Origin of the sequence: Priestia sp. YIM B13486, assembly GCF_042787865.1 — a bacterium.
GTDB lineage: Bacteria > Bacillota > Bacilli > Bacillales > Bacillaceae_H > Priestia > Priestia megaterium.
This window is the reverse complement of sequence record NZ_JBHZOZ010000009.1, coordinates 55,605-110,040: the sequence shown is the minus strand read 5'-3', so window position 1 is coordinate 110,040 and position 54,436 is coordinate 55,605. Positions and strand designations below refer to the sequence as shown.

Here is a 54,436-nt window from a genome sequence, read left to right as displayed (position 1 = left end):
TCTATAAAGCAGGTGAAAATGTAAGTGAACCGCAGGTAGGAGATCTTGTGTTCTTTGAAACGTACAAAGAAGGTCCTTCTCATGCAGGCATTTATCTTGGAGACGGAAAATTTATTAACGCATCGTCTTCTAAAGGCGTGACAATTAGCGATAAAAATTCAAGCTATTGGAAAGAGCGCTATATAGGAGCAAAGCGTATTGCAGCTAACTGATTTATCATTTAATAAATAAAAAAGGCAAAGCCTGAGGGCTTTGTCTTTTTTATATTGGTTTCAGTAGGTAGGGGATTATCCTATACAAAATGGGCTAGTCAAGTGCGTATTTGTATGGAAATACGACAAAAGTTCTGTCACCTTTCTGATACAGCTTGTATATATTGATAAAGTAATCTCTCAGGTTGCGTCAATTGTTGTAGGTAATTTGAAGGGATAGCAGTATAAAAAGGAGGAACAAACTTTATGTTTTTTTGTTGTTACCGTCGCTATGTAGAAAGGATAAGACATCTGTTGTTTTCCAATCGATTTGCTGAATTTATTCAGGAAAACACAAAAAAAGCAGTAGAAGACGTTGTTTATTCCGACACGTTTAAAGAATATGTGATCAGTATTATTAAAGAAGCTCAAGAATCACCTTTTAAAGAAATTGCTAAGCAGTATATCGGACAAGAAGTTGTAATTGAAACAACGGCTGGTCCGCTTGAGGGCGTCGTGACGTTTGTTGGGGATAACTATTTAGAATTGATAGAGTCTTCCACATCAACGGTATTACTGCCATTTACAAGCATTGTCACTATTCAAAGTGCTTAAACGAAAGGAGAGAAAAGTATGTTTCAAGATGCATTAAGAGAAAATGTGGGTTCATTTGTGCAAATTATCACAGCTATTGACGTTATTAATGGAACACTGCTTGCTGTTACGGACGCAGCGGCTGTTGTGCGTACATCAAGCTCATATGGTGAGCCAACGGACGTAACAATTCCACTAGTAGCCATTACGTATGTTCGAATTTTTAGCGGAGTTGAGTGAGTTTGAAAGTATCAGTGATTATTCCAGCCTGTAACGAAGCCGATTCTTTGTTACCTGTTATTAAAGAAGTTCAGAAAATGAAGCCGTTTGAGATTATTGTCGTCGTAAATGGATCTAGTGACGCAACTAAGGCAATAGCCAAGGATGCAGGCTGCCGCGTCATTTATTATGAGGAAGCTCTTGGCATTAATATCGGAAGAGCCATTGGGGCTAAAAAAGCAAAAGGAGACATTTTGCTTTTTTTGGACGGAGATATCGCGGTTCCTCATCAAGAGCTGATAAAATATACGCAAGCTATAGAAACCGGTCATGATATCGCCTTGAATAACCTTACGTGGATTATGAAACGAAAGGTGCATCCTCATCCTGTTTCTGTTGCAAAATATATGCTGAACTTGTGCTTACAGCGCGAAGATTTATCCGTTCAAGCATTAACAGCCATTCCTCATGCCATAAAAAAAACATCGGCTGCTGAAATTGGATATGAGAATTTAGCTCATCCCCCGCTCGCTCAAACGATTGCTCTTTTAAAAGGAATGTCAATCGTTGCACCGTGTTCTTCAGACGTTATTTATACAAATAAGATTAGAACCACCCACAAAACAATTCCTACCAATTCACCTTTTCCTATTTCCACTAATTATATTATTGGAGACCACATTAAAGCGTTAGCTCATCTTATCGAAGAAAAAGGCATAAGAGGAGGACTAACAGACGGCGATCGAAACCGAGAAGTTGTTTCCGCTTACACACCAAGCGTGAAGCGGAAAGCAGGCGTTAAGTACAGTGCTGTTATTCCAGTAGGTGAAGAAAAAGAAACGATTGCAAGCGTGATTCAAGAAGTGAAAAAAGCCGGAGTGGAAGAAATCATCGTGGTTGCCAACGGGGCAGACGAAGTGACGGTTAAGCGAGCAATTGAAGCGGGTGCTACTGTTCTTCATTACAAGCAGCGGCTTGGACATAATGTACCTCGAGCAATCGGTGCGATGTACAGCAGCGGTGAAGTTTGCTTGTTCATAGACGGAGATATTGTTATTTCTGCGGAAAATTTACGTCCGTATTTGGAAGCTGCTGATCAAGGAATTGATGTAGCGCTTAATAATTTAGAGTGTCTGCTTGATGAAGTGCATCCTATTCACTCGGTAAGTACTGCCAAATATTTTCTGAACCTTGTCTGTAAACGTCCTGATTTAACAATTAATACAACAACGGCTATTCCCCATGCCATTAAACGAGATGTAATGGAGAAAGTAGGCTACGAATCTCTTATTATTCCGCCTTTATTTCAATTAAAAAGTATTATGTACGGCTTTAATGTCCAGCCTGTTCATTTTGTGGATGTGGCGCGAACAAATCGGATTCGAAAAGAGCATATGAAAGTCAAAGGTCTAGCAGCATCAACTCAGCGAATTTTAGGAGATTATGTAGAGGCCATGGCGTACTATATTAGCCAAACTAGCGAAAGAGGCGAATTTCTTCCCGACATACGAAGACATGATCTTTTGTTTGAGGTGTTGAAGAATGAATAAAAAAGTTGCCGTTATTGGTCTAGGGTATGTGGGACTGCCGCTTGCTCTTTTGTTTGCTAAGAAAAACTACACCGTGATTGGACTTGATATTGACGTCCGGAAAATTGAAGCGCTAAAACAAGGGGAAAGCTATATTCCAGATGTACGTAATGATGTGATTCAAAGAGAGAAAAACTTTCAAGCATATGAATTAAAAAAAGGTATTTCCGCATTTCAAGCATGCGATTATGTAGTGGTGACCGTGCCAACTCCTATTACAGAGAATCATAATCCGGACTTAGGACCCGTTATTAGCGCATCTACGTTTTTGAAAGAACATATGGTAAAAGGACAAACCGTTATTTATGAAAGCTCTACCTATCCAGGCACGCTTGAAGAAGTTGTTTTACCTATTTTAAAGGAGTCTGATTTGCAAGCGGGAGTTGATTTTTATTTAGCTTACTCTCCAGAACGAGTCGATCCAGCAAACAAGTCGTACGACATTGAGTATATTCCAAAAGTGATTAGCGGCTACAGCAAAGACTGCCTTTATCACGTGCAGACGTTTTATAAAAGTATTTTTCAGCAAGTCGTACCTGTTTCTTCTCCAAAAGTAGCGGAAATGTGCAAGCTGTTTGAAAACATTCAGCGTCTTGTCAATATTTCGTTGGTGAATGAAACAAATGAACTGTGTGAGGAATTAGGGATTGATTTTCATGAGGTCTTACAGGCGGCATCTACTAAGCCGTTTGGGTTCACGCCGTATTATCCAGGTCCCGGAATTGGAGGACATTGCATACCCGTTGATCCGCTTTATTTTTTATGGAAACTAAAGCAAAATGGGTTAACAAGCGAACTTATTGAAGCTGCTCATCATATTAATGAAGAAATGCCAAATAAAGTAATTAAACGTGTTGAAAAGCAGCTCGCAGCAAATGAGAAACGCGTGTTTGTTGTGGGCATGGCGTATAAAAAAGACGTAAATGATATGCGTGAATCGCCGGCGCTGACGGTATGTGAAGGTCTTTTAACAAAAGGATATGAGCTGACGTATCATGACCCTTACATTGACTCCGCTATATTAAATAAGCAAACGTATTTCTCAGTCCCGCTGACAAAAGAAGAAGTTAAAAAAAGCGATGTTGTACTTGTGTTAACCGATCACAGTCAAATCGACTGGTCGATTGTAAAATACGCAAAAAAAGTTGTGGATACAAGAGGTATTTTAAATGAATGAAGCCGCTGAATTGTTCAGTGGTTCTTTTTTTAGGGGGGATATCAATGAAAACTCTTTCTGTCGTGCTGCCCGTTTACAATGAAGAAGAAACGCTAAAAACTGTGCTTAAGCAAATTAAAAAAGTAAACGTGCTTGAGATTATTGTGGTCGCAAATGGCTGTACAGATGCTTCAGTAAAAATAGCGAAAGAAGAAGGGTGCACGGTAAAAGTAATAAAAAAGCGTATGTCTCCACATGAAGCGAGAATGGAAGGAGCAAAGACTGCCAAAGGAGATGCCGTCTTGTTTGTAGACGGAGACATTATTCTTTCGGCTTCCGAGCTTGAGCGTTTTGTTCAGCCTTTGTTATTTGGACATAGCGATGTTGTGCTAAACAAGTGGGGGAAAATGAAAATGAATGCTTTTAACCGCAGCGAGCTGATGTGGAGTAGGGTTTTGCATCATGCGATTGGGAAGCCTCACCACGCCAACGCTTATTTAAAAGCGCCTTACGGGGTACAGTTAAGCGTGTTGAAGAACTACTGGGAGCTGCCGCCTCTTTCGTTATTTGTGACATTTTTAACACAATACCGCGTAAGTATGTCTATGTCGATTGAAACACAGGGGAAAGGAAACTTTCGTCCATTTGATCGCCCGCTGCGCACCAAAGAGCGAATTCAATCCTACCAGCAGCTTCTTCAAACATACTATACGCTTGCATCAAATCGTAAAAGGCGAGTGGATATACTTACGCAGCCCATTTCAGTTGTTGAGCACGGCTGGGGGAAATTATCTTCTTTTTATGGAGGAAAACAGCTGTCTGTTATTATTCCAGTTTGCAACGAAGAACAAACAATCAAACAAGTGATTGCAGAAGCAAGAAAACTTGAGCCGTTAGAAATCATTGTCGTGATTAACGGTTCCACTGATCAGTCGGAGGCTTATGCCAAAGAACAGGGTGTCAAAACCCTCGTCTACGATGAGCGGTTAGGGCATGATTGCGGAAGAGCTGCGGGGGCCCTTGCAGCAACGGGAGATATTCTTCTCTTTATAGACGGGGATTTTGTTCTTTCAGCTCAAGAGTTGTATCCATTTGCTTCAGCGGTAGCGAGCGGCGTTGATGTAGCTTTAAACGTATGTGAAGATGAAGCGAAGCTCACGCATGTTGTGCAGGGGTGGAAGTACGTGTTAAATGAGACGGTAGGAAGAAAAGATTTATTAATGAGCTCGATGACAGCTGTTCCTCATGCCATAAGCAGAGAATGCCTGCAAAAAATCGGAACCGAATCTCTTGTGATGCCGCCTTTTGCTCAAGTAAAAGCGATAATAGAAGATTTTCATGTGCAGGCCGTTCACCATGTTGACGTAAATAAATTCAATCGGTTTCGATATTCTGAGCACATTCCATTAAAGAACCATTCTCCTACGGCAGAACTCATTATTCACGATCATATTTTTGCTTTTCTCTCTTATCTTCAGCGTGACTGAGCAGGGAGTATTGCCTTACTTCTAAAAGAAACGTTTAAAATGAGATAAAGAAATTTGCTGATATCTTGTTTTTCTGTTCTAACCCCTTGAATTTGTTCACAGTTGTAACTAAAATTGTTACATGTGCAGACAAAAGTAAAAAAGGAGGAAAAGAAATGAAAAGCTATCAGCTTGGAACGTTTTTACTTCGTCTTATGTTAGGGCTAACGTTTTTTATTCATGGCCTTGGCAAATTCCAAAGCGGTATTGATAATACGGTCGGTTTTTTCCACAGCATGGGCATTCCTGCGTTTTTCGCTTATGCGGTTGCGGTTATTGAATTCGTAGGGGGAGCCGCTATGATTCTTGGATTTCAAACGCGTTTAATCGGTGTCTTGTTTGCGATTGTGATGATTGGCGCTATTTTTACAGCGAAAAGCGGTGCTGGTTTTATAGGCGGCTATGAGCTTGAGGTTGCCCTTTTTGTCGTTTCGCTTCATATGATTCTAGCAGGAAGCGGCGCGTACGCGTTAGACAACCGATTACAAAAACCAGAAGAACATTATTCTTAAAAAGGTAGGCGCTATGCGCCTACCCTTTTTTGTAAAAAATATCCTTCTATCGATTCATTTTTACTAAAATATACAGCTATCATTTTTAAGAAAATTCATATATATGGTACTATTTGGTCATAGATGACTACGTAGTCATTCTATTTGAACGATACGGGGAGGTTTTAACATGAAAACCGAAAGAGAAAACGGAATTGTCCGTCAAGTGAATACAATTCAAACAAAAGAAGAGCGCTTTAATCCTTTTTCATGGTATGAAGAGATGAGAAACACCGCGCCTGTGCAATGGGATGAAGAAAGGCAGGTATGGGATGTTTTTCACTATGACGGGGTCAAAGAAGTGCTAGAACAAAAGAATATTTTTTCTTCTGATCGAAGACCTCCACAAAACCAAAGACAAACTGCTCTAGGAACGAGTCTAATTAATATTGATCCGCCTAAGCATGCTGAAATGAGAGCGCTTGTTAATAAAGCTTTTACGCCTAAAGCAATGAAAGCATGGGAGCCTAAAATTGCGCGTATTACAGCTGAATTATTACAAGAAGTTGAGCATCTTGAAGATATTGATATAGTCGAGCATCTGTCCTATCCGCTTCCGGTTATGGTAATTGCCGATATTTTAGGCGTGCCGATAGAAGATCAGCGTCAGTTTAAAGATTGGTCGGATATTATTGTAGCCGGTCCTTCTAATAACGAACGTGAAACGCTCGAAAAATTGCAGCAAGAGAAAATGAAAGCAAATGATGAGCTAGAAACTTATTTTTATCGAATCATTGAAGAAAAACGTACGCGTCCAGGAGATGATATTATCTCCGTGCTTCTTCAGGCAAAAGAAGAAGGGAAACAGCTAACGGATGAAGAAATCGTCGGTTTTTCTATTTTGCTGCTGATTGCTGGAAACGAAACAACCACAAATTTAATTTCAAATACGATTTATTGTTTAATGGAAGATAAAGCTTCTTTTGAACGACTCAAACAAGAGAAAGAACTTTTGCCTTCTGCGATTGAAGAAGTTCTTCGCTATCGTTCACCCGTTCAGGCTCTTCACCGAATCGTAAAAGAAGATGTGACTCTTGCAGGCAAGAAACTAAAAGCGGGCGAACACGTGGTTCCATGGATGGGATCTGCGCATCGAGACGCGGAGTATTTTGAAGACCCGGATGTATTTAAAATCGATCGAAAGCCAAATGTGCACATGGCATTTGGAAGAGGCATTCATTTTTGCTTAGGAGCACCCCTTGCTCGAATAGAAGCAAAAATTATGCTGGCCGAGCTGATTGACCGCTATCCGCAGATGGACTGGAGCCCGTCATTTGAGTTAAAGCCGATTGAAAGCACGTTTGTGTACGGATTAAAAGAATTATTGATTCGTAAAAACGTATAAAGAAGACTTCCCACAGGTCAATTTCACTGACTTGTGGGAAGTCTTTTTTTATGTAGATTCACTCTAGCGACTATTCTTATAAACTTTTAAATTCTTATCAGCAAATTTCTTATATCCAGTAGGTAGGGTACGACCTGTTACTTCGTACGTTATTTATAAGAAGGGCAACAATTACAATTACAATCGATCCTATTAAAACGGGATTGATAATATAATTCCAAGAAGAAGCGCCTAAGATCACAACAATGGGGTCTGCTCCTGCGGGTGGGTGAGTTGTTTTTGTAAGCATCATAAAGAAAATGGCTAGGCCGACTCCTATCCCTAAAGTGTAAGGGTTATTACCGAATAAATGATAGATGGTTAACCCCACCAAAGTCGCTACTAAATGCCCTCCAATAATATTTCTGGGCTGTGATAGAGGAGCGTTCCAAAGTCCAAATGCTAATACACAGCTGGCTCCAAAAGGGGCCATAAGCCAAGGGCTTGATGTAAGCTGAGTCAGTATAGCTAGAAGTAAAATACTAACCGTTCCACCGACTAAGCCTGTAACTGCATCTTTTACGTCAATTTTTAAAGGGCTTCTCGCGGTCGTTATCATTTTAGAAAAATATGATTGCGTGTATGAAATGTCTTCTTTTGCCGCCGCTTTAGGTGAACTATTCATCTTTATATAAAACCTCCTTTATTTTTCAATCATTTTACCTCTTTGTAAATTAACCTGTAAATAATGATTTTAATGGTTAGTTTTTGTGAGGTGAAAAAAGCTTGAATTCATGATTAGAATTCAAGCTTTTTTTCACCCCTATCCTTTTTATCTTGAAAACGCGCCGCTTTTTGCCTGTTCCCGCAGATTTTCATCGAGCACCATTTGCGTCTTCCAGTTGTATCAATAAATAACAATACACAGTCAGGGTTGCTACATCTTCTTATTTTGTTTAGTTGGCCTTCACTGATTAACTGCAAAGCATCTAATGATAGTAAGGAAAAGAGTTTATTTACGATGCTCCCGATTGGGATTTGTACCAATTGTTGTGCATGAATTTTAAAAACATAAGGAGCTTTTTCAATATTTCTTTCTAAAGATAATATCCACTTATTATCAATGGAACTTCCATCTGCTATTGATTCGAAGTTGTTTCTTAAACACAATCGAAAATCATATATAAGATGTAACACTTCCGTTAATTCACTTTGAGACATAGTCAATATTGTTTTATCAAGAGAAGGAATCTCTTCACACATTATATGAAGCCAGTCTAACAAATCTTGGTCTTTACTTAGTAACTCGTGACGACGGCCATGACTGACGACTTCAGTATTTACTAAATTGAGTGAAAGAAAAGGGGAGATTAAAGGGAATTTTTTTCTTTTATTCATATCGTTTCTCATTCCTTACTCTTTTTCTGCTTGAATTCTCGCTTCAGCAATTTTATCGGTATGATCATATCCCCATTTAAACATCAGCTCGATAATAGGGATGAGCGTTTCTCCAAAGGGTGTTAAATAATATTCTACTTTAGGCGGAACTTGTTTATAGACTTCGCGGTGGATAATCCCGTCGCGCTCGAGTTCGCGAAGCTGCAGCGTGAGCATTCGCTGCGTCACGCCAGGAATGAGTCTGCGCAGTTCGTTAAAGCGACGGCGTTCCTTCGATAATTGATACAAAATGACACTTTTCCATTTGCCTCCGACTACATCAACGGCTGCTTCCACAGGGCAAGAATAGCCGTGAGGCTCCCATTTTGTTAAGTCGTATTTCATAGTGATTACTCCTTTTATCAGTGAGTTCAGCTGCATTTATGCTGTTTATACTATAGCATGTCTTATTTGATAAAAAAATGGAAATGATTCAGGGCATTATTGACGGAAAATTAAAAAAGTAATGGAAATAATTATGAGTTTGTTGTATGATGAAACTATGAAAATAACTTTTCTATTAAAAAGCGAAATATTTTGAAAGCGCTTTATTTATAAAGGACGACAGGGGAAAGGGCGGAGGAACGATGAAAAGGTTTATCAAAGTAGAAAAAAGAAATCATGTGGCGGTTGTACGAATGAATCAGTCAATGCTTAATCGTTTGAACAGTGAAGTCATGTATGAGCTGCAAGAAACGATGAATGAGCTGCAGCACGATGGGGCGGTTGGATCTATTGTATTTATGGGAGAGTACTATAAAATGAACGGAGATCATAGAACAACCTCTTTCCTACGTGAAGAAACAGGAAGGCTTTATCAGCCAATTCATGCAGTAGCAGCTCGAGCGATTTTTCAGCGTATTTCATGCAGCTCCAAACAAACGATTGCGCTTCTTACAAACTTTACGTTTGGCGGAGGATATGAGTTAGCTTTAGCATGCGATGTACGAATTGCGGAAGAACCTGTGCAGCTCAAGTTAACAAACGGCATGACCGTTAGTGCGCAAGAAGCGTGCAATATGGGCAAAGTGCAGCACGTTGTGCAAAAAGGAAAAGGATTAGAATATTCACTTGCGCTGAATGCATTAGAAAAAGAAGCTTAAAAAACGCTTTCACTTTATTTCTATAAAGTGAAAGCGTTTTTATTTTATTTTGTTGATAAAAAGGTATTGAAAATTCTGAAAAAAGGAGTAGAATGATAACAAATCTACTTATTTTAAATAAGCAAAGGAGCTGGTATCAATGCCATTCATTTTTAAAGAAGCGGTAGTCGGATTGTTTACAGCGGCAGCAGCAGGTTTACTGGCGTTTCAAGGGGTAGAAGTGGTGTCAGCCATCATTCATCTGCTAACTTTTTGGAAACAGTAATAGCTAATAAGTAGAGGAACGACCTATGAAGATAAGGGGCTTGAGACTTTCTCAGCCCTTTTTGTTGTGGAGTTCATTATTTTTCAGTATACTAACGGTGGAAATTAAGACATAATATGGTTACATAGCAGGGATTTACGAACTCAGTAGGGAAGTATGTAGACTCTGAAAAAAATAAACAACGATCGCTTTTACCCGGTAACAAGTTTTGTTATCGGGTAACGTGTGTAAGGGGTGTGGATAAGTGAAAGACAAAAATTTAACAGAAGAACAGCAGCGAGTTGATTGGGTAGTAGAAGAAATCAGCCAAAAAGCTGAAAAAATAGGTAAAAGCGTAGGAAACGTAAAAGGCGAAATTGTCGATTTGCGAAGCACGTTTTGGGACGATGTTACGGTTAATATGGATGAGCCAGATGACGTGATTGAGACATTTACGAGCATTAAGCAGCAGGCAGAACTTTTAGCTGAACGTGAAATTACCCATAGACAAGCGTATGATCAATTAAAAACATTAAAAAAATTAACGCAATCCCCTTATTTTGGACGTTTTGATTTTATAGAAAATGGTGAAAAAGAAGCAGAAGCTATTTATGTGGGCGTAGGCTCTTTAATGGATCAAAAAGATGAAGAGTTTTTAATTTATGATTGGCGTGCGCCTATTTCGAGTCTTTATTATGATTATTCACCGGGAAAAGCGCAGTACGAAACGCCAGGTGAAGCGATTAAAGGCGAGATGAAGCTAAAGCGTCAGTTTATTATCGAAAATAGCGTAATTAAAAGCATGTTTGATACAGGGATTACCATTCGCGACGAGCTGCTTCAAGAAGTGCTCGGACACAATGCAAGCAGTCAAATGAAAAGTATTGTAGCGACCATTCAAAAAGAACAAAACCAAATTATTCGAAATGAAAAAAATAAAGTGCTGATCGTTCAAGGAGTAGCAGGGAGCGGTAAAACGTCTGCGGCTCTTCAGCGCGTGGCTTATCTTCTCTATCATCACCGAAAGCAGCTGACTGCAGAAAACATGATGCTGTTTTCACCAAATCCGCTTTTTAACAGCTACGTCTCAACCGTTCTTCCGGAGCTTGGAGAAGACAATATGAAACAAACAACGTTTCAGCAATATGCCGATGGCCGGTTAGGAAACGAGTTTGAAGTGGAGGACTTATTCGTTCAAATCGAATATTTGCTAACGGAAAAAGATGCTGCGGCAAAAAAGCAAAAAATGCAGGAAATTCGCTACAAAGCAAGCCGTGAATTTAAAAAGCAGGTAGATGCGTATATTGAAGAACTGTCTACTAAAGACATCATTTTTAAAAACATTAAGTTTCGCGGCGAAATTGTTTTATCTGCTCGGCGTTTGCTGTCTTATTTCTATTCGCTTGATACGGGAATTTCCATTCCTAACAGGATGCAGCTCGTAGCCGAGTGGGCGCTTAAACTCATTAATCAGCTTGAAAAACTTGAGCGCAAAAAAGATTGGGTTCAAGAAGAAATTCAGCTCTTAGAAAAAGAAGATTATGTAGAGGCCTATCAGCATCTGCAGAAAAAGGAAGGCTATACGGAAAGCTCATTTGATGATTTCGACCGGGAACAAGCGTATTTAGCCAAGGCCGTTGTAGCTAAGAAAATGAAATTTATTAAGCAGGCGATCAAGCAGCTTAAATTTATCGACATTCGACGTATCTATATGCAGCTGTTTGAAAGGAGTCACCTTTTTCTACATGTAGAAGGATGGGAAGACACTGCTAAAAACACGGTGCAAAGAGTCATGAACATGAAGCTGTCTTATGAAGACGTAACGCCTTACTTATATATAAAAGATCAAATTGAAGGGCGCAAAGCTAATCCTGTCATTCGCTATTTGTTTATTGATGAAGCACAGGACTATTCACCGTTTCAGCTGGCGTTTTTAAAAGAGCTGTTTCCGCATGCCAGAATGACGCTGCTTGGAGACTTGAATCAAGCGATCTATGCGCACGCCTTGAACGCACCGACCATTCTTTCAAGCGAACTGTACGAAGAGAAAGAAGCAGAAACGCTGACTCTTACGAGAAGCTACCGATCAACGCGTCAAATTGTCGAGTTTTCAAGAGATATGGTGGCAAATGGCCATTTAATCGAGCCGTTTAATCGAGACGGTGCGAAGCCAACCGTTACGGCTGCAGATAACGTCCAAGACCTGCATGAGGCAATCATACACAAAATTAATGAATTGAAGCAGCAAAACTATAAAACGATTGCCGTTATTGCCAAAACAGCTGAGGAAAGTCTTCAGGCATTCCAAGCACTTCCTGAAGCGATGTCTGCAAGGCTGCTGACAAAAGAAACAAGTTCATTTGAAAAAGGCATGCTTGTTCTGCCAGCTTACTTAGCAAAAGGAATTGAATTTGATGCCGTCATCATTTACAATGCGTCGAGTGAATGTTACCAAGATGAATACGAGCGTAATTTATTTTATACGGCATGCACAAGAGCGATGCATGAGCTGCACCTGTTCTCGCTTGGTGAAATCAGCCCGTTTATATCAAATAAAGAAACTTATGAATATCAAGCACAATAAAAAGAAGACGGCCAGTGTTTTGATTATCTGAGAAAGTAACAGTAGGATTAGTAAAGGAAATCGAGGATGAAATCGCAAAGGTTTTGTCCTCGTTTTTTTATTTAAACGGATTCAGCTTATTTTCATTGCTTAAATAAAAATTGTTTGGTTAAATTTCCGCTACTATAAAACGAATCAGAAGGACAGTGAAAGGAGGAGTTTTATATCCAATATTTACGAATAAATGTATTACTCATCCTTATAATAAGTTTATTTTTCTTCGGGATTGTTCTTTTTTCTTATAAGTTATTTGCTGCGGGAATGTTGCCCATCATAGGCATGCTTTTTATCTATGCTTTAACCTCTAAATATCGTTCAACGGTTTCTCTTTTTCTATTCTTTTTAATAGGAACATGTATGTTTCAAATAGGAAGCAATTATTTCATTGAATGGGATCTATCTAAAGAGATGAAAATCATTGTAAACAGAATTTTACTTCTGTTCATCATAGGTGGACTATTGCTTTCCATTTTGTTGTCCAAACAGAAGGTATTTCTTTTTGCATCGTTACCAGACTGGCAGAAACGTATAGTGATGCCATATCATTCGATTAAGCTAACGTACTTTTTAATGTTTGGTCTGATTGGTTTGGCTACAATCTTTGTACCGTTACTGTTCGTTGAAGATATAAGCTATACAAAATCATTCGTCATATACGGTATAGTATTCTCCGTTATAAACGCTATTTTAGAAGAGTTGCTTTGGAGAGGGATCATGTTATCTCATTTAAAGAGTAATCTTTCCACTCTTTATGCTGTTTTCATTACGAGTATTGGATTCGGTCTTTTGCACATATCAATAGGAATTCCTGTAATCATGAGTTTACTTTTTTCTCTTGGTGGGCTTTTCTATGCATTTGTCGTTTTAAAGACGAAAAGCATATACCCAGCCATAGTTTTTCATTTTATTATTAATTTAGGTATGGTTTTTAACGGATGGATATTTTAGCATCTTGCACCAAAAAGCTCAGAGCTATATATCGCTCTGAGCTTTTATGAGTTATTACTGTTGTATATTACCTGAACTGTTTACAGTAGGCTGCCTGCTTTTTATTGACTTTCAAAATGCAGCAAATACTTCACTAGATAAAGGCCAGAGTTTGTTTTTTCTTGAAGAGGAATAGTCAGGCATGTGACGTAATAATACCCGTTTGGAATGTCATAGCTTAAGGTTTCAGATAGGACGCTTTTGATTTCGATCCCATCGCTTTCGACGTGAAAAGGAAGGCGAGTGGTCTTTTCAGCCTTTGATGCGTCTGGAGTTTCGTTTACCCATACTTCAATAATGGCTTTGGTGTTTGATACGGCTTCAAATGAAATAGCTTTATCGTCTGCGACATATCCTTTTTGAATACCTTCATCGCTCCAGTCGTGATGGGGCTTTGGCTGTCCTTTTTGAAACAGCGTAAACTGATGATAAGACATGGTTAGCTCTTGTTCTTTCCATTTTGTTTTCATGATTTCACCTCTTCAAAGTAAAGCTTGTTCTGCTATTATTGAACGATAAATTGTACGCGTGTACCATCTGGATACTGTTCTAACTGGTTTCCAACCCATGAGCCGGCTCCGCGGTTATCAGAAGGTGAAATATAGCGAATGTCAGCTCCTGCTCCGCCTTCTTCGCACATAGCCATTGGCCATTCATCACGGTCATAACCTGTTTTTGTCGGATATCCTTTCAGGGATTCTTCTCGGTTCGCTTCAGCACCGTCGCGATCAATTGTACAAACGGAAGAGTGCCCAGCGGCAATCGCGTCACGAATATGATCACCCGTTTCAGGATATCGGTCTAACGGAAAATAAAGTGTCGCATCATAATTTACTTCAGCTTCCGTTTTTTCAGGAGCTAAAAAAGCCGCATGCCCCATAAACCCTAAAATACATGCCATGATAATGAATAGACTTGCCATTAATTTTTTCCCGTATGTAGCCATCTCAAACCTCCAGTGTAAGTCGTTTTTACAGCTTAACTATACTGTCAGATTGCTAAGTTTAGATTACAGGACAATAAATACGTTGTAAACAAGTATTAACATTTATGTTAAACTTCCTTTACTTGACATCATACCCTAATAGGTATAAAGTTGTGTATACATTTACTTCTTGCGTACAGCTTAAAAGCAAGAAGCGCAATCATGCATGAGCGGAGGTAGTAGTATGATGGAATATGATAAGCAAGTTAAAAATCGTTTGAAACGTATTGAAGGTCAGTTAAAAGGTGTCTTAAATATGATGGAACAAGGAAAAGACTGCCGTGACATTGTGACACAGCTCTCAGCAGCCAGAAGCGCAATTGATCGCACGATGGGTGTTATTGTCAGCACCAATCTTGAACAATGTGTAAGAGAAAGCATTGAAAAAGGCGAGAATACCGAAAACTTAGTAAAAGAAGCAGTAGAGCTGTTAGTAAAAAGCAGATGAGACATTCGTTTCATCTGCTTTTTGTTTTTACTGTACGCTGCTCACAAGGATAAAAACCGCTGTTCCTAAACACAATACGGATAGGAACAGCGGTTTTTTAGGTTTATCTCGTTTTAAGAACAGGAAAGATATATGGAGAGAAAGGAGGAGGTCAAGGTGAGTGATGACAAAAAGTCACCAGCATATAATCATACGGAAATTCATCATAAAATTGAGGCTTCTCCAAAAGCGCCGGGAATCAAAGCCGCTTTTCGCTTTAACCACGCTTCTTCTCCGTGGGTAAGAGGAATCAGCTCAGGCTTGTCTTCAAGCCTGCCGATTTTGATAGGGATTTTGTTTGATCATTTGCAGTACGGACTCATTGCAAGCATTGGCGGCTTTACATATTTGTATACAAAAGATGAGCCTTATGCGCAGCGTGCTGTTAAGTTATTTTTAGCTTTGCTTGGCGTTACACTGTGCTTTACACTCGGCTCGTTATTTGCTGACGTAGCTTGGATGAAAACTATTTTATTTGGTGTTATTGGAGCTGTATCGGTTTATGTTTTCGGAGCGTTAAAAATTCCAGGACCTTCTGCCATGTTTTTTGTCCTTTCATTTGCTGTGAGCACGAGCATTCCAGCGCCGAATTTGCAGGCTGTTTTTTTGCACGCAGGACTCGTTTTTTTAGGAGGGACACTATCTTGGTGTATTAGCATGAGCGGCTGGCTTATTAACCCGCGCGGACCTGAAACTGCCGCTGTGGCGAAAGCGTACAGGCAGCTAGCTTCATTTGTCGGGTCTCTTGGTACGGAATCATTTCACGCCGAGCAGCATAAAACGGTTGTCGAGCTTCGAGCAGCGGAAACAGCGATGAAACAAGCGAAAATTAATCGAAAAAAATCATCGTTTGCGCATCGTCTGTTTTTATTAAATCAAAAAGCCGAAGGGCTGTTTATCTTTGTGATGGCCGCTGCGAACGATTTTAATCCAGCTGTTTCTAAAAAAGCACAGGCGGTGATTGAAACGTTCGCATCTGAAATGGCCACGTTAAAAAAGCATAAAAAAATTCGAGACGTTCGAGAAGAAATTGAAGAGCTGTCCATCAAAGAAGAGCTGCGTACATTGCTATTGGATGTAAATGACGTTCTTCAAATGAAAGAATTAAAAGAAACGGAGTATATTCAATTTTCACAAGGCAGCGTAAAAACACGCTTAAAAGCTGCTTTTCACAAACGTTCTTATGTGCTTAAAAATGCTTTGCGCTACGGAATTATTATGATCATCGCCGCAGCCGTTGCCTATACGACAAATATTCCAAGGTCTTACTGGATTCCGCTTACGTGCGCGGGAGTGATGCTTGGAGCAACCGTTCGTGCAACGGTTCAACGAGGTATTCAGCGCTCTGTGGGAACCATTTTAGGTATTTTAATTGGAACCGGGATTCTGATGCTTGAACCAACGGGAATCGTCATTGCGCTCATTGTCTTTGTGCTTCAGTCGACGATTGAAATTGTAATTGTTAAAAACTACGCGCTCGGCACGCTCTTTATCACACCAAATGCTCTTTTAATTGCTGAAAGCGGTCATCCAGATAAAGCGATTAGCTACTTTACGTCTGCTCGAGTGATTGATATTGTCATTGGTTCTGTTATTGGAGTAGTCGGCACGGTATTGATTTTTAAACGAGCTTCTTCACTTCGTTTGCCATATTTGCTGGGAGATGTGATACGAAAAGAAGGACAGTTTTTAGAAATGCTAAGCACCGAACAAGATGAAGAAAGAATTAAACGAGAAAGAAATAAGCTTCAAGGAGAACTCGTTAATCTTCGGGCCCTGTACGATAATGTGATTGGAGAATATTCTAAAACGGCCGTCAAACTAGAAGGGTTGTGGCCTGCAGTTGTCGCTACACAGCAGTTAGGTTATATGCTTCTTGCGTCGTTTGAAGGATATGAGCTGTTAGAAACGGAGAAACGAGAGCTTCAGGAAACATTTGCTCAGCTAGCTGCAGCAGCTGAGCAAAAACGAGCGCCAAAGCTTTCAAGTGTTCCGACCCTGAAACACTACCCTATTATTGAAGGAGAAATAGTCGCTTTATATGAAAGTCTGCAGGTAGAGATATAAAAAGCACGGAACCCAGGGGCTCCGTGCTTTTGTTTTTACATATCCACAACTTCATTTACCGTTTTATTTACATCGTCACGCGTCATTTTTTCTTTTCCTTTCATCAAGGCGTTTAATGTTCCATCAGCAAGCGCTAACGGAATTTTACAGAAATGAAGGATCGGAAGCGATTTGACATCTTCTAAATATTTCTTTCCTAGTGAAAGATTGCGGCGAGCGTAGGCAAACATATCTTCTCTGCTCCAATTGTTAGGAAAGAAGCTGACTCCGCGTTCTGAATCTTCCGAGGTATTACGCAGGATATTAACAGACTGCAAGCCGCGTCCAAACGCAATAGCTAATTCTTTGTCTGTTTCCGTGCCGTCATACCATTTCCAAATGTCATTAAGCATCACACCTACTAGACCAGCTACGTAGAACGTATAGTCATCTAAATCCGCTTCATTTTGAATATGCCAGTCTTTTTCTACCCAATCGGCCATTCCTTTGGCCATAATAGAAGTTGCATCTAATACTTGATCTGCAACTCCAGTCGGACAAAGCGCAATCCAGTTGCCGAGCTGAAGCGTTACGTCAGGTAAATCAGCTTGATAAGGACCTACTAATGCCATGTACTCGTCTTCGTTAAAAGACTTTTTTAACAGGTCACTAATGGCGTAAAGCAAGCGGCTTTTTACACCGGCTTCTAGCTCAGGGTGATCTTCAATTTCATCAATTGCCCTCATACATAAGTAAGCAGATCCTACTGCATCCTGCAATTCTGCCGGCAAGTGGCTAATTGGAATAAAAAATGTTCGGCTTGTCTCTTTTAACATCACCATTGCGTTGTCGCGTAATTTGTTGGGTACACTCATTGATAACTAGCTCCTTTTTACATATCCACATGTCAAATTAGTTTAAGTTTTCATCTTATATACTATAGTAACAAAAAATGAGCATTTAATGGAGTTTAAAGATTACTTATTAACGATATTGTCATTATTTTGTAGTATTTGTACAGGGAAACTTGTAACATATACAAGTTTACACTACGATAATACTCGTTCAGTCTTCGTTTTACAGAAATAAATGGTTTATTTTTAAGAAAATTGCTGTCATGCTAATAATTAGATGAGCTTTTAAGAAAGTATTCAACAGTGGGTTATACATAATATATCGGACAATACAGAGGTGAATGTATGAAAATTTTAATTGTAGAAGACGATGATAAAATATATGAATTAGTGAAAGAGAAATTTGAACAGTGGTCATTTGAAGTGGCTGGAGTAGAAGACTTTCAAAAGGTAATGGAAGTATTTATTGGAGAAAGCCCAGAGCTTGTTATTTTAGACGTGAATTTGCCTGTATATGACGGGTTTTACTGGTGTCAGCAAATACGTACGGTTTCAAAAACTCCTATCGTCTTTCTTTCCTCTCGTGAACATCCAATGGATATTGTTATGGCAATGAATGTTGGGGCAGATGACTATATTCAAAAGCCGTTTAACTTGGATGTTCTTGTTGCTAAAGTGCAGGCCCTTCTGCGCAGAACGTATTCATATGGAGATACGATTTCAGACGTTATCGAGTGGAACGGCGCGGTGCTAGACTTAAAAAAAGGAAGTTTGCATTACAACGATCAAGAAATTCATTTAACGAAAAATGAATTTTTTATTTTACGGCTTCTTTTGGAAGAACGAGGCAAGATTGTATCGCGAGAAGAGCTTATGCGAAGGTTATGGGAAGATGAGAAATTTGTAAGTGACAATACGCTTTCTGTCAACATCACACGCATTCGCACCAAGCTGGAAGACATCGGGCTGAATGATAAAATTGTGACCAAAAAAGGCCAAGGATATTTGGTGAATTAAGATGTGGAAAAGTTTTTTAAGAGAGAGACTAAGCTGGATTTTATTTGTTCTTATATGGCTGAGTGTAATCGATGCTCTGCTGCTGCTTGAGTATGATATTAAGGTGTCCTCCACTTCGTTTTGGTATTTGAATCTATTAACGCTGTGTCTGCTGATTCTGTTTCTTTTATGGAGAGGAGTAAAAGAAAGAAGATTTCTAAAAAAGTTGAGCTTAATGCTGCGGAATGATGCGTACGATTTGCAAGAAATGCAGCCATATGTTCGAACAAAAGCAGATGAAGATATGCTGAGTTTGCTGCAGCATATAGATCGTGTGTATCGCAGACAAACTCATGCTCTTCACGTACAGCAGCGAGAGCAGCAAGAATATGTAACGACTTGGGTTCATGAGATCAAGACGCCGCTTACTGCGATGAAGCTGCTTATTAATGCTCATCGTACAGAGCTTTATAAATGGCCTTGGCTAAAGGATATTGAAGATGAGTGGATGAAAATTGACGGATTAGTAGATCAGAATTTATATTCTGCACGCCTGCAGTACTTAGAAAAAGATTATCAGGTGCAGGCAGTGTCGCTAAGCGAACTTGTTTTTCCAAACGTTGCGTACTTCTCAAAATGGTGTATTGAAAAGAAACTGCATATTGATGAAAAAAATCTAGACATACTGGTGCACACTGATCCAAAGTGGGTGCAGTTTGTTGTGAGGCAAGTGCTGTCTAACGCCATTAAATATAGCCCTCTAGAAGGAAAGCTTTCTTTTTTTAGTGAAGAAACGCCAAAGTACGTAAAGTTATTTATCACTGATCAAGGAAAAGGGATTCCAACTCAAGATCTTCCCCGGGTTTTTGAAAAAGGATTCACAGGAAATGCGGGAAGAAAAACGAAGGGGGCTACGGGGCTAGGGTTGTATTTTTCAAAAAAAATTACAGATGCTCTTGGCCATCGAATAGAAGTGAATTCACTTTTACACGAAGGCACCACGGTGATCCTGACCTTCTACAAACTGAATTCTTTTGATAACCTTTCAAAAATGTAAGATTGCACGCTGAGATTGTCATCTGCTTCAAACGAATCTTTCCTCGTTTCAAAGTAAGATAGAGCTATACACAAGGAGGGAAGGTACATGAAGCGAAAGTGGATTAGCCTTTTAGCTCTGCTTTTGGTTGTAGGAGCAGGTATAGGAGGAATAAAGATTTATCAAAAAGCCGCAACGGAGCATCAATACGGGATTATCCCAAAAGAAGCAAAAAAAGTGGATGAGTATGGACGAGTTCAATATACAATTTCAGTGATAAACGGAAAAGGACAAACAACGTTTCAAACATTTACAACGATTAAACAGTTAAAAGAAGGAACGGTTATTGACCTTTTCGTTCGAGGCAATGAAGTTCGGAAATATGACATTATAACAAAGAATGAGCTGCCGCAGCGAGTGAAAAGCGTGTGGCCTACAAAAGAACGAAAGGAGGAGGGAAAGTGAGCATTGTTCTTGAAGGAAAAAATGTAACTAAAACGTTTGGAGCAAGAGGAAATGTATACGAAGCGCTAAAAGGAATTGATTTTACAATCGAAGAAGGAGAGTTTGTCGGTATTATGGGACCATCTGGAGCGGGAAAAACGACGCTGATGAACATTCTTTCAACGATTGACCGTCCCACCGATGGCGAGATATGGATTCAAGGAGAAAACGTGGTGCTCATGAAAGATAAGAAGCTGTCTGCTTTCAGACGCAATCATTTAGGGTTTATTTTTCAAGATTATAATTTATTGGATACGTTAACGGTAAAAGAAAATATTCTTCTGCCGCTTACGGTTACAAAAATGTCTAAGAAAGAGATGGAAGCGAAGCTTAAAGACACCGCAACGCGACTAGGCATCTATGAGCTGGCGGATAAGTATCCGTATGAGATTTCTGGCGGACAAAAACAGCGCGTTGCAGCAGCGAGAGCAATGATTACGAATCCAGCTGTTATTTTCGCCGATGAACCTACCGGAGCTCTTGATTCCAAAGCTGCTTCAAGCCTTCTTGAAAAGCTGTCGCAATTAAATCAAGAAGACCGTGCCACGATTATTATGGTGACGCATGATCCGCTGGCTTCAAGCTACTGCAGCCGTGTGCTGTTTATTAAAGACGGACAAATTTACACGGAGCTGTTTAAAGGCGAACAAACGAGACAAGCATTTTTTAAACGAATTATGAACATTCAAGGCGCATTAGGCGGTGAAGGCTATGACCGTATTTGATCTTGTTAAAAAGAATATGCGCAAAAATATTAGCCGGTACAGCCTTTATTTCTTTTCAATGATTTTTAGTATTATTGTGTACTATGTGTTTGCTACGCTTCAGTACGACCAATCGATTTCAAAGTTTATTGGAGAAGAGCTGAGGCTGCAGGGCATTTTTAATGCTTCAAACTACGTTCTGCTTACCTTTATTGTTGTCTTTATTTGGTACACAAACTCATTTTTTATCAGGCAGCGTAAGAGAGAGCTCGGACTGTATCATTTAGTCGGCATTGAAAAACGTACGATTGGAAAAATGATTTTTTATGAGAATATGCTGCTGGGGATTTTTTCTTTGGTGGTCGGTATTTTACTAGGTACCGTGTTTTCAAGGCTGTTTGTGCTGTTTTTACTAAAGCTTATGGGACTGTCGCTTTCGATTACGCTCACATTTTCTTTTCAAGCGGTTTTAAAAACAGCCGTAGTGTTTTTGATTGTTACCATTTTTATATCGTTTCAAGGCTATTTTATTATGTACCGCTATACGCTATTAGATCTGTTTCAAGCAGAAAGCAAAAGTGAACGCGTAAATAAAATGAATTCGAAACGCTCAATTGTAGTGGGAGGACTGGGTATCTTACTCGTTGGCTACGGATACTACCTTTCATCTGGAAACATTGTGACACCTAAGTTTTTTCTAATTGTAGCCGTTGTACTGTTCTCGGTCATTTTCGGTACATTTTTACTTTTTAAAGCCACAATTGAGTGGCTGATGGGGCTTTACCGAGAGCATGCAAACCGATATTATTCGTTTGCAAATATGCTAAGCGTTTCTACTATGATGTATCGAATTAAAGCAAATGCACGAGTGTTAACCCTAATTACGATTTTGTCGGCTACTACACTTGTAGCAGTTGGTGTGACGTATTCCTCGTACTACAATACAAAAGCCGACGCCAGAAGCATGCAGCCTTATGACTATACGCTGCACAGCAAAAAAGCAGCGCAAGAATTTATGGATGTACTGGATGAGCTAGATATCCAATCAAATCGGTACGTCTATCATATCGTGAAGCACTCTGCTGATTTATCGGATTTTCGATTTATTACATCGGGCTACTATAAAGATAGGGAACAAATCAGCTTTTTAGATGAAGAAGAAGTACGTAAGAATGGCGTTTCGGTCCCTGAGCTAAGCGCAAACGAAACCGTCATTTTTGATTCAATGGCAAAAGGAAAAGTGTTTAAACCTAGTACAGGTAAAACCGCAGCTGTGGAGCTGAGCAAATCAGAACAGCTTGCTTTAAAAGTCGTTAAATCCGAGCCTTTGCTCATTCTTGATTCTGACAGTGCCGGCTATCAGTTTGTAGTCAACCACGATACATTTAACAAGCTTTTAAAAGCTGGACAAAAGCAAGCGGTGTACGTATTTAATACCGATGATGGAAACAAACAAAATGAACTTACTAAGAACTATCATCAAATCGCAAAAGAAGCTGGCGAAAGCCGTACTTCATACTATGATGTGTTTCAGGCAGGCTTAATGAGTAAAGGATTGTTTATTTTTATTGGAGGGTTTTTAGGGCTCGTCTTTTTGATGGCAACGGGCAGTATTATTTATTTTAAGCAAATCTCCGAAGCCGAACAAGAGCGCAAAAGATTTGAAGTCCTGCGTAAGCTTGGGTTTTCAGTGTCTCAAATGATGAGCGCCGTTCGAAAGCAGCAGCTGTTTACGTTTGGTTTGCCTTTAGTAATTGGTATCTTGCACAGTCTATTTGCGCTGAACGTCATTACGAATCTAACCGGTGAAAGTCTGATAGTCCCTGTTTTAATAGCGGATGCAGTATACGGGATTATTTATTTCTTTTTCTACTGGCTGACAATGAATTACTACCGAATAGTAATAAAGCGACTGTAAAGAAAAGACTGTTTCGATCAAAGAAACAGTCTTTTTTTGTTGGGAAAATAAAAGGTATAGAGTAATGAAACCCTGAATATAAAAAAAGGGTATATAAAAAGTAGAGAGTTGTATTGGAGGGGAAAATGTGAAAGCAGATGCTGTATTTGAAGGGGGAGGCGTTCGAGGAATTGCATTCACGGGTGCGATTGAAGCGATGGAAGAAAGCAATGTAGAATGGCAGCGTCTAGCAGGTACGTCAGCGGGAGCGTTAATTGCGGCACTTTTAGCGAGCGGCTATAAAAGCGGTGAAATTCGCAGAGAGCTTCAAAACATGGACTATGCTAAGTTTCGCGGGAAAACGATCATTAACCGAATTCCTCTGATTGGAAACTTGATTGAACTGATGGTTCATTTAGGCTTTTATAAAAATGATTATTTAGAAAAATGGGTGTATGGTCTATTGCGTGAAAAAGGAATCGAAACGTTTGCGGATTTGCCGGCAGATAAGCTGAAAATTATTGCCTCAGACATTTCGAACGGACAGATGCTTGTGCTGCCTGACGACTTGCCACGATATGGAATGCAGCCAAGCGACATGAAGATTTCACAAGCTGTGATGATGAGTGCGTCCATTCCTTTTTTCTTTCGTCCCGTCATCTGGAAATCCAAAGGGTTCAAGAGGTCATACATTGTCGATGGGGCGCTTTTAAGCAATTTTCCGATTTGGCTGTTTGATACGGAGCATCCGCGTTTCCCGACGTTTGGCTTTCGATTTGTAAAAGAAGAAATTGATACAGCCGCTATTATTCCGACGCCAGTGCATCTATTTAAAAGTATGTTTACCACGATGCTGCAAGCTCATGATTTACGGTATTTGAACGCGGAGACAAGAGAACGAACGGTGCAAATTCCAACGGGGGTGATTACGGCAACGGATTTTGCCTTAAAGGAAGAAGAAATCGAATTTTTATATGAATCTGGTTATATATCAGCAAAGCGCTTTTTAGAAAAGTGGGATTTTGAACAGCATAAAATGAATCGGACCGGACGGCAGCTGACACGAAGAAAGCTCCCGTAACAGGAGCTTTTCTACGGCTGTTTTAAAATGTTGACTTCAACAGCTTCGCCTTTTGCCGGAACGGAATACTGAACGCTTTTGTCTTTCTTGAGCCATGCTTTAACGAGCTGTCCTTTTTTGTATGTTTGATCATCCGAAACTTTTACATAAATAGGCTGTACATCGCTAGAACCAAGTATTTCTTTTGTTGTATAGTCAAGCGCAGTATCTCGCGGAATGACGTTTGCAATAAGAATTTCATCCTGTTTCACTTCTAAAATGCGCCCTTGAACTAAATAGCCGGCCGGCTTTTTTGACTGCTCGGCATTATCAGAACAGCCGCTTAAACAAATAAAAAAGAGAAGAAAAAGTGCAGTTGATTGAACGGTAAACTTCATAAAATCTCCTTTCCGTTTCAACATGACTACCATTATAACGCGTTTGACCATTTCTTTTCCAGTTTTCGGAGAAAGCAAGAGGTAATCGTTGACGTTATTTCAGCACGCATGATATGTTTTAACTCATAAACGCTATTTTTACTAGAAGTCACGCTTAGTACGGGAGGTCCTTATATGGATGTTACCTTTTTAACCAACGTTATTCGACATATATTAGAACGAGATAATTTTGTCATTGACTTTGAAGAATCAGATGAACAAAATATTCACTTTTGGCATCGAGACGAGCCGTTTCGCCTTTTTATTTCAGAGCAAACGGAAAGTTATTTAGTATGGACCGTTTTTGAAGATGAAAAGGAACAGTGGAGCGGAAAAACATTTCTCCAAGAAGTGACGAATACGTGTAAAGACTGCAGTGAACCAATTGCGCACTGGATTTATAAAGATGGAGGCAAAGCAGGTTATTGCGATCATTGTCTTCAAACGTTTGGAAATGCGTATTTTACAAATGCTGATGATATCAAGCAAAACCTTCATTTAATTGACGGTTCTATTTGTTTTATTACCGATGAAACCGGAAGCGATTGGTGGATTGCATATGAAGGATTCAAACGAGTAATTGCAAGATTAGAAGAAAATCCCGATCAGAAAGTCGAAATGTACAAGCCCGAATATCCGGTCTTTAAATGGGAAATACATTTTCTAACGGAAAACAATTCTGCTAGCTTTAAGTTCAAAGATGACTTTGCATCTGGAATTGTACCGAAGGGAAGAATACTCTAACATCCTTGTTATAAGGGTGTTTTTTCTTATAATAGGAAGTTTTTTTGAAAAAAATAATTAATTTAGGTTAAAAAGAAGGAATTAAAGGGTAAAGAGTAGAAGATATATCACTATAGGAAGAATGGGGGAAATAATTATGACAACTACAACAAATTTAACACTGGGGTACAAAATGTACACGATTGATTTTAGCCGTCCAACGCAGTCTAACGAGGCACTGCTTGATTTCTTTAAAGATGTGCAGCACAGACAGGGAAATAATGCAGAAAGCTTTTCTAAAACATTAATGGAAATCGAAGAAATCAAAACAAAATATGTAGATCATGAAATCGTACTGCTAGCTAAATCGCTTGAACAGCAAATAAGCCGCTCAAATGCAGAAAAACTTGAGGTCTGATAATCACCAGAAATGGTCGATTTATCAGACCTTTTTTATTTCTATCGATGTAGCACTTTTGGGGTGAAGTCAAGGGGACAGGATATCTGGTAGTATAGGTTTTTGGTGGAGGATAAAATTCTGTACATGTCAACGGATGTTTGATTTCATCAAAAGTTGTAGATGAATAGACTATCAAGTCGTTGGAGGCGTTGTATGGTTGGAATTTGCAGCTGGAAGTGTGCAGTGAGTGGAATAAGTATTGCGAGTGTCTACAGTAAACAGCCGTCGTGGCAGCGGGAGTGCTATTTGGTGATACCTGGTAAAGTTTATTATGAGTCGTGCTATCAAGGGTACGGAGAGTTTGCGGGAATGGATATTTTTTGTTTGATGAGAGAAAGCGGAGCGGGGAAAGAAGACAGTGAAGGAGTAGCGGCTTTTAAGCCTAAGATTGTGCTGGCGAAGTATTACAGCGGACAGCGTTATGAAGAACTGCCGGAATCAGAGCCGTGTCCGTACGGAGGCTATTTTTTTGAAGGGTGGAAGGAAGGATAGCGAATATACATAAAAGCTGTAGAGATATCTCTACAGCTTGTTATTAACGTCTTGTTTCATCGACAGATTGTTCTAAATCACTTACTTCTTGCGTAATTGTATTTAATTCTTCTTGCACCGCTTCAGCTTCAAGAACAGGATCTTGAACGATTTCTGTCGTTTCAAGCTCTTCTGCTGCAGCCGTTTCTGCAAGCGGCTGTTCTTTAGCAGTGCGCAGAGATTTCACTTTGTTGACAACTTGCGAAGATTGTTCGGAGACTTTTTGTGAAAGGCGGGCCGTGCGCTGTTTGAGGTCTTGGCCTTTTGCATATACCGTTTCTTTCACTTGACCTGTTTTAGCAAGTGCTTGATTCGCTCCGTCTTGAATAGAAGCACGCAGCTCTTTTCCAGACTTTGGCGCTACTAGTAAAGCTGTTGTGACACCGACTACGCTGCCTACTAACGTGCCGACTAATAACTCTTTGCTTCCACCTTTTGTTTCTTTACCCACTGTTTCTTTTACGTTTTCTTTTGTCATGACATTTCCTCCTTTTATAATATGTAATATGAAGGGTTTACCATTTTGTTGAATACTTCCTGTAAAACGCAAATGATTCGCTAAAAAAATGTGCAAGTGCCGTCGGACGCTCGTACAGGCTGGTGAAATTTGATTGTATATAGTATTCAACCACCTGACAGAAAAACCTTCTTTTCTGCTATAAAAACAGAAAAAAACTTATCTATAAAATCCGACACAAGAAAACGACAACATTCGTTCTTTGGTAGCATTTTCACTTAAAATTTTATATCATAGAGGGCAAGGAGAATACGTTCTCTTTTTTTAGATGCTGGAGGGATTGAAGAAATGGCTGAATCGAAGTACAGAACGATTTTAGAAGCAAAATCTGGAGAGTTAGAAGCATTAAAAGACAAAGCAATCAAAGACACCTGGCAGCCGATTTATCATATTCATCCACAGTACGGGCTGATGAATGATCCAAACGGATTGATTCAATTAAACGGTGAATATCATGTGTTTTATCAGTGGTATCCGTACGGTGCGATGCATGGAATGAAGCACTGGGCTCATGTGAAATCTACGGATTTAGTAACGTGGGAACGCCTTCCGGTTGCGTTAACGCCAACGGAAGAATATGAATCGCACGGCGCATACTCAGGCGGCGCGATTGAAAAAGATGGTCAAGGGCTGCTGTTTTATACGGGGAATGTAAAATACGAAGACGGCTCACGTTCAGCTAATCAATGTATCGCGATGCTAAACAGGGATGGAAGTGTGGAAAAATACACGCATAATCCAGCGGTGCAAGGTGTTCCTGCTGGGTATACAGGACATGTGCGTGATCCGAAAGTATGGAAAGAAAATGATACATATTATATGCTGCTAGGCGCTCAGCGTGAAAACGAAACGGGCGCGTTAATTGTGTATGAATCAAGCGATGTGCTTCAGTGGTCATTTAAAGGCGAAGTTAAAACATCGCTTCCAGACTTTGGCTATATGTGGGAGTGCCCAGATTACTTTAAACTGGACGGAAAAGATGTGTTTGTCTTTTCGCCGCAAGGAATCAAAGCGGATGGCCACGATTTTCATAATATTTATAATGTGATTTACGCGGTGGGAACATTTGATGTAGAAAGTTTAACGTTTGAAATGGAGTATTACCGTGAAATTGATAAAGGGTTTGACTTTTATGCACCGCAAACGTTCCAAGATGAAAGCGGACGTCGCTTGCTATTTGCATGGATTGGAAACCCGGACGTTGACTATCCGTCAGACGAATACGGATGGGCCCATGCCTTAACGCTTCCTCGTGAGCTTTCGCTTGAAGGAAATGAACTTGTTCAAAAGCCTGTAGAAGAGTTACATAAGCTTCGAGATCAAGCGGTTCATTTTAGAGGAACGCTAAAAAATGAAGAAGTGATCATTGATGAAGCAACAAACAATGCATATGAAATCAATATGACGTTCCGCGAGATAGGGGCCAAACAGTTTGGTTTAGAGCTATTTAATAGTAAAGAAGAAGAGCTTCGCCTCGTGTTTGATACAGAAAAGCAAGAAGTGCGACTCGACCGTTCTTCATTCCACCATCAATATGCAACGGAATACGGTGTGGTTCGCTCTGAAAAATGGACAGCGTCAAATGAAGTTGATGTTCGCGTATTTGTCGACAAAAGCATCGTCGAAATTTATATAAACGGCGGCAAAATTGTCTTCACTTCCCGGGTATTCCCGAAAAAAGATTCCAAATCAGCTGTAAATGTATTTGCAGAAGGGGCTGTGGATTACCGTATTGATTATTACGGTATGTCGCGCGGTATTTAACATAATAAAAAAGAAAAGCCAATGAAGATCATTCATTGGCTTTTTGATTTCTATAAAAATAAGATACAAATACATGAAGCAACTAAATGAGGGACAGCTGCAATAATAAAACGTTTCATCCATTCGGTATCCTCTCGCTGCCGGACCGGGGTAAAGTAAGGTCCTCTCGTTTCAAATCGAAATGTGTCCAGTAAGGTTACGAGTGCAATTGCCGTAAGTAATATGCCAAGAGGGCCTGAAATATAGTAAATATACTGCCAGTTGCCTGCTGTAATAGAAATGATAATCACAATAATTAAAGATATAATGCCAGATATTAATCCTGTTTTCAAACTCAAAATCTCCTTACATCCAGTTTTTGCTTATCTATTTTACCATAACCGAATGAAGGTTTGTATATACGGCTCAGGGCGGATATTTACTTCTTAATTGACCTTCTATGTAAGTATCTTCTCGTATAAAACGAGTTTCCTAACAAAAGCAGTGTTCCTAAAATCCACCCGGCTGCAGGGGAATAAGGAAAGATATTTTTTAAAGCCATCCCAAAAGAAATAGAGGCTGCTCCGAGTATAAATAAAAGCAGCGTGATTCCTTGACGTTTTTTCACATGTACCACCTCTCTTACTAATTTTACCATAAGGTGGGAGTATAGTAGAGTGAAATGTAAGATATCTTACAAAAAAGAAGTATATGGTAAAATTTAAGGGGCAGGAAGGGAAGAGGGATGCAATGATTAAAAAAGGATTTATAGCAGGTATCGTGACGGTAGGGATTGTTCTTGCCCTTGCTGCTTTTACAGAAAAGTGGAGCTATCTCTATTTTGTGTCAGGCACAATGGGAGCAGTATCACTGGTTTTAGCTTTGGCATACCTTATTGATAGTATCGTGCTAGGAAGTACAGGCACATTCTTTTCAGCCAAAAAGACGCGCAAGGTGAGCCGAGTTGAAGATGCAAAACGATTTGGAGCTATTGCAGTACCGAACATATTAGCTGCTTTGATTTATGTAGCCGCTGGTTGATGAATAGGAGTCTATAAAAACAGCTTGAGGTATAACCTCAAGCTGTTTTTATGCGTCAATCTGAACGTTTCTTTCCCGTTTATCACGCAGAGGCATCAGCATACTCACAAATCCAACGCTTACGATGATGATTGCCGCCGTTAAAAAAGTCGTCTGAGCACCTGCAAGCTTTACGACCATGCCTCCAAGAAGAGGAGCAGTAAGTAAAACGGCACTCGTTAAGGTGTTGATAAATCCGTACACTTTTCCGAGGTGTTCCTTGTCGCTGTGTGTTTGAACGATATAGTTAAACAGCAGTAAATTAAGCCCAACTCCAGCTCCTCCAATAGGTGCAGCAATCAAAATGAAATAGGGTGACATAACGGCTGGATTAAAGCAGCTAATGAAAAATAAAGCCCCTCCAAATAGAAGCAGTCCAAGTGATAACAGTCTAAATGGATGGTGAACTTGTTTTTTTCTATTAAGATACACTCCTGTTGCTAGCGCCCCCAGTCCGATTCCAGAAAGCAGCCAGCCGAGCATTTCCGGATGGTGAGGCAGCACATCTCGTAGAAAGATGCTAATTTGAGCGTCAACAAGCATCACTACAAAATACGAAAGGTGAAACAAAATAACGACGCGTAAAAGGAGTGAGTGCTGAAAAACGATTTTCCAGCCGTTTGAGTACGTTTCTTTCGCTTGATGGGAAGAACGAGCAGCTTTCCCTTGAATGTTTTTACCTGCTTTTTTAAGTGAAAACAGCACGCCAATAGAAATCATACAAGCTGCGGCATTAACTAAAATGCATGCTTTTGGCGTTGCAATCGTCAGCGCGGCGGCTCCGAGAAACGGCCCCACAACTTTGGCAATTTGAAACATAATGTTTTGTAAAGTAGAGGCCTGCAGCAGCTGATCTTCTTTGACCACTTCTCGAACACAAGCCAGCTGTGCGGGCACTTTCATAACAGAACCCATAGAGCGCAGCGTCAGCACCCCAAGTGCCAAAAACGGTTCATTTGTGAAAAATAACAGACATGTGAACAGAAGACGGACTAGTTCAGACAGAAACATCAGCTGTACTTTATCATAGCGGTCCGCTAAATTTCCTGCTGCTTGACTTAGCAGGATGCTAGGTAAAGCGTACGCGACAGGAATAAGCGTAATCCAGAGGGAATTTGCGTGCCACACGTATGTAAAAAGCGTCATCACCGCAAACATATCAAATAAATCTCCGAAGCTTGCCGCAGTGCTTGAAATAAATAATTTTTTATAAGAAGAATTAGCAAACAGCTTTTCTCTTTTCAATACCTTCATTCCTTTATGTGTTGTTCGTAAAAAATAATCGCATCTTCAATAAATTGAAGGACTTCGCTGTCAATAGGGTAGAGATTAAGTGAACTTGATGCCTCAGGAGATTTGCGAACATCCCAAAAGGCTTTTTCTAAAGCCGTGTGAGGGCCAAATAGCTCACTGGATAAAAGCAGTATATCAGCTGCAATTAGCTGTCCATCTTCAGATTGAGGTGCACGCTGATGCTTTAAGCAAAGCTGAACTCGTTTTATCATGTTAATCCATTTATCGGCACTCGCATTCTCCATTTTAGGCAAATCATGCTGCAGAATCTCACTTTCTTCTATTGAAACCGAAAGCAGATCAGTCCAGCTGCTTTTAGTAGTAGACTGATTTTGAACTAAAGGAAGGAGCTGCTTCCAGTTTAATTCACCTTCTATTTTTATACTGTTGCGAAGAGTATGAGTATGTTCTAAAGCTCGTTGAATTTCTGAAGTTTTTTGCTGAAGTTTTTGCTGGTGAATCGCTAGAATTTCATCAATACTCACTTGATGAAGAATAAGTTCAATATCTCGCAAAGGAACGGCTAAGTTTTTTAACAAAGTAATTTTCTCTAGTGTGAATAAATCCGTTTCTGAGTAGGAGCGTTTTCCATTTTCTGATTTTGACGATGGATGAAGCAAGCCAATTTGATCGTAGTAACGAAGTGTACGCACCGTGAGGCCTAATTTTTTAGCGGCTTGCCCAGTAGAAAAATAAATCATTTTTAATCCCTCCAAAAAAATGCTTGCAGGTAACGTTACGTCACCTTTTATACTGAATATATGTAAAAGGGAGGCGAAGTAAATTGAAACAAAAAAATCAAGGATTATGGACAATAAAATCATTCGTAATTATGCTGGTCGTCACGTTTATTGGGGTGCCTATCTTAATTGAAGGCATATTGCAGGATGCTTTACATTCCCTGTTTAAAAATGACCTTTATGCTGGAACAGCTACTGGGTTTGTTATGGCAGCTGTGTTTTTATCAGCCCATACAGAGCTGATGGTTCAGGCTGGTGATAGAAAAATTGGTTTTCAATGGTTTTCAAAACGGCACTGGCCGCGCATTCTTTTTTGGCTTTTTGTGCTGATCTTAGGAAGTGTGGCAATTGTTGTGCTAATGGAATGGTTTGGTATGACGTATGAAAATAAAAAAACAGACAGTTTACAGCAAGACCTGTCGCTGTTTTCATTTATACTTGCCTTTGTTTCAGCCGCTGTGATCTCACCTTTTTATGAAGAGATTATCTACCGAGGATTTTTTTATACGTGGCTGAAACGTAAAGGAGGGATTGTCGTTGGATTAGTGGGAAGTTCGTTTATCTTTATGCTGGTGCATATTCCAACGTACAATACCTTGCCCGTTAACTTTTTATCAGGTCTCGTGTTTGCATGGGTGTACGAAAAAACAAAGTCGCTGCTTCCAAGTATGATCATTCATGCTTGTTTTAATGGAATCGCCGTTATTTTAACAGCGGCAGCCTAATGTAGTTTCGATAAGGAGTAAGCTATGATTTATCTTACCATATTATGTCTACTGAAGAAGCGAATTGCAAAAAAATAAGTGGGAAATGAACCCAGAAACGGCTAGAAGCACTGCCTGTTCCTAGCCGTTTTTTGTATATGCACGCACGCTTAAGGCTTGTCTTAAAGTGGACGTTAAGGTGTATGATAAGAGAGAGTAAAGACAGCCATACAAAGGAGAGGGTATCGATGCAATATCGAAAGCTTGGAACAACAGGTCTGGAAGTATCAAATTTATGTCTAGGTACCATGGCGTTTGGACGATGGATTGACGAAAAAGCGTCGGCAGCTATTTTACATAGCGCCATTGAAAACGGAATTAACTTCATTGACACAGCCAACTATTACGGAAAAGGGCAGGATGAAGAGTTTAGATATGGCACAGGGGAATCTGAAGAAATTATTGGGCGCGCGTTGAAAGGAAAACGAGATGATGTTGTGCTCGCAACAAAAGTCGGCATTGCCGTAGGAAAAGGCCAAAATGATAAAGGCCTTTCACGCACACATATTATGAGAGAAGTGGATAATCAGCTGCGACGACTGCAGACAGACTACATTGATCTTTATCAAGTTCATCTTTTTGATCCGAATACACCTATGGAAGAAACGCTTCGCACGCTAGATGATTTAGTTCGTCAAGGCAAAGTTCGTTATATTGGCTGCTCCAATTATGCCGCGTGGCAAATCGCAAAGTCTCATCATATTAGTGACAAAATGAATCTTGAAAAATTTATTTCCGTTCAGCCTCAGTATAATCTTCTCTCTCGTGAAATTGAACAAGAGCTGCTGCTGTTTAGTCAATCTGAAGGTGTAGGCGTCATGGTATACAGTCCGTTAGCGCGCGGCATGCTTTCAGGCAAATATAAAACACCAAATGACGTGCCGCCAGAAAGTCGCGCTGCGCATGGCGAAAAGCTGCTGCGAAACTACTTTACAGACCAAAACTTTCAGCTGGTGGAGCAGTATCGCAAGTTAGCAGAAAAAAATGAAGTAAGCTTGTCTCAGTTTGCTCTTTCATGGGTATTGAATCAGCCCGCTGTAACATCAAGCATTATCGGAGCTAGTAAATTGCATCACGTAACAGATGCTGTTGAAATCAGCGATTGGACATGGTCAGAAGAGCTGTTGAATGCCGTGAATTCACTGCATTAATAAAAAGTCCGCAGGTGCACCTGCGGACTTTTGTGTTTAAATTTTAATTTCTTTTTGCGTTAATTTTGCTTCTAGTGAGTCGTACAAAGCGAGCTTATAGTTGATTTGTTCAAGGTATTTAAAAGTTTTGGCCATTTCTTCTTCGACCGCTTCTTTGTGCTGAAGCATCATGTTTTTTCGTTCTTTAATTGTGCTTTCGCCTTGTTCATAGAGCTCTACATAGCGCTTGATTTCTGCAAGAGGCATGCCCGTTGAGCGCAGAGCTAAGATAAAACGGATCCATTCAATATTCGTATCATTATAGAGGCGTTTTCCATGTTCATCACGCTCTACAAAAGGAAGGATCCCTTCTTTTTCATAGTAGCGTAAAGTCGGTGCGGAAAGCCCGGTTTTTTCATTCATTTCTTTCATGCTATAAGACAAGATTGTTCACTCCCACTTATGAATCGTAAAGCTTACTTTAAGGTATATGATAATCGATAGTTGAACGTTTTATCAAATTCTTTTTCGTTTTTTTAAAAATATGGAACTTTTATACAGTTTGTCCGTAATAACAAGTAGACAATAAGAAACTTACTGTAAAAGGTTAAGTAAAGGGGATAGAGTAATGAAAAAAGTAAAATGGATTAGTTTTATCCTGCTGCTGATTTCAAGCGGAGTCTTTTTTATCAATCATCAGTACGCCATTTTACTAGCGGCTTGGACCGTGTATGGAATGGCTTTATCAATCCTAGTTTATTTCTTTTCATATGATATGAGTGATTCAAACAAAGAGTAAAAAGCGTATACGCGTTTCTTATTGTCTTCAAAATAAAAGCAGAAAATGAAAGGGTGGAAAAAATGGGAGAACTTTTTTGGATGATTTTGTTCGGAGCGTGTATTTGGGTGCCACTAATTTGGAATAAAATTGCGATTGGCAAGCGCATCGCACACGAAGAAAAGAAAGCAGGACGTGATTTAACAGGGGAAATCAATCCGTTTACCGGAGGAAGAATGTAAATAGGCGTAAAAAAAAGCTGTGACAAAAGTATTTTCGTTGAAAGAAGATCCGAATGATGAATTGAGATTCTTAATGCAGAATCAACTTCGTTCGGTTTTTTTATTAGTATGGTGAACGTAGGTGTCATGTATATAGTAGTTTCTAGCTGTTGATTGGAGGACAGGGCGAAGACTCCTGCCGCCCGCGGAAATCGAAGCCTTGCATGGAAATTAACAGCGGTGTAACCAGCAGTCCAGCTTATTTATCCCATTTGTTCGTCTTTAGGTTGGAGTAATTTTGTTATGTCTAAGTCTCTTTATTAGTAAAGAAAACAATAGTTTAATTTTGTTATTAATAGTATAATTAACCATATTTATTTTGGATAGAAAGGCTGATAAAAAGGTGTTCATATTCTTTTTAGCCGGCACTGTACTTGTGCTGGCGATGATTATTTTTTCGCGTACGCTGTGGGTGCCCAGCGGAATGGTAGAACGTCTCAGCAAGAAAAAGTGGTTTCAAAACCATTGGCTAAGCGGAGGCTATTTGTTTGGCATTAATGCTTTATATTTTGGGACTACGATATGTTTACTCTTCCTTCCTATCTTTACTAATATCCCTTATTTGCATCTTGTTCTTATGTTTTTAGCGACGATTGTAAGTATTTTCACGTGGAGCGCCTTTAGTACAGCGTGGACAGGATCATTTAAAAACCGTCTTAAAATGGCTTTAACGGGAAGCAGCTTTTATTTAATATTGGCATTAATTATGGTGATCCAGTGGGTAAGCGTTAAGCCCCTGTATCCCAATGAAGATACGTTTATGCGAGCTTTAGGGTGGATGCTTGGCTTTTTCGTTTCAGCCGTCGCTTTTAGTGTATGTTTTATCTTCACGGCGTTTCTTGGAAAACGTTCGGCACGTGTGTAAGGATATCATCCGTTTTTTAGCGTTTTTTTCTAGTTAACTACTATTCACGAAAGCAGGGGTAAACGTGATTCGAGAAATTTTAGCTTCCGATGCAGCCGCTTTTTTAGCGTTAAATAAAGAGCTTGATCGAGAAACAGCATATATGCTGTACGAGGAAAATGAGCGTGCGATTACACTCGAACAGCAGAAAAAAATGATTACAACTTTTTTAAAGATGCCGAACTCGACCATTTTAGTGGCGGAACAAGACGGACAGCTTGTCGGACATTTATCTGTGATTGGCGGAAGCGTTAATCGAAAAAAACACAGCGCATACTTAGCTGTTGGCGTACTGCGTTCCTATGGAAACCAGGGCATTGGTACTTCATTGTTTGAAGAAATGGAGAACTGGGCGGCGCGTATCGGCATCAAACGAGTAGAGCTAACCGTTATGACCCACAATGAAACGGCCATTTCGCTGTATAAAAAGATGGGTTTTAAAATAGAAGGAAAAAAAATATGTTCGCTCGTTGTAGATGGAAAATCAGTCGATGAATATTATATGGGGAAGGTTTTTTAAAAAACATGTTTAAAGGGGAAATGAACGTGAAATCGACGGTTATTGAGTTAAATGAATGGATGATAAAGTTTCCTAAAAAGCTTGAAGTATTCTCTGAAGCAGCGGCGTCAAACCGTCCTGCTCCTAAGAAGTGGTCCCCGAAAGAAATTGTGGGGCACTTATGTGACTCAGCCCTTCACAATTTGCAGCGTTTTATCAACGTGCAGCATGAAAAAACACCTTTGGTCCTGACGCCTTACAAACAAGATGAATGGGTAGAACTGCAGCACTATCAAGATATGCCCATGGAAGAAATAGTTGCCCTATGGCGCAGTTTAAATAAGCAAATTGCTTCCGTTCTTTTGCATATACCAACAGAAAAGCATATGTATCAATTCGAATTAAAAGATGGAAAGTTCGTTTCGCTGCAGTGGTTGGCTAAAGATTATATTGCTCATTTAAAGCATCATATTAAGCAAATTGACGCTCAAATGCCGCTAGGAGGCAAAGAGGATGAAAAAAGAACATAAAAAAGAAGAATCTCAGGTGAAAGCAGATTTTAGAGCAGGCCGCGCCTATGGTGATCATGAATACATAGGAAGTTCGAAAAAAGGGGTGCTTCTTGCTTTGTTACCAATTCTGATCATTGCCGGAAGTATACTGTTTCTGATGGTAAAATGACAAAAGCCGCATTATAGCGGCTTTTTTTCATAGAGGTGCTGAGTTTTGCTTTCTTCGGGATTGTTGCGGCTTTCTAGGGTAGAAAAGCCTGCGTGTTCTGCGACTATTTTAGCTGCGGAAGGAAGCGTTTCGACTCTTTCCCAAGATGCTGGATTCCACAGCTTTGATCGCTTGAATGCTTTGCTGCAGTGGAGAAAGCATTCTTGTACTTCGACGCCGATAGCGAGCAGCGGAGTTTTATTGTGAACCGCCATTGTTTCAAGCAGCGCTTTTTCTTTTACAATGCAAGCTTTGCCGTTAATCCGCAGTGTTTCTTCTATGCTTGGAATCAAAAAAAGCAGCCCTATTTGAGGATTAGATAAAATATTTTCCAATGAATCTACTTTTTGATTGCCGCGCCTCTCTGGAATCAATAGCCTTTTCTCATCGACGACTTGTACAAAACCAGGGTGATCCCCCCGCGGAGAACTGTCGCAAATTCCTTTATAATCAGCTGTAGCGATGATAACAAAAGGAGAATGTTTAATAAATTCCCGGCAGTGTCGATCTAAATAAGAAATTATTTTTTGATGCGCCAATTTGTTAGGCGCGCCGACTATATGGCGAAGCTCTTCCTTCGTTTTTACTTGTTCTTTAAAATGACTGTTTTCCATTCCTTTTTTCACTCCTACTTTTTGCGTATACTGAAAATACCATTTTTACATGTGAAATACTATATTTTTATATTTAAAAAACAGAAAAATCAGTATATTAAAATGGAGTAGAAGTGCTATAACGCTAGCTTCGGTCTTTTTTTAAATTTTTGATTGCGTTATCAAATATGTCATTAACCGTCTTCATATGTTCGCTGACGAGATGATTCGAGTCTTTTTCTCGCTGGCGCATGTCTTTCAACAAATCATCCATATCATCTAGCAGACTTTGAAAATATTCATCTTTTTGTTCTTCTTTCATTGTGGAATCGTCCATTTCATCAAGCTTATCGAGCTTATCTTCAATTTTTTTGAAGTATTCATCTCTCAAGAATCTCACCTCATTTATAAAGTAGCTTTCTGCTTATTGTATGCAAAATGTTTGTTTGCATGAGTAAGAAGTAGAAAGTACATAAATAAAAGGAGAGTCTGAAAAGCTCATTTACTCCTTAGTAGGTTACTTTTTAGTTCCCATATTACTTTGAAGTGCGTACTTTTTTTTATTGTGTATATGCTTCATAATAAATTTTGTCAGGAGATAATATGACATTTAATGAATAGATCAGTCGTTGAGTTTACCTTCATACTAATCAATTTCTAAAATAGAATTATAAAAATTTCAGGAGGTTTTATGAATATGAGAGAGATACTACAAGGAAAACTAGGTTTTGGAACGGCACCTCTGGGCAATATGTATCGTAATATTCCAGAAGAAGAGGCCATTGCGACGGTCGATGCAGCTTGGGAAAGCGGCATCCGTTACTTTGATGCAGCTCCTCTTTACGGAGCTGGCTTAGCCGAGATACGCCTTGGTGAAGCACTATCAAAAAGAAATCGCGATGAGTATGTGCTAAGTACGAAAGTAGGTCGCGTTATTTCAGATGAACTAGAAGACACATCTTCACGTGATATGGGAGAAAAAGGCGGGCTTTTTGAATTTGGCCGTAAAAATAAAATTATCAATGACTACAGCGCAGATGCCACTCTTCGTTCGATCGAGCAAAGCTTAAATCGTTTAAAAACAGATCGCTTAGACTTTGTGTATATTCATGATGTTGCGCAAGATTTTTATGGAGATGAGTGGGTAGGACAATTTGAGTCTGCTCGAACGGGCGCATTTCGTGTGCTTACACGTTTGCGTGAAGAAGGAGTTATTAAAGGATGGGGACTTGGAGTAAACCGAGTAGAGCCAATTGAAATCATGCTGGAGCTGGAAGAAGCAAAGCCGGATGTGTCGTTGCTAGCTGGCCGTTACACGTTATTAGATCATGAGCGTGCGCTGCAGCGAGTAATGCCAGAAGCCGTAAAGCATAATATGGACATTGTTGTCGGCGGACCATACAGCTCAGGCGTTCTTGCTGGAGGTACGCACTTTGAATATCAAAAAGCATCTTCAGACATTATGGCAAAAGTAGAAAAAATTAAAGCTATTGCAGATCGTCATCAGATCAGCATTAAGGCTGCTGCTGTCCAATTTTCACTGGCTAATCCAGCGGTTGCCGCTGTTATTCCTGGTGCTAGTCGTCCTGAGCGTATTGCTGAAGATAAAGCAGCATTAAACACAGTAATTCCGGCAGCCTTCTGGGAAGAAATGCGTGAACAGAAGCTTGTAGCTCCTCATGCACCGCTGCCAATTAACGTGAAGTGAAGGTGGAAAGATAAATATAGGTTTTCAGTAAGTATAAAAAGTGTCTCGAAGTTTCGGTTTTGAGACACTTTTTTTGTATTGAGATAGAAATTAACAAAAGATTCAGCAGGTTTCAATCATAAAAACGAATGTTTAAACAATTTTTTAATTAAAATATTCGTCTATGTATTGAATAACCATTTTGTGTTTGATACATTTAGAAAGTGAAAAATATTACTCGTATATGCTTGGAAATATGGTCTGAGTGTCTCTACCTGGTTCCCATTCAAAGAACTGGACTACGAGTTAAAGTGTAAAAACGTTCGGTTTATCAATACATACATGTTATTCCGTGCTTAACTTCTTATACTTTGACTCTAAAAAGCTTAGAAAATCAAAAGTGTTATAGGTTTTTTCTTTTGTCCAATCATCGAGTATATGAAACAACAAAACGAAATGGAGTGAAAGTAACAATCTATGAAGAACAAGATGCTAAAAACAGGGGCTTTACTTACTATTGGTATGATTTTATTATTATCTGTACTTGCCGGGTGTAACGCAGCTTCAAAAAAGGAAGCCGGAGATAAACAGAAGCAGAAGCCTATTATTGTTCAAGGGCCGATGCCGATAGAAGCGCAGAAATTCGCTAAAAAATTAGAAAATGTCAAAGAAGAAAAGTCGGGGAATTTTGTTTTTTACAAAGGAAGTGTCGATAATTATCCGGTTATTGTAGTTAAAACGGGAAAAGGAATGGAAAACACGGCAGCTGCTACAGCGATAGCTATAGAAAAATACCATCCTAGAGCAATTATCAATCAAGGAACATCAGGCGGACATGATGAAAATCTGAACGTGTTTGATATTGTATTAGGAAAGAGAACAACGAATATAGGCTCCTTAAAAACAGGCGATAAAAAAGAAGGCGAAGGAATGGATCCTGCTGCGTGGAAGCCGATGGATTTAATGGCTTCTGAAGGAAGCGCTGGTGAAGATCCTGATGCTGAAAAAGCTCGCTATTATGAAGGAGATAAGAAGTTACTGGCGGCTGCAAATGCAGTAAAAGATACATATAAAAAAGGAAAAGTGGTAGAAGGAACGATAGGATCAGCGGACACGTGGAATAACGAAGTGGATCGAATTAAGTGGTTCCATACTAAGTACGGGACGTCTGTAGAAGAAATGGAAGGCGCAGCGGCAGCACAAATTGCAGGAAGCTATGACGTTCCATTCTTAGGTATTAGAGTACTATCTAACAACAAAGTAAACGGTGGAAAATATAATCCAAACACAGCAGCAGCTTGCCAAGACTATGTTTATGAAGTAATTAAACATTATATTAGCACAAACGCTAAGTAAATCTTTCTTTAAAAAAGCATCAGACCCTTTGTTTCCTTAACAAAGGGTTTGATGCTTTTTTGGTCAAATAATTGAAAATGACTACGCATGGATTCTACCTATAGAAAGACTAGTTAAGATCTTTCTTAGTATTTTTAGTTTATCTATTCTTCACGCCGCTCATCAGTAAAAACAAAGGAATACGCATTCGACGCTCGTAAGTTTCAGCGCTGTCGAAATGTTCTTTTTGAGGACATGCTTCTTTTAAATTTGTAACGGTGAATCCGCTTTGCTGCATCAAAGAAAAGTACTCTTCAAGCGTGCGATGATACTTTTGAACGTATCCGCCCATCCAGTGCTGCTGACGGAATCCCATTGAGAAGTAGTTATCCACGGTCCAGTTTGTGCGCAGAGCAGAAGGCTGCAAAGTGGAAGTAATGACTGGATGTTCCACAGAAAAAATAAATCTTCCTTCAGGTTTGAGTGCTTGATTCACTTTAGCGAAAATGGAGGATAAGTCTTCCATGTAGTGGAGAGACAGTCTTGCAGTAACCAAATCGTATTCGGTGCGTGGTGGAGTATAATGCTCCATCGATTCATGGAGCACTCTTGCATTTGGATAGTTTAAAAGCTGTTGCTGAGCCGCGTTTATCATATTGATAGAGCCGTCTACTCCGGTATAAGAGAAACATCCCTGTTCAAGAAGCTCCGCACCAAATCCAGCGTTTCCGCACCCTAAATCTAAAACGTTTGCATCTGTAACATCACCTAGAAGCTGTAAAATGGCCGGTTTTTCAATCGTATCGTTGGCATTTTCTTTTTGCTGCCGGCGTTTTGTATAGGCCAAAAACGTCTCGTCATTATCGTAAAATTCAGCTCCTGTTGAGATCTTCAACTAAATCAGCCTCCTCTATGCAAAGTACCTCATTATACACATATATTGAAATTATTTACAAATATTTTGATAGATATGGAAATAGTTTTTTATTTTGGAAGTAGTGCTATTATGTGGAGTAACCGGCTTGTACACGTTTACAGAAGATAAGTCTAAAAGCTAAGAGTGGAGTATAGAAAGGGTCAGTCTATGCGTAACTCTTAGCTTTTGCTTTGAAGCCGTAGGAAACCATTTGTTTTTGGCGTCGTTCTTATTTCGGTGATTTTTCAACAATTGCTGCGTCTATTTGCTGAGATAATACGCTGCTAATCTCTTTTTCACTCTCCACTTTTTCTAAAATGAGCTGCTTATTACCTGTCTTGATTTTTAACATCGTACCTGAGTGGATGGAGAAATCATCTCGCAGCTTTTTAGGAATAGTAAGTCGAAAACGGTCATCAATTTTTCGAGATTGAGCCGTAAATGTTAAAGTCGTTTTCTTCCCAAAACTCATTTCATATTTTTGAATCACAATGTTATTTTCTTTGTTAATAAAAAATTGAACCTCCATGTTTGCATCCAATTCCACGGACGTTAAAAGTTCAGAAGTGAGCTGAATCTGCCGGCCGGTTAATGTTGCATAATAAGGAGGAGCCACTGCAGGTTTTTGTGAAAGCGCTATCGATTTTTCGTCTCTTTTTTTCATAACAATTTGCTGTTCTACCACGTATAGTTCTACATAATCAAAGGGCTTAAGTTCATAGTCATCTCGCAGGGATTTTGGGATGACTATTCTACCCATATGGTCAATTGTTCGAATGAAGATATGAGAAGGAACCGGGACATTTTCATCATGATGATCGATAATAATCCAATCATCACAGCTCCGCAAAAAAACTTTGTCGTTTGTCTCGAGTTTTGTTAGTTGCATAAACAAAGAAGGAAGGGATACTCTTCCCATTTCGTCAATTATACACTCTTCTTTTTTTGTACGCATCTTGCTATTTAATCCTTTCTAAAAACATTTTAGATGGGGTATGTTACTTAAATTACACAGCATTTATTTCTTTGTCAAATGAAGCAAATGAGTATTTATTCATCCTACAGATTGAGAAATACAGGAAGTTTGGCCTCATTCAGTAGATGCACAGCTGTCCCATGTAAAAGGTAATCATCTGAAGAAAACAGTTAATCTGTTAATTAGAAAAGCATAGAATAAAAGCGTTTTTCTTTCTTTTGATTTTATTGTCAGAAACAAAGGTTTAAAAAGGAGCTTCCTTCCTTTTCTAAAGAGTAGGTTTTTTATTAACAAAATGCAGCCGGATTTACGCTGAATGATGAATAGATTTATGCATATTAAGTCGAGAAAAAAATTTCAAGCGGAGCTTTTTTTACTTGTTTTGAAGAGCAGGTATAGTCGAAGGATAAAGAAAAAAGCTCAAAAAAATGAGCTTTGAACCAATTTTTATCGTTTTTCAACCAGCAGTAAGATGAAGGTAGCAAGCGGTCCTAAAGCAAGAGATAATAAGAACCAGTTCAGACCCGTTCGATTTTTACCTTGCGCTAATCCGGCATTAATTAAAGCCAGCGTTCCCCATCCTACAACGTATTGATTATCCATATGACACCCCGCTAATAATTGTTTCTTTATTTGATTAACAAAACCTATATTAGCATAAATATCCATATTTTTGATTGGAATTCCTGAATTAGGGTGGAGAAACGGTGAATTTCTTCAAGAAGCAAGGTTCTTATTCTCCTTAACTTAGTGAAGGTAGTAGTGAATAAGAGAAGGGTGCACGTAGTAGACGTGAACATATTGAGGTCGATGATAGTGAAGCTGATGCATATATTGATTCATAAGCCTTTGAATGGCGTTATACACATTAGGCGGATAGCCATAATAGCCGTGGTGAATACCAACTCGAAAAACGGAAACGGGCGTCGTGTTATTGGTTCTGCACATTGTGCTACACTCTTCTGCGCTTTTAACCTTGCGCAGCTGCTCCACCCGCTGGTGCAGCTTTCCGCTGTCCTAGTTCTTGATCGAGTATAAAAATAGCTGCAGGGTTATTTTGGGCGATTTTTAGACGGTCTACAATCGTTTGAGCTTGAGCTTCTTCGTCGACTTGTTCTCGTAAAAAGTCCTGCACGATGACTAACGTTTGAGGGTCATTCGCTTGGCTGATAAATTGGAACGCTTGACGATAAGAATTCGTGACGAACTTCTCATGCTCCAATACTTTTTGAAACGTTTCTAACGGTGACCCAAACTCACTTGGCTGAGCAGGCAAAGAGCTTAATTCTACCGTTCCGCCGCGGTCAACTAAGTAGTCAATAAGTTTTAGCATATGAGTGCGTTCTTCTTCAGACTGCAGACGCAGCCAGCTGCCCATTCCTTTATAGTTTAATCGATTCATATAATTAGACATAGCTAGGTACAAAGTCGAAGAGACGTGTTCAAGTTGAATTAAGTTATTGAGCAGCTTTTGAATTTGTTCGTTCATATTTGTTATTCCTCCTTAGGGAAAGGGTTTCTTTCGTATACTCCCTGCAACCATCACGTTTTTTACGGTGAAAGAAATCTACAGTGATACTATATGTCACTTCTGTGAGTAGGTAACTTGCCCATCCTTTATTGGTGCTTCTTACTTACATATAAGGTTTGTATAATATAGGAATAAAAGTGGTTTGAAAGACTCTTTTTTTAGATGGTTAAAATTACTATGTTCTATTTAACCAATTTAGTGATAAAATTGTCACTCTGTTCAATTTTAATTGGTGTGAAGGAGTCAGAAAAATGAATATGCAACACGTATTAATACCTGGATTTGAAAAGCTTGCGAGCTTTGTTTTCTGGTATCCATTTATTATGTCTCTATTTTGGATTGCAGGTACGCTTATTTACATACGCTATCGCGACCGAGATCCTAAAGTTGATTTTTCAACAATTGACTGGCCGTTAGTGAGCTTTTTAGTACCTTGCTATAATGAAGAAGAGACGATTGAAGAAACGCTCAAGCACCTTTTGGCGTTAGATTATCCGTCTAAAGAAATCATCCTTATTAACGATGGAAGTACGGATGGAACGGCTGATATTTTAAAGAAAATTAGCAGAAATCATCCTGAAGTTCGTGTGATTCAACTTTATGAAAATAAAGGGAAAGCCAATGCGTTACATTTAGGTGCGCACGCGTCTAAAGCTGAGTTTTTAATCTGCTTAGATTCCGACGCTATTTTAGATCAAAACGCTCCGTATTATCTAATCCATCATTTTCTTCATAAAGGGGAACGGCTTGGAGCCGTCACCGGAAATCCGCGCATTCGAAACCGTAATACGCTACTGAGTCGCATTCAGCTAGTTGAGTATTCTTCTATTATCGGTTCTATTAAACGAACACAGCGAATTTTAGGAAAAGTAATGACGGTCTCAGGCGTAGTAGTAGCTTTTCGAAAGAAAGCACTTGTGGACGTCGGACTGTGGGATCGTGACATGATTACGGAAGATATCGCCGTGAGCTGGAAGCTGCAGCAGCGCTTTTGGGATATCCGCTATGAACCGCGGGCATTGTGCTGGATGCTTGTGCCCGAAACCTTAAAAGGAATTTGGAAGCAGCGAGTACGCTGGGCTCAAGGCGGGCAAGAGGTAATGCTTCGCCACTGGAAAGTGTTATTGAAATGGAAGCAGCGCAGAATTTGGCTTGTATACCTAGAGCAGTGGATTAGTACCTTTTGGTCATTCGCATGGCTGTTTGTGACTATCATGCTGCTTGTTACGGCGAGCAGCCCTCAAGACATGCTGTTTTGGTTTACGTTTACTTCATTTTCCCTTGTGTTTATGAGCTTAATTCAGCTGTTTATTGCGCTGAAAATTGATTCGAAATACGACAACGTGAAGCGGTATTACGTATGGGCTGCATGGTACCCAGCGCTTTACTGGATTGTGAATACGATTGTGGTAGTGGGCGCATTTCCTCGTGCTATTAGATCTAGAGTGAAAGGAGGCTATGCTACATGGAGCAGTCCAGACCGCGGCTTAACGAAGAGCAAATCTTGATTCAAGCCAAACAGCCTCTTGCTCGCTTAGTAATAAGCATCATTGTTTCATCTGTTTTTTGGGTGTATTGTGCCATTGTTCTTTGGTTTTTCCTTTCAGCTGTTATCGGCGTAAATGACCGTTACAGCGGGGTATTAAAAATTGCATTCAAAACGACGAACGGCGAAATTCGAACATTTTTAGTAATTGGACTCGCTATTTTTTGCTTCTTTTTCCTGGCTCTGTTTCTATGGAGATCCTACAACAAAAAGAGATTTGGAAGCTTAAACCGACGAAAAGAGCCGGCGTATACGAGTATTAAAGATTTAGAGCGTCTTGAGCTTTTATCCAAGGATCAAATTCAGGAGCTTCAGCGTGCACAGTACATCGAGTTTGATGTTAATCCGTTAAAACATACTGAAGAGAGGAAGCACGCATGAAGAAATATGTATTCTTTCTTTTGATTGCGGCAGCGGTAGTTGGCTTTATTTTCTTTAAAGTAGTGAACTGGGAAGACAAGGCGGAAGCAACAACGACCGTGGAGCCAGCGCTTGGGACGAACGGATGCTTAGGCTTAAATTATCATCGCGTGCGCAAGCATAATTGGTTTAATCGAGTTGTCAGCTCAGTTACAAAGTCTGACGAACTGACAGAGTACAGCGTCTACAGCAATGATTTTGAACATCAGTTAAAAAAGCTGAAGGAACTTGACGCTACGTTTGTTACGCCAAAAGATATTGAAGCGTATCAGCAAAAAGGCACGTTTCCAAAACGCTGCGTATGGATTTCATTTGATGATATTGACCGTACTGTTTATCAAAACGCGTTTCCTATTTTAAAAAAGGAAAACATTCCGTTTACGCTATATGTAATCGCAGGACAAGTGGGAGCAACGGATTTTCAAAATTTAAACATGGCTTCGTGGAGTCAGCTAAAAGAAATGAAAGACAGCGGCCTTGCGACAATCGGTTCGCATACATATGATATGCACCGTTTAGAAGAAGACAAGCCTTTATTTCTGACGCCTGCTAAATACAGCGCGTTTGCTGAAGACTTACGAAAAAGCAAAGAAACGATTAAGAACCATTTAGGAATAGACCCAGTTTACTTTGCATATCCATACGGCAATACAAATGATGACGTAGCTAAGATTGTGAAAGGTGCTGGTTTTCACCAAGCAGCTATCTTAGCGCCGCATCTTATTACAAAAGATAACGACCCGTATTATCTGAACCGAATTGTTGTATACAACAAAACCTTTCAAAACTTTATTCTCCCGTGGCTGACGCGTACGAGCACGTAAGAAGAAAGTGTAAAAAGCCTCTGTCTAAAGCAGGGGCTTTTTTTGTTCACCATCAAAAGGTATGTCGATTAAGTGAAGAAAGTACACTTTCATTTCTATAAAAATCATTTTAATGGTACCATAGAAAAGTTGTGATAAAAGACATGGATAAACGAAACAATCTATCAATTTTTTCACGAACTTCTTGTAAGAAGTTTGTGAAGGTGAAAAGAGGAAAACAGTGATCCTACGCTTGCTATTTTAATAATGTAAGGTAATCGGACAGATTAATTCGTTATCCGTTACTGGTTAATTTGTATTCATTATTCACGATTCCTCTCTATCATTTCGTCATGGGTTTTGTTTTATCGTTAAAATTTTGATAAAGGTGTATAGGTTATGGAAAACAGGCATTTTGAATATAAATTTAAAGAAGCGCTGAAAAAACTAAATGATATTGAACTTGCGTTAAATGAATCATCGATTGTAGCGATTACGGATAGTCGCGGATTCATCAATCACGTGAACGATAAATTCTGTGAAATTTCTAAGTACGAAAGACATGAGCTTCTCGGTCAGGATCATCGTATTATTAATTCGAAACATCATTCAAGCTTGTTTTTTAAAGAGTTATGGAGCACGATCAGATCCGGTAAGGTATGGCACGGAGAAATAAAAAATAAGGCAAAAGACGGTTCGTACTACTGGGTGGATACAACCATTGTTCCTTTTTTAGATGAGCGGGGTAAGCCGTATCAGTACGTATCGATTCGCAATGATATTACAAAACGAAAAGCATATGAAGAAAAAATTAAGCAAATGGCTTATTATGATCCGTTAACCAATTTGCCTAATCGCTATTGGTTAAACAAGCAGCTGAAAAAACTGCTTTTAAATCGGGAATCTCCTGAACTGTTGGCCATTTTATTTTTGGATTTAGACCGCTTTAAATCAATAAATGATACGCTTGGCCACCATCACGGCGATGTGCTGCTGAGGCGCGTAGCAGAAAGGTTAAGAAAATGTATTCCTTCCTCTGATTTTATCTCGCGGCACGGGGGCGATGAGTTCATTTTAGTGCTGCATTCACTACAAACTGTTGAGGAAATTGAAGAAATGACCGAGCAGATTGTAAAAGAAATGTCGCTTCCTTTTTATATAGACGGAGATAAAGTGCTAACCTCTACAAGCGTTGGTATCAGCCTATTTTCAAAGGAATGTCAGCAGCATATTATTCCAAAAGACGCAGATGAACTAATCGACCGGCTGATCAAGCAAGCAGATATTGCGATGTATGTAGCAAAACGGAATGGACGAAACACATATGAAATGAGTTCGTCTTCATCTAATGAACGAATAATTAAAACAATCAGCATGGAGAATGAGTTAAAGTATGCGCTAGAAAGAGAGGAATTTCAGCTCGTTTATCAGCCGTTAATCGATTTGAAAACGTCTGATGTCATAGGGGCAGAAGCGCTTATTCGCTGGAATAGCGCAAAATTTGGTACCGTCTATCCAAATGAATTTTTGCCTATTTTAGAAGAAGTGGGTCTAATTGTGCCGGTTGGCAAGTGGGTGTTGGAAGAAGCGTGTAAGCAGATGAAAGCATGGACGGAGCTGAATTCACAAGCGAGTAAAATAGGAGTGAACGTATCACCTATTCAGCTGAAGTCCTCACGATTCGTAGCGGAGATGGAACAAATTTTGAAAAAAACGGGCCTTGAGCCGCACTTTCTGGAACTTGAAATCACTGAAAGCGTTATTCAAAACAGTCAAGAATCAAAAAAAGTGTTAAACCGTCTGCGGAGTCTAGGCGTAAAAGTGGCGATGGATGATTTCGGAACGTGCTATTCATCCCTTAGCTATCTCAAACACTTGCCGATTAATACGTTAAAAATTGATAAATCATTTATTGACGACTTAGACGAAGTTGGAAAAGTACTGGTGGAAACGATTATTCAAATGGGAAAGAAACTTAACTTTGATCTAACTGCAGAAGGAATCGAAAACGAAGAACAGCTGCAGTTTGTGAGGGAGCAAGGCTGTCATATCGGTCAAGGCTATCTATTCGATAAGCCGCTTTCTCCCGAGGAAATGAGCCGTTTGTTGAAATGAAGGAAAATCCTATGTACGGAAAGAAGCTCTTTAATAGAGCTTTTTTTATGGTTTTTAATCGTATGTAAGGAGTGAGGAATTTGTGAAAGAGTACGTTGGAATCTGCACAGTATGTCAAAAGAACGTGTACTGTTTAGAGGGATTTTTAAACGGTGTGGTTGTTGAAGGGAAGCTGGTGTGCTTTGCGTGTGAAAAAGAGGAGAAGCGTGACTCTCATAAAAACAAAAACTAGCTACCTGGGGTAGCTAGTTTTTGTTTACTGCGCATTCACTTTTTCAGCTTGCCAGTAATACTCGCTGAACACATCAGAAAAAGCTTTGACGGTATTTGTGAGTTCTTCCATATTGTTATCGACGCCCCCTACTTCAATTAAAATGGAGCGGTCGGATAAGTCTTGATTATATAGCCCGTTATTGCCGCTTGTTTTCTTTTTGCTTAATACTCCGCGGCTAAGGCCTGGATATTTTTCCTCTAGTTTTTCATGGATCGCTTTGGCCATTTTCACGTTTTCATCAAATTTCGGGTTCGCTTCACCTAATACAATCATCATTTTAGCGTACGATTTGCCGTTGATAGCGGCCGTTGTTTTTTCTTGGCGCAGTGAATCACGATGAATATCAATTAAATAATCGACGTCTTTGTTTTGCTGAAGAGCCGTTTCCACGACGTTGCGAGACATCATATAGGCTCGTCCCGTACCCCAGCCTTTTTCATTCAGCTTTTGCGTCATATTAGTTGTATCTACTTCCGAACCGATTCCGTCTGCTTTTAATTCCATTCCTAGCATTTGACCAACGAGCGTGATGTTGGTTTTGTTATCAACGGCTTTATTTTCATTCGCTTCACCTTGCATACCAAGTAAAGGGAAATAAGATTCCCAGCTGTGCGTGTGGTAGATGTACACAACTTTTCTGTCTCCCGTACTTTGCTTGGCCTGTGCTTGAGACTGTTTTTTGCTTTCTTCGTACGTTTTGCTTTCAGCAGGATCCAAATCACGCTCCCCGGAAATGCTTTCGAGAGGAGGAGCCGATTCATGGGGAATCGTCGTATAATCCGTTCCTTCACCCGCTAATAGAATATGAGAATCAAAAATAGAAAAGCCGGGCAGTTCTGATCCAAATAGACTTCTTGTATCTGCCACGCGAATATTCGTCGCCAGCTGCAGGGCGACAGAAGAGAGAGGAGGCGGGGAGAAGTCTTCTTCAAAGGCATGAGAGAAATGATGGTTTTCCGTATGCATGAAGTAGAACAAGCTTTGGGCTTTATAATTTGATAGTGCTTGATAGACAACGTTTGAGCGCAGCGTATGCTGAAGGGTTGAATACGTGACGGTAAAAATAGCGGCTGATGTTAAAAGAACAAATAGTATAGCGATAATTAATGATTTATAAGAAAGGATCCAAAAAAGCTTTTTAGGCTTTTCAGTAAACTTGTTTTTCATAGAGTAAACCTCCTCTAATAAAATTTTGAAATCAGCGGATGAAAACTCTAAGAGGAGAATGTTATGTATCTACTATTTACTCTATTAAAAAGAAATAGAAATATGATAGAAACCATGATATTTCACACAACATAAAAAAGTTTATATTAGGGCATACTGTAAAAAACGGTGCGTATTGGAGCTGGTTAGATGAACGACTCATGGGTTTATCATCATTTTATTAATACATTTTTATTTCCTTTAACAATGTTTGGCGTGGCATTTTGTGTGCTGGGGGTGTTGCTATACATGCTGTGGAAAGAAAAGCAAAAAGAAGGACCAAAAGAAAACAAGAGCTCTTAAATAAGAGCTCTTGTTTTGTCGAACATTCAGTTAGAAAAAGGGAGATTCACTTTCTCTAAGAACTCCATTCGGTTGCCAAAAGGATCATCCACGTAAATTCTTTCGACATCGGGAGTGTTTTTGTCTTCTATAAAAGAAATACCGAAGTTAGTCAGATGATCTTTGAACGCAGGGAGATTTTTAACGTGAAAGCCTGGATGCGCTTTTTTTGCGGGTGAAAAGGCAGGTTCAACACCAATATGCAGCTGATAAGAACCAAATTCAAACCACACGCCGCCGCGCTTTTTTAGACTTTCCGGCTTTTCGATTTCTGTTAAGCCAAGAACGGTTCCGAAAAAATGTCGTGCTTCGCTTTCTGAATTTGGGGGTGCAGCTAGCTGAATATGATCAATATGCGTCAGTGTAAAAGTCATAAACATTCCTCCTTAAATAGTAGAGTACTAGTTAAGTTTACGTGATTATACGTGTAAATAAATGACAAAAAGATGATGCTTTTCATAAGAAAAACTTATTATTTTATATGCATATAACACCAAATGAGGTATATTTTATTTTGTTGTTATTTAGGAGAATTGGAGATTAATATGGAATATCACTATACGTTAACCAAAGATGATTACGTAGCTTTTAACATGCATCACGCTCAACATTCGGAAAGAGTACAAAAAGTGCTGAGAGTTCAGCGATGGATGTCGCTTATTTTTCTTCTTATTCCTTTGCTTGTTTCGTGGGTTGAAGGAGAATTTTTACTTGGCATGTTCGTAGCGTTTGCACTGTTTGCGGTGCTGTGGTTTTTATTTTATCCGAAGTACTTTTACGGAAGTATTAAAAAGAACATTGTAAAGGTAATAAATGAAGGAGATAACAGCAGTCTGACGGGTAAGCATACTATGATGGTTACGGAAGATGGGTTGGTAGAGAAAAGCTCAAAAGGAGAAGTGAAGACTCCTTGGTCAAGCATCACTCAAATTAGAGAAACCGATGAACATATCTTTATTCTTGTTAGCGCAATGAGCGGATACGTTATTCCTACAAGCACCTTTGCAGATGCAAAAGCGCTACAGCAGTTTAAAGAAACGCTGAATGCTGCAAGAGACGAAAAAACAGGCTGAGTAGTAAATAATAATAATGTGGAAAAACGCCCTCCTAGATACTTTTCTAAGAGGGCGTTTTTTTAACAGCAGTCCCAGTTGTACAAAACATCTCTAAAGTTACGGTTGCGAAGGTCTTTTTCTTTAATAAAGAAATTAGCCACACCCGCATCACCAAACATAATATCCGCTTCGTCGTCCATGGCGAATTGAAGAAGCAGAACATCGTATGCTCGCAGCGCTTCCTCGTAGTCTCGAGGATCGCTTTGAGTGAAAAAAGCGTATCCGCCCATTTTATGATACTCGCCCGTAAGCTCATCCCAGTAGATTTCTTCCGTTTCCTCATCGTCAAATAAATCTGATTCTATATCATTATATCGATAGTCAGTAGGGGAAACGGGTTCGATTTTTATTTCAAACTGTAAGCCTACTTCTTGAGGAATAGGGAACATATCCCGGTCAATGTCTTCAAGATACGTAAAATCGGTTGTTAGCTTTTTTTCATCTGTGATTACGTCTTCATAAAAAACGACGCGAAAGTCTTTTTGAGCTGTAGGATGGTCAAAATCAAGGCCGTACATATCGCCCGTGCTTTCGTTATTAGCTCCGCAAATGAAAAATTGAAGCATGCCTTGAACGGGCATATTTTCATAGGAAGGTACTTCAGAAAAATTGATTTGTGCCATCAGGAGCATCGGCTTACCTTGAGAATCAAGAGGATGATTTGCTTCTAGAGGAAGGTAAGGGTTGCCGCCAAACTTGCTTTCATATAATTTTGGACTGTTCATAACCGTATTGATGTGGATGTAAGGCTTACATGTTTTTTCGATTTCTTTTCGGTAAGGTTCTAGCTTAGGAGGCAGTTCTAATTTTGATAGAGGATTCATATGTACTCTCCTTTTTGTTTGGAATAAAAAGAACATTTGTTCGTATTTGTATTTTACCTTAATACATACTGAAAGAGAAGAGAAATCGTATAAAAAATCCCTTTGCAGAAGCATCTACAAAGGGCACAAAGAAATGATAGCGTTTTCATTAAGGGACTTACTAAATGACTGCTTATTTAGAAAAGAATCCTTTTAAAGCAAATGCGACGTTTTGCGGTCTTTCCGCTAAGCGGCGCATAAAGTAGCCAAACCAGTCGTTGCCAAATGGAACGTATACGCGCATTGTATAGCCTTCTTTTGCAAGGCTAAGCTGCATGTCTGTGCGGAATCCGTACAGCATTTGAAATTCAAACTGCGTGCGCGGGATGTTGTTTTTGTGAGCGAACTCTTTTACTTTTGCAATAATATTATGGTCGTGAGATGCAATAGCCGTGTATGTCCCGCTCAGCAAATGCTCTTCAATAATTCGCATATAGTTCTCGTCAATTTGGGCTTTGTCTTGAAACGCCACCGTTGGTGATTCTTGATACGCGCCTTTTACCAATCGAAGAGGAACGCCTTTTAGCTCTTTTACGTCTTGTTCAGCGCGGAACAGGTAAGCTTGAATAACCGTTCCAACATTATCAAACGTCTCGTGAAGCTCTCGTAAAATATCTAGCGTCATTTGGCAGTGAGCGTAGTCTTCCATGTCGATTCGGACAAAGTTGTCGTATTTTTTCGCCGTTTCAAGAATGCGGCGCATGTTCTCAACGCAAAAACTGCGGTCAATATCTAAACCAAGCTGCGTCATTTTGACAGATAAGTTGCACGTTACACCGGCTTGCCCCATAGCTTCCAGCGTTCTGACATTATATTGAGTCGCTTCGATAGCTTCTTCTCTGCTTGAAACAAATTCCCCTAAATGATCAAGCGTACAAACAAGTCCTTTTTCATTCAGTTCCCGTACTTTTTTGATCGCATGTTCAATCGTGTCGCCAGCTACCACTTGAGCTGCACCAAAGCGAAGACCCCATTTTTTCGCTGCTTTGTTTAGCGCTTTATTTTGGGAAGCGTGAAGAAACACATTTTTAGATACCTCTGCTAACATAAATATCTCCCCCTATAGAAAAAAATCCCTTGTTGTTTTAAGATAGAGCAGCCTAAGGCTGCTCTACTGAGTATTAAAGCGTCGTGCTTGTTGTTTTTGCTTGCAGGTGCAGAATCAAGTAATCAGGACCGCCAGCTTTTGAATCTGTTCCTGACATATTAAATCCGCCAAACGGCTGGTACCCAACGATGGCACCTGTACAACCGCGGTTGAAGTAAAGGTTTCCGACGTGGAACTCTTCTTTTGCACGTTCGATGTGCTCAGGCGTATTTGAAAGAAGGGCACCTGTTAAACCGTAGTCTGTATTATTAGCAATTTCCATCATATGATCGAAGTCGCGCGCTTTGCAGAATGCTACGATTGGGCCGAAGATTTCTTCTTGCATTAAACGTGCTTTTTCATCTACATCTGCAATGATCGTAGGCTGAATGAAGTAGCCTTTTGAATCATCTGCTTCTCCGCCCGTCATTAAACGGCCTTCTTCTTTACCGATTTCAATGTACTTTGTAATTTTGTTGAAAGAAGCCTGGTCAATAACAGGTCCCATATACGTGTTCACATCTTCAGGACTGCCCATTGTTAATGTTTTTGTCAGCGCAACTGCTTTTTCAAGAACGATATCGTATACGTCTTGGTGAACAACTGCACGAGAGCCTGCTGAACACTTTTGTCCAGAGAAGCCAAATGCTGAATATACAATAGAAGAAGCAGCTAAATCTAAATCAGCATCTTTATCTACAACGACCGTGTCTTTACCGCCCATTTCAGCAATAACGCGTTTTAGCCAGATTTGACCAGGCTGTACTTTTGCCGCGCGTTCATAGATGCGGCAGCCTACTTCACGTGAACCTGTAAATGAAACGAAGCGTGTTTTTGGGTGATCTACTAAATAGTCGCCAATTTCGCTTCCGCTTCCCGGCACGTAGTTCAGTACGCCGTCTGGAAGGCCAGCT

67 protein-coding genes and 1 riboswitch (2 of these 68 only partly in view) are annotated in these 54,436 nt (G+C 39.7%); of the genes, 42 read left to right on the top strand and 25 right to left on the bottom strand.

The annotated features are described in order from the left end of the window. The 8 genes from ACFX4G_RS21085 to ACFX4G_RS21050 all read left to right on the top strand — a co-directional run. On the top strand, positions 1-212 hold the 3' end of the coding sequence (locus tag ACFX4G_RS21085) for a C40 family peptidase (protein ID WP_043978437.1). 463 nt of this gene lie to the left of the window's left edge; the window shows 212 of its 675 coding nt (coding positions 464-675); the start codon falls outside the window, past its left edge; its stop codon occupies positions 210-212. Between the two features lie 246 nt (positions 213-458). Further along, entirely contained in the window at positions 459-806 is a 348-nt protein-coding gene (locus ACFX4G_RS21080) for a DUF2642 domain-containing protein (RefSeq protein ID WP_097823168.1), read from the top strand. 18 nt (positions 807-824) lie between these two features. After that, positions 825-1,025 carry a hypothetical protein gene (locus ACFX4G_RS21075; RefSeq protein WP_014458685.1) on the top strand — a complete coding sequence of 67 codons (201 nt, stop codon included), beginning with the start codon at positions 825-827 and terminating at the stop codon, positions 1,023-1,025. 2 nt (positions 1,026-1,027) lie between these two features. Beyond that, positions 1,028-2,554, top strand: a complete 1,527-nt coding sequence (locus ACFX4G_RS21070; protein ID WP_377576644.1) for a glycosyltransferase family 2 protein — start codon at positions 1,028-1,030, stop codon at positions 2,552-2,554. After that, the gene (locus ACFX4G_RS21065; protein ID WP_097823165.1) at positions 2,547-3,770 is read left to right on the top strand and encodes a nucleotide sugar dehydrogenase; all 1,224 of its coding nucleotides are present in this window, start codon (positions 2,547-2,549) and stop codon (positions 3,768-3,770) included. The genes ACFX4G_RS21070 and ACFX4G_RS21065 overlap by 8 nt, the downstream gene beginning before the upstream one ends. Before the next feature lie 44 nt (positions 3,771-3,814). Then, positions 3,815-5,236 carry a glycosyltransferase family 2 protein gene (locus tag ACFX4G_RS21060; RefSeq protein ID WP_377576641.1) on the top strand — a complete coding sequence of 474 codons (1,422 nt, stop codon included), beginning with the start codon at positions 3,815-3,817 and terminating at the stop codon, positions 5,234-5,236. A gap of 155 nt (positions 5,237-5,391) precedes the next feature. After that, the gene (locus tag ACFX4G_RS21055) at positions 5,392-5,787 is read left to right on the top strand and encodes a DoxX family protein (protein ID WP_367045835.1); all 396 of its coding nucleotides are present in this window, start codon (positions 5,392-5,394) and stop codon (positions 5,785-5,787) included. A gap of 169 nt (positions 5,788-5,956) precedes the next feature. Next, positions 5,957-7,171, top strand: coding sequence for a cytochrome P450 (locus ACFX4G_RS21050; protein WP_377576637.1), 1,215 nt, complete (start codon positions 5,957-5,959; stop codon positions 7,169-7,171). Positions 7,172-7,280: 109 nt separating this feature from the next. On the opposite strand, the gene ACFX4G_RS21045 is transcribed toward ACFX4G_RS21050, so the two are convergent. The 3 genes from ACFX4G_RS21045 to ACFX4G_RS21035 form a co-directional block, all read right to left on the bottom strand. Further along, positions 7,281-7,835: an HPP family protein gene (locus ACFX4G_RS21045; protein WP_230184457.1), complete on the bottom strand. Its 555-nt coding sequence runs from the start codon at positions 7,833-7,835 to the stop codon at positions 7,281-7,283. Between the two features lie 113 nt (positions 7,836-7,948). Then, entirely contained in the window at positions 7,949-8,548 is a 600-nt protein-coding gene (locus ACFX4G_RS21040) for a CGNR zinc finger domain-containing protein (RefSeq protein WP_274154959.1), read from the bottom strand. A 15-nt stretch (positions 8,549-8,563) separates the two neighbouring features. Next, positions 8,564-8,932, bottom strand: a complete 369-nt coding sequence (locus ACFX4G_RS21035; RefSeq protein WP_013084552.1) for a winged helix-turn-helix transcriptional regulator — start codon at positions 8,930-8,932, stop codon at positions 8,564-8,566. Positions 8,933-9,174: 242 nt separating this feature from the next. On the opposite strand from ACFX4G_RS21035, the gene ACFX4G_RS21030 reads away from it, so the two are divergent. The 4 genes from ACFX4G_RS21030 to ACFX4G_RS21015 all read left to right on the top strand — a co-directional run bounded on the left by ACFX4G_RS21030 (position 9,175) and on the right by ACFX4G_RS21015 (position 13,505). Beyond that, entirely contained in the window at positions 9,175-9,690 is a 516-nt protein-coding gene (locus ACFX4G_RS21030; RefSeq protein WP_377576632.1) for an enoyl-CoA hydratase/isomerase family protein, read from the top strand. Positions 9,691-9,829: 139 nt separating this feature from the next. Continuing rightward, positions 9,830-9,955 carry a hypothetical protein gene (locus ACFX4G_RS21025; protein ID WP_016765178.1) on the top strand — a complete coding sequence of 42 codons (126 nt, stop codon included), beginning with the start codon at positions 9,830-9,832 and terminating at the stop codon, positions 9,953-9,955. A 244-nt stretch (positions 9,956-10,199) separates the two neighbouring features. Next, complete coding sequence (gene helD, locus ACFX4G_RS21020; protein WP_043978457.1) at positions 10,200-12,518, top strand: RNA polymerase recycling motor HelD; 2,319 nt, start codon at positions 10,200-10,202, stop codon at positions 12,516-12,518. A gap of 396 nt (positions 12,519-12,914) precedes the next feature. Then, complete coding sequence (locus ACFX4G_RS21015) at positions 12,915-13,505, top strand: CPBP family intramembrane glutamic endopeptidase (RefSeq protein WP_377576629.1); 591 nt, start codon at positions 12,915-12,917, stop codon at positions 13,503-13,505. A 101-nt stretch (positions 13,506-13,606) separates the two neighbouring features. Here the strand turns inward: ACFX4G_RS21015 and comJ are convergent, their stop codons facing one another. Both comJ and ACFX4G_RS21005 read right to left on the bottom strand, forming a co-directional pair. After that, complete coding sequence (gene comJ / locus ACFX4G_RS21010; protein WP_377576626.1) at positions 13,607-14,014, bottom strand: competence protein ComJ; 408 nt, start codon at positions 14,012-14,014, stop codon at positions 13,607-13,609. Between the two features lie 35 nt (positions 14,015-14,049). Further along, positions 14,050-14,424, bottom strand: a complete 375-nt coding sequence (locus ACFX4G_RS21005; RefSeq protein ID WP_223269005.1) for a NucA/NucB deoxyribonuclease domain-containing protein — start codon at positions 14,422-14,424, stop codon at positions 14,050-14,052. Positions 14,425-14,716: 292 nt separating this feature from the next. Here ACFX4G_RS21005 and ACFX4G_RS21000 point away from each other — a divergent pair, with 292 nt between their 5' ends. Continuing rightward, a complete protein-coding gene (locus ACFX4G_RS21000; protein WP_013058561.1) occupies positions 14,717-14,977 on the top strand; it encodes a metal-sensitive transcriptional regulator in 261 nt (86 codons plus the stop codon). Positions 14,978-15,133: 156 nt separating this feature from the next. Then, positions 15,134-17,083: an FUSC family protein gene (locus tag ACFX4G_RS20995; protein ID WP_377576623.1), complete on the top strand. Its 1,950-nt coding sequence runs from the start codon at positions 15,134-15,136 to the stop codon at positions 17,081-17,083. A 35-nt stretch (positions 17,084-17,118) separates the two neighbouring features. Here the strand turns inward: ACFX4G_RS20995 and ACFX4G_RS20990 are convergent, their stop codons facing one another. Further along, positions 17,119-17,937, bottom strand: a complete 819-nt coding sequence (locus ACFX4G_RS20990) for a squalene/phytoene synthase family protein (RefSeq protein WP_013058559.1) — start codon at positions 17,935-17,937, stop codon at positions 17,119-17,121. A gap of 324 nt (positions 17,938-18,261) precedes the next feature. Between ACFX4G_RS20990 and ACFX4G_RS20985 the strand changes: the two genes are divergently transcribed. From ACFX4G_RS20985 to ACFX4G_RS20960, 6 genes are all read left to right on the top strand, one after another. Then, the gene (locus ACFX4G_RS20985; protein WP_377576620.1) at positions 18,262-18,933 is read left to right on the top strand and encodes a response regulator transcription factor; all 672 of its coding nucleotides are present in this window, start codon (positions 18,262-18,264) and stop codon (positions 18,931-18,933) included. A gap of 1 nt (position 18,934) precedes the next feature. Further along, positions 18,935-19,969: a sensor histidine kinase gene (locus ACFX4G_RS20980; protein ID WP_377576616.1), complete on the top strand. Its 1,035-nt coding sequence runs from the start codon at positions 18,935-18,937 to the stop codon at positions 19,967-19,969. An 87-nt stretch (positions 19,970-20,056) separates the two neighbouring features. Continuing rightward, the gene (locus tag ACFX4G_RS20975) at positions 20,057-20,413 is read left to right on the top strand and encodes a hypothetical protein (protein ID WP_377576613.1); all 357 of its coding nucleotides are present in this window, start codon (positions 20,057-20,059) and stop codon (positions 20,411-20,413) included. Next, positions 20,410-21,177, top strand: coding sequence for an ABC transporter ATP-binding protein (locus ACFX4G_RS20970; protein WP_377576610.1), 768 nt, complete (start codon positions 20,410-20,412; stop codon positions 21,175-21,177). The genes ACFX4G_RS20975 and ACFX4G_RS20970 overlap by 4 nt, the downstream gene beginning before the upstream one ends. Then, complete coding sequence (locus tag ACFX4G_RS20965; protein ID WP_318331440.1) at positions 21,164-23,074, top strand: ABC transporter permease; 1,911 nt, start codon at positions 21,164-21,166, stop codon at positions 23,072-23,074. Before ACFX4G_RS20970 ends, ACFX4G_RS20965 begins: the two co-directional genes overlap by 14 nt. A gap of 127 nt (positions 23,075-23,201) precedes the next feature. Beyond that, entirely contained in the window at positions 23,202-24,134 is a 933-nt protein-coding gene (locus ACFX4G_RS20960) for a patatin-like phospholipase family protein (protein ID WP_043978484.1), read from the top strand. An 11-nt stretch (positions 24,135-24,145) separates the two neighbouring features. On the opposite strand, the gene ACFX4G_RS20955 is transcribed toward ACFX4G_RS20960, so the two are convergent. Next, entirely contained in the window at positions 24,146-24,511 is a 366-nt protein-coding gene (locus ACFX4G_RS20955) for a DUF3221 domain-containing protein (protein WP_016765167.1), read from the bottom strand. Between the two features lie 174 nt (positions 24,512-24,685). Between ACFX4G_RS20955 and ACFX4G_RS20950 the strand changes: the two genes are divergently transcribed. From ACFX4G_RS20950 to ACFX4G_RS20940, 3 genes are all read left to right on the top strand, one after another. Continuing rightward, positions 24,686-25,294: a hypothetical protein gene (locus tag ACFX4G_RS20950; protein ID WP_013084537.1), complete on the top strand. Its 609-nt coding sequence runs from the start codon at positions 24,686-24,688 to the stop codon at positions 25,292-25,294. Positions 25,295-25,430: 136 nt separating this feature from the next. Next, positions 25,431-25,691: a hypothetical protein gene (locus tag ACFX4G_RS20945; protein ID WP_016765166.1), complete on the top strand. Its 261-nt coding sequence runs from the start codon at positions 25,431-25,433 to the stop codon at positions 25,689-25,691. Positions 25,692-25,886: 195 nt separating this feature from the next. Next, positions 25,887-26,225 carry a hypothetical protein gene (locus tag ACFX4G_RS20940; protein ID WP_097823154.1) on the top strand — a complete coding sequence of 113 codons (339 nt, stop codon included), beginning with the start codon at positions 25,887-25,889 and terminating at the stop codon, positions 26,223-26,225. A gap of 43 nt (positions 26,226-26,268) precedes the next feature. Here the strand turns inward: ACFX4G_RS20940 and ACFX4G_RS20935 are convergent, their stop codons facing one another. Further along, positions 26,269-26,742, bottom strand: coding sequence for a YtxH domain-containing protein (locus tag ACFX4G_RS20935; protein ID WP_013058548.1), 474 nt, complete (start codon positions 26,740-26,742; stop codon positions 26,269-26,271). 327 nt (positions 26,743-27,069) lie between these two features. Between ACFX4G_RS20935 and ACFX4G_RS20930 the strand changes: the two genes are divergently transcribed. Further along, the gene (locus ACFX4G_RS20930) at positions 27,070-28,545 is read left to right on the top strand and encodes a glycoside hydrolase family 32 protein (protein ID WP_377576605.1); all 1,476 of its coding nucleotides are present in this window, start codon (positions 27,070-27,072) and stop codon (positions 28,543-28,545) included. A 50-nt stretch (positions 28,546-28,595) separates the two neighbouring features. On the opposite strand, the gene ACFX4G_RS20925 is transcribed toward ACFX4G_RS20930, so the two are convergent. Both ACFX4G_RS20925 and ACFX4G_RS20920 read right to left on the bottom strand, forming a co-directional pair. Next, a complete protein-coding gene (locus ACFX4G_RS20925; RefSeq protein ID WP_028414975.1) occupies positions 28,596-28,877 on the bottom strand; it encodes a hypothetical protein in 282 nt (93 codons plus the stop codon). 86 nt (positions 28,878-28,963) lie between these two features. Beyond that, positions 28,964-29,152, bottom strand: coding sequence for a hypothetical protein (locus ACFX4G_RS20920; RefSeq protein WP_013058545.1), 189 nt, complete (start codon positions 29,150-29,152; stop codon positions 28,964-28,966). Positions 29,153-29,274: 122 nt separating this feature from the next. Between ACFX4G_RS20920 and ACFX4G_RS20915 the strand changes: the two genes are divergently transcribed. Continuing rightward, positions 29,275-29,565, top strand: a complete 291-nt coding sequence (locus ACFX4G_RS20915; protein ID WP_016765164.1) for a hypothetical protein — start codon at positions 29,275-29,277, stop codon at positions 29,563-29,565. 48 nt (positions 29,566-29,613) lie between these two features. Here the strand turns inward: ACFX4G_RS20915 and ACFX4G_RS20910 are convergent, their stop codons facing one another. Then, positions 29,614-30,858 (bottom strand): MFS transporter, encoded by a 1,245-nt coding sequence (locus tag ACFX4G_RS20910; protein ID WP_377576601.1) that lies wholly within the window; start codon positions 30,856-30,858, stop codon positions 29,614-29,616. Continuing rightward, a complete protein-coding gene (locus ACFX4G_RS20905; RefSeq protein WP_377576598.1) occupies positions 30,855-31,598 on the bottom strand; it encodes a MerR family transcriptional regulator in 744 nt (247 codons plus the stop codon). Before ACFX4G_RS20905 ends, ACFX4G_RS20910 begins: the two co-directional genes overlap by 4 nt. Positions 31,599-31,681: 83 nt before the next feature. On the opposite strand from ACFX4G_RS20905, the gene ACFX4G_RS20900 reads away from it, so the two are divergent. Both ACFX4G_RS20900 and ACFX4G_RS20895 read left to right on the top strand, forming a co-directional pair. Further along, the gene (locus ACFX4G_RS20900) at positions 31,682-32,362 is read left to right on the top strand and encodes a CPBP family intramembrane glutamic endopeptidase (protein WP_377576595.1); all 681 of its coding nucleotides are present in this window, start codon (positions 31,682-31,684) and stop codon (positions 32,360-32,362) included. A 227-nt stretch (positions 32,363-32,589) separates the two neighbouring features. Next, positions 32,590-33,552, top strand: a complete 963-nt coding sequence (locus ACFX4G_RS20895; protein WP_377576592.1) for an aldo/keto reductase — start codon at positions 32,590-32,592, stop codon at positions 33,550-33,552. Positions 33,553-33,588: 36 nt separating this feature from the next. Here ACFX4G_RS20895 and ACFX4G_RS20890 read toward each other — a convergent pair whose 3' ends face one another. Beyond that, positions 33,589-33,975 carry a MerR family transcriptional regulator gene (locus tag ACFX4G_RS20890; RefSeq protein WP_043978502.1) on the bottom strand — a complete coding sequence of 129 codons (387 nt, stop codon included), beginning with the start codon at positions 33,973-33,975 and terminating at the stop codon, positions 33,589-33,591. A 184-nt stretch (positions 33,976-34,159) separates the two neighbouring features. Here ACFX4G_RS20890 and ACFX4G_RS20885 point away from each other — a divergent pair, with 184 nt between their 5' ends. From ACFX4G_RS20885 to ACFX4G_RS20860, 6 genes are all read left to right on the top strand, one after another. Beyond that, complete coding sequence (locus tag ACFX4G_RS20885) at positions 34,160-34,330, top strand: hypothetical protein (protein ID WP_162871439.1); 171 nt, start codon at positions 34,160-34,162, stop codon at positions 34,328-34,330. A gap of 62 nt (positions 34,331-34,392) precedes the next feature. Beyond that, on the top strand, positions 34,393-34,551 hold the full coding sequence (locus ACFX4G_RS20880; protein WP_162213596.1) for a hypothetical protein: 159 nt from the start codon (positions 34,393-34,395) through the stop codon (positions 34,549-34,551). 382 nt (positions 34,552-34,933) lie between these two features. Continuing rightward, complete coding sequence (locus ACFX4G_RS20875; RefSeq protein WP_043978504.1) at positions 34,934-35,455, top strand: hypothetical protein; 522 nt, start codon at positions 34,934-34,936, stop codon at positions 35,453-35,455. 64 nt (positions 35,456-35,519) lie between these two features. After that, positions 35,520-36,014, top strand: a complete 495-nt coding sequence (locus tag ACFX4G_RS20870; protein WP_016765155.1) for a GNAT family N-acetyltransferase — start codon at positions 35,520-35,522, stop codon at positions 36,012-36,014. Between the two features lie 26 nt (positions 36,015-36,040). Further along, on the top strand, positions 36,041-36,523 hold the full coding sequence (locus ACFX4G_RS20865) for a DinB family protein (RefSeq protein WP_097823147.1): 483 nt from the start codon (positions 36,041-36,043) through the stop codon (positions 36,521-36,523). Then, positions 36,507-36,674, top strand: a complete 168-nt coding sequence (locus tag ACFX4G_RS20860) for a hypothetical protein (RefSeq protein WP_176521208.1) — start codon at positions 36,507-36,509, stop codon at positions 36,672-36,674. The genes ACFX4G_RS20865 and ACFX4G_RS20860 overlap by 17 nt, the downstream gene beginning before the upstream one ends. Before the next feature lie 11 nt (positions 36,675-36,685). Here ACFX4G_RS20860 and ACFX4G_RS20855 read toward each other — a convergent pair whose 3' ends face one another. Beyond that, positions 36,686-37,327 carry an MSMEG_1061 family FMN-dependent PPOX-type flavoprotein gene (locus ACFX4G_RS20855; RefSeq protein WP_377576587.1) on the bottom strand — a complete coding sequence of 214 codons (642 nt, stop codon included), beginning with the start codon at positions 37,325-37,327 and terminating at the stop codon, positions 36,686-36,688. Positions 37,328-37,451: 124 nt separating this feature from the next. Then, entirely contained in the window at positions 37,452-37,706 is a 255-nt protein-coding gene (locus ACFX4G_RS20850) for a hypothetical protein (protein WP_230184437.1), read from the bottom strand. Positions 37,707-38,003: 297 nt separating this feature from the next. On the opposite strand from ACFX4G_RS20850, the gene ACFX4G_RS20845 reads away from it, so the two are divergent. Together ACFX4G_RS20845 and ACFX4G_RS20840 are read left to right on the top strand one after the other, a co-directional pair. Then, positions 38,004-39,014 carry an aldo/keto reductase gene (locus ACFX4G_RS20845; RefSeq protein ID WP_043978513.1) on the top strand — a complete coding sequence of 337 codons (1,011 nt, stop codon included), beginning with the start codon at positions 38,004-38,006 and terminating at the stop codon, positions 39,012-39,014. Positions 39,015-39,211: 197 nt separating this feature from the next. Next, a riboswitch (purine riboswitch) is annotated at positions 39,212-39,315 on the top strand. 155 nt (positions 39,316-39,470) lie between these two features. Beyond that, entirely contained in the window at positions 39,471-40,349 is an 879-nt protein-coding gene (locus tag ACFX4G_RS20840) for a 5'-methylthioadenosine/S-adenosylhomocysteine nucleosidase (RefSeq protein WP_043978515.1), read from the top strand. 139 nt (positions 40,350-40,488) lie between these two features. Here the strand turns inward: ACFX4G_RS20840 and ACFX4G_RS20835 are convergent, their stop codons facing one another. The 5 genes from ACFX4G_RS20835 to ACFX4G_RS20815 form a co-directional block, all read right to left on the bottom strand. After that, the gene (locus tag ACFX4G_RS20835; RefSeq protein ID WP_230184436.1) at positions 40,489-41,223 is read right to left on the bottom strand and encodes a class I SAM-dependent DNA methyltransferase; all 735 of its coding nucleotides are present in this window, start codon (positions 41,221-41,223) and stop codon (positions 40,489-40,491) included. Positions 41,224-41,473: 250 nt separating this feature from the next. After that, a complete protein-coding gene (locus ACFX4G_RS20830; RefSeq protein WP_097823144.1) occupies positions 41,474-42,199 on the bottom strand; it encodes an AbrB/MazE/SpoVT family DNA-binding domain-containing protein in 726 nt (241 codons plus the stop codon). 468 nt (positions 42,200-42,667) lie between these two features. Next, a complete protein-coding gene (locus tag ACFX4G_RS20825) occupies positions 42,668-42,823 on the bottom strand; it encodes a hypothetical protein (protein ID WP_014458731.1) in 156 nt (51 codons plus the stop codon). A 144-nt stretch (positions 42,824-42,967) separates the two neighbouring features. Next, on the bottom strand, positions 42,968-43,168 hold the full coding sequence (locus tag ACFX4G_RS20820) for a hypothetical protein (RefSeq protein WP_377576583.1): 201 nt from the start codon (positions 43,166-43,168) through the stop codon (positions 42,968-42,970). A 22-nt stretch (positions 43,169-43,190) separates the two neighbouring features. Further along, a complete protein-coding gene (locus ACFX4G_RS20815; RefSeq protein WP_043978529.1) occupies positions 43,191-43,709 on the bottom strand; it encodes a ferritin in 519 nt (172 codons plus the stop codon). A 293-nt stretch (positions 43,710-44,002) separates the two neighbouring features. On the opposite strand from ACFX4G_RS20815, the gene pgaC reads away from it, so the two are divergent. The 5 genes from pgaC (at position 44,003) to ACFX4G_RS20790 (ending at position 48,867) form a co-directional block, all read left to right on the top strand. Then, positions 44,003-45,259, top strand: coding sequence for a poly-beta-1,6-N-acetyl-D-glucosamine synthase (pgaC, locus tag ACFX4G_RS20810; protein WP_014458734.1), 1,257 nt, complete (start codon positions 44,003-44,005; stop codon positions 45,257-45,259). After that, positions 45,217-45,678 (top strand): poly-beta-1,6-N-acetyl-D-glucosamine biosynthesis protein PgaD, encoded by a 462-nt coding sequence (gene pgaD / locus ACFX4G_RS20805; protein WP_377576579.1) that lies wholly within the window; start codon positions 45,217-45,219, stop codon positions 45,676-45,678. Before pgaC ends, pgaD begins: the two co-directional genes overlap by 43 nt. After that, positions 45,675-46,541, top strand: a complete 867-nt coding sequence (locus ACFX4G_RS20800; protein ID WP_043978535.1) for a polysaccharide deacetylase family protein — start codon at positions 45,675-45,677, stop codon at positions 46,539-46,541. Before pgaD ends, ACFX4G_RS20800 begins: the two co-directional genes overlap by 4 nt. Before the next feature lie 378 nt (positions 46,542-46,919). Further along, entirely contained in the window at positions 46,920-48,635 is a 1,716-nt protein-coding gene (locus tag ACFX4G_RS20795) for a putative bifunctional diguanylate cyclase/phosphodiesterase (RefSeq protein ID WP_377576576.1), read from the top strand. A gap of 82 nt (positions 48,636-48,717) precedes the next feature. Continuing rightward, positions 48,718-48,867 carry a hypothetical protein gene (locus ACFX4G_RS20790; protein ID WP_016765142.1) on the top strand — a complete coding sequence of 50 codons (150 nt, stop codon included), beginning with the start codon at positions 48,718-48,720 and terminating at the stop codon, positions 48,865-48,867. Between the two features lie 24 nt (positions 48,868-48,891). Here the strand turns inward: ACFX4G_RS20790 and spoIIP are convergent, their stop codons facing one another. Continuing rightward, positions 48,892-50,076 (bottom strand): stage II sporulation protein P, encoded by a 1,185-nt coding sequence (gene spoIIP, locus ACFX4G_RS20785; protein WP_043978539.1) that lies wholly within the window; start codon positions 50,074-50,076, stop codon positions 48,892-48,894. Positions 50,077-50,265: 189 nt separating this feature from the next. On the opposite strand from spoIIP, the gene ACFX4G_RS20780 reads away from it, so the two are divergent. Next, positions 50,266-50,418, top strand: coding sequence for a hypothetical protein (locus ACFX4G_RS20780; RefSeq protein ID WP_013058513.1), 153 nt, complete (start codon positions 50,266-50,268; stop codon positions 50,416-50,418). Between the two features lie 26 nt (positions 50,419-50,444). Here ACFX4G_RS20780 and ACFX4G_RS20775 read toward each other — a convergent pair whose 3' ends face one another. Further along, positions 50,445-50,831: a VOC family protein gene (locus ACFX4G_RS20775; protein WP_377576573.1), complete on the bottom strand. Its 387-nt coding sequence runs from the start codon at positions 50,829-50,831 to the stop codon at positions 50,445-50,447. Positions 50,832-51,002: 171 nt separating this feature from the next. Between ACFX4G_RS20775 and ACFX4G_RS20770 the strand changes: the two genes are divergently transcribed. Then, positions 51,003-51,530 (top strand): YcxB family protein, encoded by a 528-nt coding sequence (locus tag ACFX4G_RS20770; RefSeq protein ID WP_377576570.1) that lies wholly within the window; start codon positions 51,003-51,005, stop codon positions 51,528-51,530. Between the two features lie 62 nt (positions 51,531-51,592). Here the strand turns inward: ACFX4G_RS20770 and ACFX4G_RS20765 are convergent, their stop codons facing one another. The 3 genes from ACFX4G_RS20765 to pruA form a co-directional block, all read right to left on the bottom strand. After that, a complete protein-coding gene (locus ACFX4G_RS20765) occupies positions 51,593-52,396 on the bottom strand; it encodes a YwqG family protein (RefSeq protein WP_377576567.1) in 804 nt (267 codons plus the stop codon). 172 nt (positions 52,397-52,568) lie between these two features. Then, positions 52,569-53,483, bottom strand: a complete 915-nt coding sequence (locus tag ACFX4G_RS20760) for a proline dehydrogenase family protein (RefSeq protein WP_377576564.1) — start codon at positions 53,481-53,483, stop codon at positions 52,569-52,571. Positions 53,484-53,556: 73 nt separating this feature from the next. After that, positions 53,557-54,436, bottom strand: partial view of an L-glutamate gamma-semialdehyde dehydrogenase gene (gene pruA / locus ACFX4G_RS20755; RefSeq protein ID WP_377576561.1) — the 3' portion only. 689 nt of this gene lie beyond the right edge of the window; only the last 880 of its 1,569 coding nucleotides appear in the window; the start codon falls outside the window, past its right edge — the gene reads right to left on this strand; it ends in the stop codon at positions 53,557-53,559.

What these genes read in the sequence shown, in the direction of transcription:
- ACFX4G_RS21080 (WP_097823168.1), top strand. Translation starts at nt 459, where the DNA reads ATGTTTTTTTGTTGTTACCGTCGCTATGTAGAAAGGATAAGACATCTG.
- ACFX4G_RS21075 (WP_014458685.1), top strand. Translation starts at nt 825, where the DNA reads ATGTTTCAAGATGCATTAAGAGAAAATGTGGGTTCATTTGTGCAAATT.
- ACFX4G_RS21065 (WP_097823165.1), top strand. Translation starts at nt 2,547, where the DNA reads ATGAATAAAAAAGTTGCCGTTATTGGTCTAGGGTATGTGGGACTGCCG.
- ACFX4G_RS21060 (WP_377576641.1), top strand. Translation starts at nt 3,815, where the DNA reads ATGAAAACTCTTTCTGTCGTGCTGCCCGTTTACAATGAAGAAGAAACG.
- ACFX4G_RS21055 (WP_367045835.1), top strand. Translation starts at nt 5,392, where the DNA reads ATGAAAAGCTATCAGCTTGGAACGTTTTTACTTCGTCTTATGTTAGGG.
- ACFX4G_RS21050 (WP_377576637.1), top strand. Translation starts at nt 5,957, where the DNA reads ATGAAAACCGAAAGAGAAAACGGAATTGTCCGTCAAGTGAATACAATT.
- ACFX4G_RS21045 (WP_230184457.1), bottom strand. Translation starts at nt 7,835, where the DNA reads ATGAATAGTTCACCTAAAGCGGCGGCAAAAGAAGACATTTCATACACG.
- ACFX4G_RS21040 (WP_274154959.1), bottom strand. Translation starts at nt 8,548, where the DNA reads ATGAATAAAAGAAAAAAATTCCCTTTAATCTCCCCTTTTCTTTCACTC.
- ACFX4G_RS21035 (WP_013084552.1), bottom strand. Translation starts at nt 8,932, where the DNA reads ATGAAATACGACTTAACAAAATGGGAGCCTCACGGCTATTCTTGCCCT.
- ACFX4G_RS21030 (WP_377576632.1), top strand. Translation starts at nt 9,175, where the DNA reads ATGAAAAGGTTTATCAAAGTAGAAAAAAGAAATCATGTGGCGGTTGTA.
- ACFX4G_RS21025 (WP_016765178.1), top strand. Translation starts at nt 9,830, where the DNA reads ATGCCATTCATTTTTAAAGAAGCGGTAGTCGGATTGTTTACAGCGGCA.
- ACFX4G_RS21015 (WP_377576629.1), top strand. Translation starts at nt 12,915, where the DNA reads ATGTTTCAAATAGGAAGCAATTATTTCATTGAATGGGATCTATCTAAA.
- comJ (WP_377576626.1), bottom strand. Translation starts at nt 14,014, where the DNA reads ATGAAAACAAAATGGAAAGAACAAGAGCTAACCATGTCTTATCATCAG.
- ACFX4G_RS21005 (WP_223269005.1), bottom strand. Translation starts at nt 14,424, where the DNA reads ATGGGGCATGCGGCTTTTTTAGCTCCTGAAAAAACGGAAGCTGAAGTA.
- ACFX4G_RS21000 (WP_013058561.1), top strand. Translation starts at nt 14,717, where the DNA reads ATGGAATATGATAAGCAAGTTAAAAATCGTTTGAAACGTATTGAAGGT.
- ACFX4G_RS20990 (WP_013058559.1), bottom strand. Translation starts at nt 17,937, where the DNA reads ATGAGTGTACCCAACAAATTACGCGACAACGCAATGGTGATGTTAAAA.
- ACFX4G_RS20985 (WP_377576620.1), top strand. Translation starts at nt 18,262, where the DNA reads ATGAAAATTTTAATTGTAGAAGACGATGATAAAATATATGAATTAGTG.
- ACFX4G_RS20980 (WP_377576616.1), top strand. Translation starts at nt 18,935, where the DNA reads ATGTGGAAAAGTTTTTTAAGAGAGAGACTAAGCTGGATTTTATTTGTT.
- ACFX4G_RS20975 (WP_377576613.1), top strand. Translation starts at nt 20,057, where the DNA reads ATGAAGCGAAAGTGGATTAGCCTTTTAGCTCTGCTTTTGGTTGTAGGA.
- ACFX4G_RS20965 (WP_318331440.1), top strand. Translation starts at nt 21,164, where the DNA reads ATGACCGTATTTGATCTTGTTAAAAAGAATATGCGCAAAAATATTAGC.
- ACFX4G_RS20955 (WP_016765167.1), bottom strand. Translation starts at nt 24,511, where the DNA reads ATGAAGTTTACCGTTCAATCAACTGCACTTTTTCTTCTCTTTTTTATT.
- ACFX4G_RS20950 (WP_013084537.1), top strand. Translation starts at nt 24,686, where the DNA reads ATGGATGTTACCTTTTTAACCAACGTTATTCGACATATATTAGAACGA.
- ACFX4G_RS20945 (WP_016765166.1), top strand. Translation starts at nt 25,431, where the DNA reads ATGACAACTACAACAAATTTAACACTGGGGTACAAAATGTACACGATT.
- ACFX4G_RS20940 (WP_097823154.1), top strand. Translation starts at nt 25,887, where the DNA reads ATGGTTGGAATTTGCAGCTGGAAGTGTGCAGTGAGTGGAATAAGTATT.
- ACFX4G_RS20935 (WP_013058548.1), bottom strand. Translation starts at nt 26,742, where the DNA reads ATGACAAAAGAAAACGTAAAAGAAACAGTGGGTAAAGAAACAAAAGGT.
- ACFX4G_RS20930 (WP_377576605.1), top strand. Translation starts at nt 27,070, where the DNA reads ATGGCTGAATCGAAGTACAGAACGATTTTAGAAGCAAAATCTGGAGAG.
- ACFX4G_RS20915 (WP_016765164.1), top strand. Translation starts at nt 29,275, where the DNA reads ATGATTAAAAAAGGATTTATAGCAGGTATCGTGACGGTAGGGATTGTT.
- ACFX4G_RS20910 (WP_377576601.1), bottom strand. Translation starts at nt 30,858, where the DNA reads ATGAAGGTATTGAAAAGAGAAAAGCTGTTTGCTAATTCTTCTTATAAA.
- ACFX4G_RS20905 (WP_377576598.1), bottom strand. Translation starts at nt 31,598, where the DNA reads ATGATTTATTTTTCTACTGGGCAAGCCGCTAAAAAATTAGGCCTCACG.
- ACFX4G_RS20895 (WP_377576592.1), top strand. Translation starts at nt 32,590, where the DNA reads ATGCAATATCGAAAGCTTGGAACAACAGGTCTGGAAGTATCAAATTTA.
- ACFX4G_RS20885 (WP_162871439.1), top strand. Translation starts at nt 34,160, where the DNA reads ATGAAAAAAGTAAAATGGATTAGTTTTATCCTGCTGCTGATTTCAAGC.
- ACFX4G_RS20880 (WP_162213596.1), top strand. Translation starts at nt 34,393, where the DNA reads ATGGGAGAACTTTTTTGGATGATTTTGTTCGGAGCGTGTATTTGGGTG.
- ACFX4G_RS20860 (WP_176521208.1), top strand. Translation starts at nt 36,507, where the DNA reads ATGAAAAAAGAACATAAAAAAGAAGAATCTCAGGTGAAAGCAGATTTT.
- ACFX4G_RS20855 (WP_377576587.1), bottom strand. Translation starts at nt 37,327, where the DNA reads ATGGAAAACAGTCATTTTAAAGAACAAGTAAAAACGAAGGAAGAGCTT.
- ACFX4G_RS20845 (WP_043978513.1), top strand. Translation starts at nt 38,004, where the DNA reads ATGAGAGAGATACTACAAGGAAAACTAGGTTTTGGAACGGCACCTCTG.
- ACFX4G_RS20840 (WP_043978515.1), top strand. Translation starts at nt 39,471, where the DNA reads ATGAAGAACAAGATGCTAAAAACAGGGGCTTTACTTACTATTGGTATG.
- ACFX4G_RS20830 (WP_097823144.1), bottom strand. Translation starts at nt 42,199, where the DNA reads ATGCGTACAAAAAAAGAAGAGTGTATAATTGACGAAATGGGAAGAGTA.
- ACFX4G_RS20825 (WP_014458731.1), bottom strand. Translation starts at nt 42,823, where the DNA reads ATGGATAATCAATACGTTGTAGGATGGGGAACGCTGGCTTTAATTAAT.
- ACFX4G_RS20820 (WP_377576583.1), bottom strand. Translation starts at nt 43,168, where the DNA reads ATGTGCAGAACCAATAACACGACGCCCGTTTCCGTTTTTCGAGTTGGT.
- ACFX4G_RS20815 (WP_043978529.1), bottom strand. Translation starts at nt 43,709, where the DNA reads ATGAACGAACAAATTCAAAAGCTGCTCAATAACTTAATTCAACTTGAA.
- pgaC (WP_014458734.1), top strand. Translation starts at nt 44,003, where the DNA reads ATGAATATGCAACACGTATTAATACCTGGATTTGAAAAGCTTGCGAGC.
- pgaD (WP_377576579.1), top strand. Translation starts at nt 45,217, where the DNA reads ATGGAGCAGTCCAGACCGCGGCTTAACGAAGAGCAAATCTTGATTCAA.
- ACFX4G_RS20800 (WP_043978535.1), top strand. Translation starts at nt 45,675, where the DNA reads ATGAAGAAATATGTATTCTTTCTTTTGATTGCGGCAGCGGTAGTTGGC.
- ACFX4G_RS20795 (WP_377576576.1), top strand. Translation starts at nt 46,920, where the DNA reads ATGGAAAACAGGCATTTTGAATATAAATTTAAAGAAGCGCTGAAAAAA.
- spoIIP (WP_043978539.1), bottom strand. Translation starts at nt 50,076, where the DNA reads ATGAAAAACAAGTTTACTGAAAAGCCTAAAAAGCTTTTTTGGATCCTT.
- ACFX4G_RS20780 (WP_013058513.1), top strand. Translation starts at nt 50,266, where the DNA reads ATGAACGACTCATGGGTTTATCATCATTTTATTAATACATTTTTATTT.
- ACFX4G_RS20775 (WP_377576573.1), bottom strand. Translation starts at nt 50,831, where the DNA reads ATGACTTTTACACTGACGCATATTGATCATATTCAGCTAGCTGCACCC.
- ACFX4G_RS20770 (WP_377576570.1), top strand. Translation starts at nt 51,003, where the DNA reads ATGGAATATCACTATACGTTAACCAAAGATGATTACGTAGCTTTTAAC.
- ACFX4G_RS20765 (WP_377576567.1), bottom strand. Translation starts at nt 52,396, where the DNA reads ATGAATCCTCTATCAAAATTAGAACTGCCTCCTAAGCTAGAACCTTAC.
- ACFX4G_RS20760 (WP_377576564.1), bottom strand. Translation starts at nt 53,483, where the DNA reads ATGTTAGCAGAGGTATCTAAAAATGTGTTTCTTCACGCTTCCCAAAAT.